Annotated in this window: 64 protein-coding genes and 1 other annotated feature (3 of these 65 cut by a window edge); of the genes, 14 read left to right on the top strand and 50 right to left on the bottom strand. The window is 39.9% G+C overall.

Features of this window, described 5'->3' with window-relative positions:
- Nucleotides 1–18: the beginning of a glycosyltransferase family 2 protein gene (locus A374_RS14905; RefSeq protein ID WP_007203063.1), read on the bottom strand. 1,269 nt of this gene lie to the left of the window's left edge; the window shows 18 of its 1,287 coding nt (coding positions 1–18); its start codon is at nt 16–18; its stop codon lies beyond the left edge, outside the window.
- Nucleotides 1–1,082, bottom strand: partial view of a glycosyltransferase family 4 protein gene (locus tag A374_RS14900; protein ID WP_007203062.1) — the 5' portion only. 13 nt of this gene lie to the left of the window's left edge; 1,082 of the gene's 1,095 nt are visible here — the first part of the coding sequence; the start codon lies at nt 1,080–1,082; the stop codon falls past the left edge of the window. The genes A374_RS14905 and A374_RS14900 overlap by 31 nt, the downstream gene beginning before the upstream one ends.
- A gap of 2 nt (nt 1,083–1,084) precedes the next feature.
- Complete coding sequence (locus A374_RS14895) at nt 1,085–2,122, bottom strand: mannose-1-phosphate guanylyltransferase (RefSeq protein ID WP_007203061.1); 1,038 nt, start codon at nt 2,120–2,122, stop codon at nt 1,085–1,087.
- Nucleotides 2,123–2,290: 168 nt separating this feature from the next.
- Complete coding sequence (gmd, locus tag A374_RS14890) at nt 2,291–3,256, bottom strand: GDP-mannose 4,6-dehydratase (RefSeq protein WP_007203060.1); 966 nt, start codon at nt 3,254–3,256, stop codon at nt 2,291–2,293.
- A 16-nt stretch (nt 3,257–3,272) separates the two neighbouring features.
- Complete coding sequence (locus A374_RS14885) at nt 3,273–4,409, bottom strand: glycosyltransferase (RefSeq protein ID WP_007203059.1); 1,137 nt, start codon at nt 4,407–4,409, stop codon at nt 3,273–3,275.
- 7 nt (nt 4,410–4,416) lie between these two features.
- Nucleotides 4,417–5,187, bottom strand: coding sequence for a cephalosporin hydroxylase family protein (locus tag A374_RS14880; protein WP_007203058.1), 771 nt, complete (start codon nt 5,185–5,187; stop codon nt 4,417–4,419).
- Entirely contained in the window at nt 5,184–6,350 is a 1,167-nt protein-coding gene (locus tag A374_RS14875; RefSeq protein ID WP_007203057.1) for a class I SAM-dependent methyltransferase, read from the bottom strand. Before A374_RS14875 ends, A374_RS14880 begins: the two co-directional genes overlap by 4 nt.
- 18 nt (nt 6,351–6,368) lie before the next feature.
- Entirely contained in the window at nt 6,369–6,902 is a 534-nt protein-coding gene (locus A374_RS14870) for a dTDP-4-dehydrorhamnose 3,5-epimerase family protein (RefSeq protein ID WP_007203056.1), read from the bottom strand.
- Between the two features lie 4 nt (nt 6,903–6,906).
- Entirely contained in the window at nt 6,907–8,139 is a 1,233-nt protein-coding gene (locus A374_RS14865; protein WP_040340614.1) for a class I SAM-dependent methyltransferase, read from the bottom strand.
- Entirely contained in the window at nt 8,111–9,199 is a 1,089-nt protein-coding gene (gene rfbG / locus A374_RS14860; protein ID WP_007203054.1) for a CDP-glucose 4,6-dehydratase, read from the bottom strand. The genes A374_RS14865 and rfbG overlap by 29 nt, the downstream gene beginning before the upstream one ends.
- Nucleotide 9,200: 1 nt before the next feature.
- Nucleotides 9,201–9,968 carry a glucose-1-phosphate cytidylyltransferase gene (gene rfbF, locus A374_RS14855; protein ID WP_007203053.1) on the bottom strand — a complete coding sequence of 256 codons (768 nt, stop codon included), beginning with the start codon at nt 9,966–9,968 and terminating at the stop codon, nt 9,201–9,203.
- A 162-nt stretch (nt 9,969–10,130) separates the two neighbouring features.
- A complete protein-coding gene (locus tag A374_RS14850; RefSeq protein WP_007203052.1) occupies nt 10,131–11,243 on the bottom strand; it encodes a glycosyltransferase family 4 protein in 1,113 nt (370 codons plus the stop codon).
- A complete protein-coding gene (locus A374_RS19620; protein WP_007203051.1) occupies nt 11,228–12,505 on the bottom strand; it encodes a glycosyltransferase family protein in 1,278 nt (425 codons plus the stop codon). Before A374_RS19620 ends, A374_RS14850 begins: the two co-directional genes overlap by 16 nt.
- A gap of 19 nt (nt 12,506–12,524) precedes the next feature.
- Complete coding sequence (locus A374_RS19615; RefSeq protein WP_007203050.1) at nt 12,525–13,790, bottom strand: glycosyltransferase family 2 protein; 1,266 nt, start codon at nt 13,788–13,790, stop codon at nt 12,525–12,527.
- Nucleotides 13,791–13,807: 17 nt separating this feature from the next.
- On the bottom strand, nt 13,808–15,100 hold the full coding sequence (locus A374_RS19610) for a glycosyltransferase family 2 protein (protein ID WP_007203049.1): 1,293 nt from the start codon (nt 15,098–15,100) through the stop codon (nt 13,808–13,810).
- The gene (locus A374_RS14830) at nt 15,093–16,055 is read right to left on the bottom strand and encodes an NAD-dependent epimerase/dehydratase family protein (protein WP_040340613.1); all 963 of its coding nucleotides are present in this window, start codon (nt 16,053–16,055) and stop codon (nt 15,093–15,095) included. Before A374_RS14830 ends, A374_RS19610 begins: the two co-directional genes overlap by 8 nt.
- Before the next feature lie 15 nt (nt 16,056–16,070).
- Nucleotides 16,071–17,279, bottom strand: coding sequence for a hypothetical protein (locus tag A374_RS19605; RefSeq protein WP_007203047.1), 1,209 nt, complete (start codon nt 17,277–17,279; stop codon nt 16,071–16,073).
- Nucleotides 17,280–17,301: 22 nt separating this feature from the next.
- Nucleotides 17,302–17,757 (bottom strand): dTDP-4-dehydrorhamnose 3,5-epimerase family protein, encoded by a 456-nt coding sequence (locus A374_RS14820; protein WP_007203046.1) that lies wholly within the window; start codon nt 17,755–17,757, stop codon nt 17,302–17,304.
- Nucleotides 17,750–18,601, bottom strand: a complete 852-nt coding sequence (gene rfbD, locus A374_RS14815) for a dTDP-4-dehydrorhamnose reductase (RefSeq protein ID WP_007203045.1) — start codon at nt 18,599–18,601, stop codon at nt 17,750–17,752. The genes A374_RS14820 and rfbD overlap by 8 nt, the downstream gene beginning before the upstream one ends.
- Nucleotide 18,602: 1 nt before the next feature.
- Nucleotides 18,603–19,331: a sugar phosphate nucleotidyltransferase gene (locus A374_RS14810; protein ID WP_007203044.1), complete on the bottom strand. Its 729-nt coding sequence runs from the start codon at nt 19,329–19,331 to the stop codon at nt 18,603–18,605.
- Between the two features lie 166 nt (nt 19,332–19,497).
- Complete coding sequence (gene fabI / locus A374_RS14805; RefSeq protein ID WP_007203043.1) at nt 19,498–20,274, bottom strand: enoyl-ACP reductase FabI; 777 nt, start codon at nt 20,272–20,274, stop codon at nt 19,498–19,500.
- A gap of 449 nt (nt 20,275–20,723) precedes the next feature.
- Here fabI and A374_RS14800 point away from each other — a divergent pair, with 449 nt between their 5' ends.
- Nucleotides 20,724–21,881, top strand: coding sequence for an FtsW/RodA/SpoVE family cell cycle protein (locus A374_RS14800; RefSeq protein ID WP_007203042.1), 1,158 nt, complete (start codon nt 20,724–20,726; stop codon nt 21,879–21,881).
- A 90-nt stretch (nt 21,882–21,971) separates the two neighbouring features.
- Nucleotides 21,972–22,706 (top strand): bis(5'-nucleosyl)-tetraphosphatase PrpE, encoded by a 735-nt coding sequence (prpE, locus tag A374_RS14795; protein WP_007203041.1) that lies wholly within the window; start codon nt 21,972–21,974, stop codon nt 22,704–22,706.
- A 41-nt stretch (nt 22,707–22,747) separates the two neighbouring features.
- Here prpE and A374_RS14790 read toward each other — a convergent pair whose 3' ends face one another.
- The 4 genes from A374_RS14790 to A374_RS14775 are packed head-to-tail and all read right to left on the bottom strand — an operon-like array spanning nt 22,748 to nt 25,541.
- Entirely contained in the window at nt 22,748–23,653 is a 906-nt protein-coding gene (locus tag A374_RS14790) for an RluA family pseudouridine synthase (protein ID WP_007203040.1), read from the bottom strand.
- 8 nt (nt 23,654–23,661) lie between these two features.
- Complete coding sequence (locus A374_RS14785; protein WP_007203039.1) at nt 23,662–24,456, bottom strand: NAD kinase; 795 nt, start codon at nt 24,454–24,456, stop codon at nt 23,662–23,664.
- Between the two features lie 33 nt (nt 24,457–24,489).
- The gene (gene yjbM, locus A374_RS14780; protein WP_007203038.1) at nt 24,490–25,131 is read right to left on the bottom strand and encodes a GTP diphosphokinase; all 642 of its coding nucleotides are present in this window, start codon (nt 25,129–25,131) and stop codon (nt 24,490–24,492) included.
- A gap of 23 nt (nt 25,132–25,154) precedes the next feature.
- Nucleotides 25,155–25,541 (bottom strand): UPF0738 family protein, encoded by a 387-nt coding sequence (locus tag A374_RS14775; protein ID WP_007203037.1) that lies wholly within the window; start codon nt 25,539–25,541, stop codon nt 25,155–25,157.
- A gap of 130 nt (nt 25,542–25,671) precedes the next feature.
- On the opposite strand from A374_RS14775, the gene A374_RS14770 reads away from it, so the two are divergent.
- From A374_RS14770 to A374_RS14755, 4 genes are all read left to right on the top strand, one after another.
- Entirely contained in the window at nt 25,672–26,250 is a 579-nt protein-coding gene (locus tag A374_RS14770) for a CYTH domain-containing protein (protein WP_007203036.1), read from the top strand.
- Between the two features lie 60 nt (nt 26,251–26,310).
- A complete protein-coding gene (locus A374_RS21315) occupies nt 26,311–26,922 on the top strand; it encodes a lytic transglycosylase domain-containing protein (RefSeq protein ID WP_007203035.1) in 612 nt (203 codons plus the stop codon).
- 143 nt (nt 26,923–27,065) lie between these two features.
- Complete coding sequence (locus tag A374_RS14760; RefSeq protein ID WP_007203034.1) at nt 27,066–27,467, top strand: globin domain-containing protein; 402 nt, start codon at nt 27,066–27,068, stop codon at nt 27,465–27,467.
- Between the two features lie 3 nt (nt 27,468–27,470).
- The gene (locus A374_RS14755) at nt 27,471–28,370 is read left to right on the top strand and encodes a ClpXP adapter SpxH family protein (RefSeq protein WP_007203033.1); all 900 of its coding nucleotides are present in this window, start codon (nt 27,471–27,473) and stop codon (nt 28,368–28,370) included.
- A 342-nt stretch (nt 28,371–28,712) separates the two neighbouring features.
- Here the strand turns inward: A374_RS14755 and pepF are convergent, their stop codons facing one another.
- The 5 genes from pepF to A374_RS14725 form a co-directional block, all read right to left on the bottom strand.
- Nucleotides 28,713–30,524 carry an oligoendopeptidase F gene (gene pepF / locus A374_RS14745; protein WP_007203031.1) on the bottom strand — a complete coding sequence of 604 codons (1,812 nt, stop codon included), beginning with the start codon at nt 30,522–30,524 and terminating at the stop codon, nt 28,713–28,715.
- Nucleotides 30,525–30,560: 36 nt separating this feature from the next.
- Nucleotides 30,561–31,772: a competence protein CoiA gene (locus A374_RS14740; RefSeq protein WP_007203030.1), complete on the bottom strand. Its 1,212-nt coding sequence runs from the start codon at nt 31,770–31,772 to the stop codon at nt 30,561–30,563.
- 274 nt (nt 31,773–32,046) lie between these two features.
- Nucleotides 32,047–32,721, bottom strand: coding sequence for an adaptor protein MecA (gene mecA / locus A374_RS14735; protein WP_007203029.1), 675 nt, complete (start codon nt 32,719–32,721; stop codon nt 32,047–32,049).
- Between the two features lie 244 nt (nt 32,722–32,965).
- Complete coding sequence (gene spxA, locus A374_RS14730; RefSeq protein ID WP_007203028.1) at nt 32,966–33,361, bottom strand: transcriptional regulator SpxA; 396 nt, start codon at nt 33,359–33,361, stop codon at nt 32,966–32,968.
- 333 nt (nt 33,362–33,694) lie between these two features.
- Nucleotides 33,695–34,339, bottom strand: a complete 645-nt coding sequence (locus tag A374_RS14725) for a GNAT family N-acetyltransferase (RefSeq protein WP_007203027.1) — start codon at nt 34,337–34,339, stop codon at nt 33,695–33,697.
- A gap of 131 nt (nt 34,340–34,470) precedes the next feature.
- On the opposite strand from A374_RS14725, the gene A374_RS14720 reads away from it, so the two are divergent.
- The 3 genes from A374_RS14720 to A374_RS14710 all read left to right on the top strand — a co-directional run bounded on the left by A374_RS14720 (nt 34,471) and on the right by A374_RS14710 (nt 37,171).
- Nucleotides 34,471–34,656: a hypothetical protein gene (locus A374_RS14720; protein ID WP_007203026.1), complete on the top strand. Its 186-nt coding sequence runs from the start codon at nt 34,471–34,473 to the stop codon at nt 34,654–34,656.
- A 68-nt stretch (nt 34,657–34,724) separates the two neighbouring features.
- Nucleotides 34,725–36,482, top strand: a complete 1,758-nt coding sequence (locus A374_RS14715; protein WP_007203025.1) for a UbiD family decarboxylase — start codon at nt 34,725–34,727, stop codon at nt 36,480–36,482.
- Between the two features lie 152 nt (nt 36,483–36,634).
- Nucleotides 36,635–37,171 (top strand): HD domain-containing protein, encoded by a 537-nt coding sequence (locus A374_RS14710; protein ID WP_007203024.1) that lies wholly within the window; start codon nt 36,635–36,637, stop codon nt 37,169–37,171.
- Nucleotides 37,172–37,205: 34 nt separating this feature from the next.
- Here the strand turns inward: A374_RS14710 and A374_RS14705 are convergent, their stop codons facing one another.
- The 6 genes from A374_RS14705 to A374_RS14680 all read right to left on the bottom strand — a co-directional run bounded on the left by A374_RS14705 (nt 37,206) and on the right by A374_RS14680 (nt 43,961).
- Nucleotides 37,206–38,057 carry a DegV family protein gene (locus A374_RS14705; protein WP_007203023.1) on the bottom strand — a complete coding sequence of 284 codons (852 nt, stop codon included), beginning with the start codon at nt 38,055–38,057 and terminating at the stop codon, nt 37,206–37,208.
- Nucleotides 38,058–38,141: 84 nt separating this feature from the next.
- Nucleotides 38,142–39,143 (bottom strand): ABC transporter ATP-binding protein, encoded by a 1,002-nt coding sequence (locus A374_RS14700; protein ID WP_007203022.1) that lies wholly within the window; start codon nt 39,141–39,143, stop codon nt 38,142–38,144.
- On the bottom strand, nt 39,143–40,162 hold the full coding sequence (locus tag A374_RS14695) for an ABC transporter ATP-binding protein (RefSeq protein WP_007203021.1): 1,020 nt from the start codon (nt 40,160–40,162) through the stop codon (nt 39,143–39,145). Before A374_RS14695 ends, A374_RS14700 begins: the two co-directional genes overlap by 1 nt.
- An 11-nt stretch (nt 40,163–40,173) precedes the next feature.
- Nucleotides 40,174–41,193: an oligopeptide ABC transporter permease gene (opp3C, locus tag A374_RS14690; protein WP_007203020.1), complete on the bottom strand. Its 1,020-nt coding sequence runs from the start codon at nt 41,191–41,193 to the stop codon at nt 40,174–40,176.
- On the bottom strand, nt 41,193–42,122 hold the full coding sequence (gene opp3b / locus A374_RS14685) for an oligopeptide ABC transporter permease (protein WP_007203019.1): 930 nt from the start codon (nt 42,120–42,122) through the stop codon (nt 41,193–41,195). Before opp3b ends, opp3C begins: the two co-directional genes overlap by 1 nt.
- A gap of 174 nt (nt 42,123–42,296) precedes the next feature.
- Nucleotides 42,297–43,961, bottom strand: a complete 1,665-nt coding sequence (locus A374_RS14680; RefSeq protein WP_007203018.1) for a peptide ABC transporter substrate-binding protein — start codon at nt 43,959–43,961, stop codon at nt 42,297–42,299.
- A gap of 428 nt (nt 43,962–44,389) precedes the next feature.
- Here A374_RS14680 and A374_RS19600 point away from each other — a divergent pair, with 428 nt between their 5' ends.
- Nucleotides 44,390–44,758 carry a DUF3899 domain-containing protein gene (locus A374_RS19600; protein ID WP_007203017.1) on the top strand — a complete coding sequence of 123 codons (369 nt, stop codon included), beginning with the start codon at nt 44,390–44,392 and terminating at the stop codon, nt 44,756–44,758.
- Between the two features lie 25 nt (nt 44,759–44,783).
- Nucleotides 44,784–45,022: a binding site (T-box leader), on the top strand.
- A 65-nt stretch (nt 45,023–45,087) separates the two neighbouring features.
- The gene (gene trpS, locus A374_RS14670) at nt 45,088–46,077 is read left to right on the top strand and encodes a tryptophan--tRNA ligase (protein WP_007203016.1); all 990 of its coding nucleotides are present in this window, start codon (nt 45,088–45,090) and stop codon (nt 46,075–46,077) included.
- Between the two features lie 44 nt (nt 46,078–46,121).
- Here trpS and A374_RS14665 read toward each other — a convergent pair whose 3' ends face one another.
- The 3 genes from A374_RS14665 to A374_RS14655 form a co-directional block, all read right to left on the bottom strand.
- Complete coding sequence (locus A374_RS14665) at nt 46,122–46,865, bottom strand: YjbA family protein (RefSeq protein WP_007203015.1); 744 nt, start codon at nt 46,863–46,865, stop codon at nt 46,122–46,124.
- Between the two features lie 517 nt (nt 46,866–47,382).
- The gene (gene fabF / locus A374_RS14660; RefSeq protein WP_007203014.1) at nt 47,383–48,621 is read right to left on the bottom strand and encodes a beta-ketoacyl-ACP synthase II; all 1,239 of its coding nucleotides are present in this window, start codon (nt 48,619–48,621) and stop codon (nt 47,383–47,385) included.
- Nucleotides 48,622–48,657: 36 nt separating this feature from the next.
- Nucleotides 48,658–49,590, bottom strand: coding sequence for a beta-ketoacyl-ACP synthase III (locus A374_RS14655; protein ID WP_007203013.1), 933 nt, complete (start codon nt 49,588–49,590; stop codon nt 48,658–48,660).
- A gap of 202 nt (nt 49,591–49,792) precedes the next feature.
- Here A374_RS14655 and A374_RS14650 point away from each other — a divergent pair, with 202 nt between their 5' ends.
- Complete coding sequence (locus A374_RS14650; RefSeq protein ID WP_007203012.1) at nt 49,793–50,098, top strand: YppG family protein; 306 nt, start codon at nt 49,793–49,795, stop codon at nt 50,096–50,098.
- A 36-nt stretch (nt 50,099–50,134) separates the two neighbouring features.
- Here A374_RS14650 and A374_RS14645 read toward each other — a convergent pair whose 3' ends face one another.
- The 3 genes from A374_RS14645 to A374_RS14635 all read right to left on the bottom strand — a co-directional run bounded on the left by A374_RS14645 (nt 50,135) and on the right by A374_RS14635 (nt 52,069).
- Nucleotides 50,135–50,311: a ComZ family protein gene (locus tag A374_RS14645; protein WP_007203011.1), complete on the bottom strand. Its 177-nt coding sequence runs from the start codon at nt 50,309–50,311 to the stop codon at nt 50,135–50,137.
- Nucleotides 50,312–50,380: 69 nt separating this feature from the next.
- The gene (locus A374_RS14640) at nt 50,381–51,244 is read right to left on the bottom strand and encodes an NAD-dependent epimerase/dehydratase family protein (RefSeq protein WP_007203010.1); all 864 of its coding nucleotides are present in this window, start codon (nt 51,242–51,244) and stop codon (nt 50,381–50,383) included.
- A 93-nt stretch (nt 51,245–51,337) separates the two neighbouring features.
- Complete coding sequence (locus A374_RS14635; RefSeq protein WP_007203009.1) at nt 51,338–52,069, bottom strand: hypothetical protein; 732 nt, start codon at nt 52,067–52,069, stop codon at nt 51,338–51,340.
- Nucleotides 52,070–52,235: 166 nt separating this feature from the next.
- Here A374_RS14635 and A374_RS14630 point away from each other — a divergent pair, with 166 nt between their 5' ends.
- Complete coding sequence (locus tag A374_RS14630) at nt 52,236–52,418, top strand: YjzD family protein (protein WP_007203008.1); 183 nt, start codon at nt 52,236–52,238, stop codon at nt 52,416–52,418.
- A gap of 52 nt (nt 52,419–52,470) precedes the next feature.
- On the opposite strand, the gene A374_RS14625 is transcribed toward A374_RS14630, so the two are convergent.
- From A374_RS14625 to A374_RS14590, 8 genes are all read right to left on the bottom strand, one after another.
- Nucleotides 52,471–52,650, bottom strand: a complete 180-nt coding sequence (locus tag A374_RS14625) for a YjzC family protein (RefSeq protein WP_007203007.1) — start codon at nt 52,648–52,650, stop codon at nt 52,471–52,473.
- A gap of 68 nt (nt 52,651–52,718) precedes the next feature.
- On the bottom strand, nt 52,719–53,081 hold the full coding sequence (locus tag A374_RS14620) for a hypothetical protein (RefSeq protein ID WP_007203006.1): 363 nt from the start codon (nt 53,079–53,081) through the stop codon (nt 52,719–52,721).
- Nucleotides 53,082–53,138: 57 nt separating this feature from the next.
- The gene (moaD, locus tag A374_RS14615; protein WP_007203005.1) at nt 53,139–53,375 is read right to left on the bottom strand and encodes a molybdopterin converting factor subunit 1; all 237 of its coding nucleotides are present in this window, start codon (nt 53,373–53,375) and stop codon (nt 53,139–53,141) included.
- The gene (locus A374_RS14610) at nt 53,372–53,821 is read right to left on the bottom strand and encodes a molybdenum cofactor biosynthesis protein MoaE (protein ID WP_007203004.1); all 450 of its coding nucleotides are present in this window, start codon (nt 53,819–53,821) and stop codon (nt 53,372–53,374) included. The genes moaD and A374_RS14610 overlap by 4 nt, the downstream gene beginning before the upstream one ends.
- On the bottom strand, nt 53,818–54,321 hold the full coding sequence (gene mobB / locus A374_RS14605) for a molybdopterin-guanine dinucleotide biosynthesis protein B (protein ID WP_007203003.1): 504 nt from the start codon (nt 54,319–54,321) through the stop codon (nt 53,818–53,820). Before mobB ends, A374_RS14610 begins: the two co-directional genes overlap by 4 nt.
- On the bottom strand, nt 54,297–55,571 hold the full coding sequence (locus tag A374_RS14600) for a molybdopterin molybdotransferase MoeA (protein WP_007203002.1): 1,275 nt from the start codon (nt 55,569–55,571) through the stop codon (nt 54,297–54,299). Before A374_RS14600 ends, mobB begins: the two co-directional genes overlap by 25 nt.
- Before the next feature lie 15 nt (nt 55,572–55,586).
- Nucleotides 55,587–56,351, bottom strand: coding sequence for an alpha/beta fold hydrolase (locus A374_RS14595; RefSeq protein WP_007203001.1), 765 nt, complete (start codon nt 56,349–56,351; stop codon nt 55,587–55,589).
- Between the two features lie 117 nt (nt 56,352–56,468).
- Nucleotides 56,469–56,744, bottom strand: coding sequence for a hypothetical protein (locus A374_RS14590; protein WP_007203000.1), 276 nt, complete (start codon nt 56,742–56,744; stop codon nt 56,469–56,471).
- A gap of 134 nt (nt 56,745–56,878) precedes the next feature.
- Between A374_RS14590 and A374_RS14585 the strand changes: the two genes are divergently transcribed.
- Nucleotides 56,879–57,280, top strand: partial view of a Cof-type HAD-IIB family hydrolase gene (locus A374_RS14585; RefSeq protein WP_007202999.1) — the 5' end (the start) only. Its footprint extends 405 nt past the window's final position; 402 of the gene's 807 nt are visible here — the first part of the coding sequence; the start codon lies at nt 56,879–56,881; its stop codon lies beyond the right edge, outside the window.

Raw genomic sequence — 57,280 nt, 5'->3', positions numbered from 1 at the left:
TCCGTGATCTTTTGACATGTTGACACTACATGATTTCCTGTTTGCTTCCAAGAAAATTTTTTTACTTGTTGCAGCCCTTTTTCAATAAGGCTTGCATGTCGTTCTGGATGTTGAAGGACGTCTATTAAGCCAGTCGCAATACACTCGTCGTCTGTCGGATCTACATAAATTGCAGCGTCTCCAGCTACTTCGGGTAAAGAGGCTACGTCTGATGTAACAACAGGTGTGCCGCACGCCATTGCCTCTAGCACTGGTAAACCAAATCCTTCATACAGCGATGGAAATAAAAATACATCTGCACTAGAATAGAGCTGTATGAGCACGTCATCCGGCACATAACCGGTAAAAACAAGAGAATCAGTGATGTGAGATCGTGCCGCTTCTCTTTCTAACAATAACTTCATATGTGGATATATTTCTCCTGCTAATACGAGTTGATGTGACTTCTTCAACAACGGCGTTGCCTTAGCGAATGAACGAATAATAGCTGGCACATTTTTATGAACTTCTGCGCCTCCTGTATAGAGTACAAAGGGAGAAGTAATGCCATAACGCTCTAATAAGACTTTCGAACGCGCGGCTCGCTGAAAAGAGACATCAATTCCTCCAGAAATAACACGCACTTGTTCATTTTTCAAGTCTGTTCGTTGTAACACTTCTTGTTTTGTACATTCTGAAATGGCAAATACAACGTCACATTGTGAAATAAAAGAAACGATGGATTCATAGCGTCGTTTCCATTCTTCATTAAACAAAAAGTGTGTTGGAAAATGAAAAGGAATAAAATCATATACAGTTGTCGCTAACGTAACGTTTGGAAACCAAGATTTAGCTAAATTAGGTGCTATCCCATAATAATCAAAAGGTGACTGCACAAGATAAAGATCTGGTTGCTCTTTATTAATAAAGTGTACAATTTCTTCTTTGATCTTTTCTGCTGACCAATGTTCCATAAGATCAAAAACCACTATTTCAACGGATGGGTTTTGTTGCAATTCATAAAGCAACGCTTCAGAATACCGGCCAATTCCTCGCTGAGAAGAAGGGGTTATTGCATACGCTCGATCAAAAGCAATCTTCAAAGTTACTCCTCCTCATTGCCTTTTTCCAAATCTTCTAATTGACGCAAACGCTCTTTAATGTGTTGTTCTTCTGATTTGTGACATACTAGCAAGCCTTCATCCGTACAAACAACGATGATGTCACTTAGCCCTAGCACGAGCGTTTTGTACTGTGAAATTATCGTACAATTCGCGCCGTTAGTTACGATCCGCTCTCCGTGCGTAATATTGTCTTCCTCTGCTTGATCATGAAAACGTTCAAGCGACCCCCACGTTCCTACATCATCCCATTCAAACGTAACCGGAACCGTATAAATGTGTGCCGCTTTTTCTAAAATGGCATAATCAATAGAGAGCTTCGGCAGTGCTTCATATGTTTGTTGTAGCGGTAACTGTTCATTTTGAAGCTTTTCCCACAACTCTTTCTGATGCTTCTCCATATAATAAGCAATCGTTGAAGGTTTCCATATAAAAATGCCACTATTCCAGAAAATCGTTTCTTTTTTTAATAGTTCCTGCGCTACGGATAAGGAGGGTTTTTCAACAAATTGCTTCACAGGCACAATCGCCTGCTTCTTTACAAGAGAAGGAAATGTTTCAATATAACCATAGCCTGTTTCAGGACGCGTTGGTTGAATCCCCAATGTTACGATATAGGCATCATTTTTCGCAGCTTCTTCTGCTACTTCAAGTGCTTCTAGAAAAGCAACACCATCTGGAATATACTGATCCGATGGTGCTGTAACAATAACTTCATCGTCGTTATTCCGTAAGAAAGAGAGAGCGGCAAGCGCCACACATGGACCAGTATCTCTTCGGCACGGTTCAATAATGATGCGCTCATCCGTTAACTGAGGTAGCTGCTCTAACACAAGCGGCGCATATTCAGCTGTAGTGACAACATAAATATCTTCATGCGCTAGCTTCAGTAAAAAACGAGCGTATGTTTCTTGTAATAAACTATCCTTAGAGCGTAACGATAAAAATTGTTTCGGTCGTTGCGCTGTACTCCACGGCCAAAACCGCGTCCCTTGTCCCCCTGCCATAATGACAGCCTTCACACTAGTTCACCTCAGATTTCTACAGTGATGTCTCCATTACTATGTATGCACCTCGTAGATAAAGCGGAATAGGGCAATCGTCCAAATTCAGCATGTAACATGGAAAGCGACATATTTAAAAATAACCGAGTGCCGGTGCGTTTTTTCGCACAACCACTCGGTTAACTTTTAGTTTTTTCCTTTATATTTTTTCAAGTCACTCTCAACCATCATCCCAACGAGCTGTTCAAAAGACACTTCAGGTTCCCAATGTAATTGTTGCTTTGCTTTTTCGGGATTTCCTAGCAGTAGATCAACTTCAGCGGGACGAATAAATTTAGGATCGATCACAACATAGTCTTGCCAGGAAAGCCCAACATGACGAAAAGCAGTTTCTACTAAGTGTTTTACCGTATACGTTTTACCAGTAGCAATTACATAATCATCCGGTTGTTCTTGCTGAAGCATTAAATACATTGCTTTCACATAATCGCCTGCAAATCCCCAGTCTCTGCGTGCATCTAAATTTCCCATCCGCAGCTCTTTTTGTAGCCCACATGCTATACGTGCGACCGCATCTGTTACTTTTCGTGTGACGAATTGCAGGCCCCTTCGTGGTGACTCATGATTAAATAAAATACCAGAACAGGCAAATAAATTATAGCTTTCTCGATAATTCACCGTAATCCAGTGACCGAATACTTTTGCCGCTCCATAAGGACTACGTGGATAAAAAGCTGTGTGTTCTGATTGAGGTATTTCTTGTACCTTTCCAAACATTTCTGAACTGGACGCTTGATAAAAACGAGCATGTGACACTTTTTGACGCACCGCTTCCAGTAAATTAAGTACACCAACACCGGTTACTTCTGCGGTATACGTCGGTTGGCTCCATGAATCACCGACAAAAGATTGCGCAGCTAAATTGTACACTTCATCCGGCTTTGCTTCTTGCAGAGCCGCAAGCAATGAAGGTAAATCGCAAAGATCACCCGTAATGAGCTCGATCTCTTTTTTTAGATGAGCAATATTCTCTTCGTTTTGCGTCGCTGTTCTTCTTACTAACCCATACACTTTGTAACCTTTTTCTAGTAATAATTCTGCTAAATACGAACCATCTTGACCTGTAATCCCTGTAATTAGAGCCGTTTTCATTCGCGTCTTCCTCTCTTTAGAACGACTGTTCATCTTTGGGAAGTAAAGTTAATTGCTGCAACCGTTTCTTCATTCGCTCTCCACAAACCTTTGGAGAGAACTGTTCTTCTATCGTTTGAAGCGCCTTTTGTTCTTTCGTAGTTTTCCACGCCGAATCTTTGGTCGCTTTTTTCATGTAGGCTGCTGCTTCCTCAAGATCTGGATCTCCCCATTGTTGATGGGCTTTATAAGGTCCCCAGTCTTCTCCAACAGAAATGAGGGGAGCAGAGACAAGACAAGCATTCTCTTTATTCATAAAATCAAGATTTCCTGACCAGCCTGTTGCGATGGCAAGTTTACCAGCTTTCATGGCTTCTGCTATTGATAAACCAAAACCCTCAGAACGATGAAGGGAAACAAAGCAATCTACACACTTTATGAGCGCATTCATATCTTCACGTGATAAAGTTTGATTGATAACGATAATGTTCTGATAGTCAGCAATTAGCCTTTGTAAGTGTGCAAGCTCTTCTTCTAAATTCAACGTATTGCTGTTAATTTTAATGACGAGCGCGACGTTGGAGTCATTTGGTGCAAAGGCACGTTGAAAAGCTTTTATGGCACCTTGTGGATTCTTACGTATGAGCGAACTATTTGGATCATACATCATTAAAAATAGAAATGATTGTTGAGGCAAGGTAAAGGCTTGCCGACTTTTAGCGGAACAAGAAAGAGGTGGGGTACAATGCGGCATCCAATGGACAGGCTTGGTTGTGTTCTTTGCAATAGCATTCTGAATGAAACGTGACGGTGCCCATATTTCATCCACTAATGAAAAGCTTTCTTGAAATTCCTCGGGAAACTGTGGCAATTCCCAATGCCAAACAGCAATGTTATACGCGTCACGAAACCACTTTCGATCCAATAAGCGAAATCGGTAGGCAATGTCCAGCTGATCCGCATTAATATGGAAAATATTCGTGTTATAGCATGGTTCTGTTACTTCTTTATGCACCCAGGAATGATCTTCTTGTCGAGCAGCAATGGGCCAATAATGAACCATTGCTAGTGGAACATCCGCTGCTTCTAAAGCATGCGCAGCCAAACGGCATGACTGCCCGGTTCCTTGTTCTGCTCGACTATAGCCAATTAAATGAACACCCGGTTTTCTCATGCTAGCCTCACGCCTTCTGTCGTTTGATATACGCACTAGGCCAATGTGTAATAGGCGCGGTTAGGTCACTTTCATTAAAGGGCCAACTCGGTTGTTCTATAACATAGGCGTCATTTTCCTTACAAAAGGTTAGCGCTGCACTAGTTGGATGATCTTCTTTCCACGCAGGCTCACCTCGAGGCGTATCGTAAACATCTTTCATAATCCCATCGGTCGCTACAATATAGGAATCAACGGAAACGAGTGGAGCATAGGCACGCAGTTCGCTTAGCACATGCTCTTTCGTATGACACGAATCTAGCAAAATAAGGACGTTATCGTGTGGTTTAATACATGCTTTCACCGCTTCAATGGTGTCTGTAGCAACGGAATCGCCTTCTATTAATGTGATTGCAGAAGAAAGAGGATGTTCACGAATCGCTTGTTTATTATGCGGACGAATTTCAATATCGACGCCAATAACTCGCCCTTTGTCCATCGCTTTACATAAACTTGCATAATAAATGAGCGATCCTCCATGTGCAACGCCTGTTTCAATAATCACATCAGGCTGTATTTTATAAATAAGTTCTTGAATGCGAATCATATCTTCTGGAAGTTGAATAATAGGTCTCCCTAACCATGAAAAGGTATATATATACTTTTCATTCCAGCCAACTTTCGTCCACAAATTCGATAACAGTTCAAAACTTTCTTTACTATACAGCGATACATTTTTCATCACATTATGTTTCTCGTAATAGAGTGTTCCTGCTTCTGTATCAATACTAATCTTCAAAACGATCCCCCCAAAACAATCAGATCTGGTGTTAGCTTTTGCTCTTGCAGCATGATTTTTGATTCCTCTACATAATTAGGATTCATAATAATAACTGTTGCAATGTTACGTTCTTGCAGTTGCTCTAGCCCAATAATGAGGTGACCTGTTCCTGGCAAATAACCTCCATTTTTCCCGGGATTAATATCAATGACACAATTAATGTGCTCAACATCTGGATCAAACAAGTGGGCAAAGGTGACTCCCTTCGCACCTGCCCCCCAGATGGCGACGTTGCCTTTTTTCACTAGCGCTTGTAGGCGTGTCTGCCATTTTGTCATCATCTGTTTATCAGCACGCACTATCGATGTAACATCTGGAATCGATGCTTGTGGAACAACGGTATCATGTGAGGATCTTGCAGAACCTTCTCCCCATAAATATTGATCGCCAAAGACAGTGGTTGCACGCAACGGACTAATCCCCGCCTCAGAAAAGGCACGAAGCAGTGTTGAACGTGAAAAATAGGAACAATGCTCATAGAAGAAATCCCACGTCGCCCCGTGACGCACAATCCAGTCCACACATGGCGTTTCAAAATAATACCGCGCATTTTTTTCACATAGACCTTTTCTTATCTCTTCTAAAAATGCGACGGGTTGCTCGATATGCTCAATCACATGACGACAAATACACACATCTCCTTGCACACTGTGATACGCATCAGAAAAATAATCCCGCACAAAGACGAGGGCTTCATGCGGGTTTGCTTCTCCCTGATAACTCGGATCAAAGCCGTAGCCCTTATTCGTGCCCTCGGACATAATGAGTTGTGTCAAAAAATCGCCTTTTCCACATCCTACTTCTACAACCGTTTTTCCTTTCACATGCTTCTGTTCTTTAAGATATGTGATTCGCTCTTGCATATGACTTAAAAATGATTGTGAAAACGATTGATTGTTGTTATATTGCATCGAATAATTCATCAATCCCTCATTAAAAGCACGATTGAAAATAAAGCCACAACTTTGGCAAACACTCATTAACAATGTCCCTTTAGAGAGCGCTCTCGCTTGAGCTAGCGAAGGCATCACAAGGTTTTGATGAATGGGCACGTTTTCTCTATGCAAAAAATCCGTTAATACACCTGATTGACAAATGGGACACGAGGCTTTATACATCATCACTCCCTCTCCCTTCTTTTAGTCCTCGTAATAGGGACTATTTAAATCGTTATGAGATAAAATAATGGAATCTTTAATAGGCCACTGAATGGAAAAACGAGGATCGTTATAGCGAATCGTGCGTGCACTCTCTGGAACATAGAGAGCAGAAATCATATAGGCAACAATCGTGTCATCTTCAAGTGTTTGAAAACCGTGTGCAAAACCTTTTGGAATATATAAAGATTCACCACTTTTTTCTTGTAAAGTGACCGAAAAATGGTCAAGGTACGTTGGTGAATGCTTTCGCAAGTCAATAATAACGTCATGAATCGCACCCTTTAAACAACTGACAATCTTCACTTCTTCATAAGGTTTTTCTTGATAGTGCATACCGCGAATTGTTCCTTTGCTAGCATTAATCGATATACTTGACTGCAACCCGTCGCCACATAAGTTATGAGCGCTTAATGCGTTCTTACACCACACTCTATGAAAAGCTCCTCGCAGATCATGATGCACATCCATAGTCAGCAAATACGCACCTTCTAACGATGTTTCTGTTACTTTCATCGCTTTATAACACCTCAATATGCGGAATGGGCACAACAAACCGACCGCCCCACGAGGAAATATGCGCCATTTCCGCACAAATTTCGTCTTTTAAATTCCATGGTAGGATAAATACATAGTCGGGCTTTGTTGCCGTAATCTGATCAGGGTGCATAATTGGAATCCGCGTTCCTGGCAAATATAAACCTTGTTTAAACTCACTTTTATCAACGGTAAATGGCAAAAAATCTTTACCAATCCCACAATAATTTAATAGCGTATTTCCTTTGGCTGGGGCTCCGTAACCTACAACCGTTTTCCCCTCTTGCTTTACTTGTAGAAAGAAAGCTAGTATGGACGCCTTACTTTCTTTTACTTGCTGACAAAATCGCGCATATTGATCGACATCATGAAGCCCTCGTGACCGTTCTTGTGCCAACAGCGCTGAAACTGATTCATGTACTTCGTCTACATCTTCTGTGTGACCTGCATAAATACGCAGAGAGCCACCGTGTGTCGTTAGCTCTTCGACTTCATAAATCGTTAGTCCATGAACAGCGAAAATATGCTGCAATGTGTGTAACGAAAAATAGGAAAAATGCTCGTGATAAATCGTGTCAAACTGATTTTCATTCATTAACTGCAGCAAATGAGGAAATTCAGCCGTAATTACCCCTTCACGCTGCAACAGCATTTTTAAGCCTTTCACAAAATCATGGAGATCTGGAACGTGCGCTAGCACATTATTCGCAATCAGTACATCCGCTTTTCTTTTAGAAGCCAATTGAGCAGCTAGTAGCGTTCCAAAAAACTCTTTTACAATGGGAATGCCTTTTTCCTCAGCTTTTATCGCTACATTTTTAGCAGGCTCAATTCCGAGGACATCCATTTGTTCTTCTATAAAATATTGCAAAAGATACCCATCATTACAGGCAACTTCGACGACAAATGAATCTTCTGATAATGAATAGCGCTTCATAATATGTTCAACATATCGTCTGGCATGCGCTAACCACGAACTAGAATACGAGCTGAAATAGGCATAATCAGAAAAGATGGTGGCCGGTGTTTCAAATTCTTCTAACTGAACGAGTAAACAATTTTGGCAAACGTACGTATGAAGTGGATAATACATTTCTCCTTGGCATAAGCCTTCTTCCGAAATAAAGGCATTCGACAAAGGTGATAAACCAAGATCTACAAATGTTTGAATCAATGGGTCCTTACAATTACGACAGCGGTGACTTCCCTTCGTCACTCTGCTTCACCATCCTTTCATAGGTTTTTATTTGGTCCACTGTTTCCACATACATGTCTTTGCCTATTGCACACTGCTCATACCAACGGACGCTCCACACTATAGCTTCAGGGAGCGTTAACTTCGGAAGCCAGCCTAATTGTTGCACAGCTTTTTTTGTCTGTAATTGTAGAGTAGGTGCTTCATAGCGTGCTAGTTCCTGCGTCTGCTGCACCTCAATAGGCACAGAAAGACAACGATTCACATAACCAATGACTTCTTCAACGGATACAGCTTCAGCCGGATAAGGACCGAAATTCCAAGCTCCACTATAGGACGTTCCTCGTTCATACAGGTGTTGTGCTAACAATAGATAACCATATAAAGGATCTAATACATGTTGCCACGGTCGTGTCGCTTTAGGATAACGAATCACAATCGGTTGCTTCGTTATATGAGCCTTCATTAAGTCTGGTAGCAATCGATCTTGCGACCAATCACCGCCACCAATAACATTTCCAGCACGAGCAGTCGCAACTCCAAGCTTCTCGTTAAAAAACGAAGCAGCATAAGCTTGCGTAACAAGCTCAGCACATGCTTTGCTTGCACTATAAGGATCTTTTCCTCCAAGTGGATCTCCTTCAGAGAAGCCTTCATGATCGAAACGCCCGTCATTGCGATAACATTTATCGCTTGTTACATTCACAATGGCTTTTACGGTATCACACTGACGCAGCGCTTCTAGAAGATGAAGTGTTCCCATCACATTCGTTTCAAATGTTTCAACTGGCTTCTCATATGAAAGCCGAACAAGTGGTTGAGCAGCTAAATGAAAGACAAGATCAGGTTTATGTCGGCTTAGCACTTCTAGCAGTAACCTACGATCACTTATATCGCCTTCATAAGACTGAATATACTGCTGTAGTGCCGCACTTCTGTACAACGACCGATGATTTGCTGGCAACGCATAGCCAACCACGTTCGCACCTAATAAGTGAAGCCAAATCGCTAACCAGCTTCCTTTAAAGCCCGTGTGTCCTGTAAGAAGCACCGTTTTATTACGCCAAAAATGAGCATTCATCCTACCACACCTTCCATGGTGCCCGCTCTTCTTCCCACATTTCATTCAATTTCATCCGATCGCGTAACGTATCCATCGGATGCCAAAAACCACTATGGCGAAATGCCTGAAGCTCACCGCTCTTAGCTAATGACTCTAGCGGTTCCTTTTCCCAAGCTGTCTGAGCAGAGGAAATTAGCGAAAACACAGATGGTTCTAAAACGAAGAAACCCCCATTAATCCAATTGCCATCTCCTTGAGGTTTTTCTTGAAAGCCCGTCACCTGTATGCCATTCAGTTCTAATGCCCCAAATCGACCCGGAGGCATTACGGCTGTAATTGTTGCACTATTTCCATGTGCAAAATGAAACTGAATAAGTTCGGAAATATTTACATCAGCTAATCCGTCACCATACGTTAAACAAAACGTTTCATTGCCAACATGCTCTTGTATTCTTTTTATTCGCCCTCCGGTATTTGTATGCTCACCGGTATCAATTAACGTTACTTTCCATGGTTCAGCGTTGTTTTGTAGAATCGTACGCTCATTGCAGGAAAGATCAAACGTTACGTCTGACATATGCAAAAAGTAATTCGTAAAATACTCTTTAATTACATAGCCCTTGTAGCCAAGACAAATGATAAAATCTTGAATGCCATGGCTAGCATACATCTTCATAATGTGCCAAAGAATGGGTTTCCCACCAATCTCAATCATGGGTTTAGGCTTTAAATGGGTCTCTTCGGCAATCCGGGTTCCGTATCCCCCAGCTAAAATGACAGCTTTCATCGGCTCACCCTCTACTAAAATCACTCATTTTTTTCATATCCGTTTTGCATAGTATGCAACGATAGGCATTTTGGTAGGTCGTTTCCTTCTTTTTTTTAGCATCGCTCCATAAACACAAAAAAAGCCCCATTCAATATCAATTGAAAAGGGATCTTTACATCGTTACTTCTGAAGCAGATCGAGCGTAACTAATCGTTCTTTCATGAGTTCACCTATTTTTTGTGGATGATAGTTAGAAAGAATATGTTGACTTGCAGCCTTACTGATCGTTTCTCGATAGTGTCGATTATCTTTTACTTTCTTCATGCAATACGCACCGTGTTCTAAATCAGGTTCTGCCCATATTTGTCCTTTCTTATAGGGACCGTGATCTTCTTTCACTGTAGAGAGAGTATAACGAAGCGGACAGCTCGTTTCCTCCGTCATAAAATCTGTGTTTCCTGACCAATTGGTTGCAATGACCGGCCGCCCAAAGCGCATCGCCTCGGCAATCGGCAACCCAAATCCTTCCGATCGATGAAAAGATGCATAACAATCGCATAATGCAATGAGATTATAAATCTCGTCTCGCGTTTTAAAGCCTTCAATTAAATAGATATTTTCATAGCCAGCGATCAGTGCATGTAAACGTTTGATATCTTCTGCATCAAATTGACTTCTCGATACCTTTACAACGAGGCCAACGTCTTTGTCATCTGAAGCAAAAGCTGCTTGAAACGCCTCAATGACACCAAGTGGATTTTTTCGCGCTTGATGACTTAAGGAATCGTACATGGTTAAAAATAAAAAACGCTGTTCTGGTAGTTGAAAATAGGTGCGAGAAAGGGGTGTTTCAATTTTCGCCGTAATTGCATGGGGCATTACTTTAATCGGAATATTCGTCTGCGGCTCACATGCTTCTTTTACAAAGTGTGAGGGTACCCATAATTCATCAATAAATGCATAGGCATACCGCCACTCCTCTGGAAACTTCGGTAGCTCCCAATGCCAATATCCAATATTATAACCAGCCGCATGCAGCTCCTGCTTTCGATAATGAAGCAGGGCATACTGCATTTGATCCGCATTAATATGGTACATACTACAATTGTAGCGAGGTGCATCCATTTCTTTATGAGCCCACGTAATAACATTTTTCTCTTGCAAACATTGTTCATAATTTAAGATACCAAAAGGAACGTGAACAGCCTCTAAAGAGGCCGCTGCATTCCGGCAAGACTCACCAAGTCCCATTGCTGCTCGGGCATAACCAACTAGATTTACTCCTTGCTCCACGGATTTATTTCCTCCTTTAATTGTTTGTAAATTCCAAATGGATGCGCATATTCGCTCGTACGCTGCGTCTCTCTCATACACCACGATATAAAATCAAAAGAAAGATGATACTCTGCTTGCAATGTGAATTTCGCCCAGCCTAAAAATTCATCGCCACTTTCCGTTAAAACATTGGAAAAACGTGTCTCTACTTCTGACTCATGCTTTAATAATTCATAAAACAACCATGGGATGTTACTCGGACCAACAGTGGCGTTCAGCTTATCTAAAAAGCCTTCTCCACATCGCCCAAACGGATCTTCATAGTCATTTCCAGCATCTAGCAATAAGCGAAACAATTGTCGGTGAGTTAATGAAATTTTCCGTCCTTTTTGATCATGAAGAAAAGTAAAGGGACGTCTCCTTGTATCATGGTAGCCAAAGGAAGTTAAGTTTTCTTTATAGCGCGTAAAAAGGGAGTGCAGTGATGTCGGAAGTGCTGAATAGCGATTTTGTTTGTTAGAGATTGTACGAAGGTCGTAATCAAAGCCACTAAAATGATAAAATACAAGCGGATCTTCTCCGATGTACAGGGCATTGTTTTTTTCTACGATTTCACGCTCATGCAAGTTCCAATAAGCGACGTTATACGCTTTTGACGGAATGCTATAGACACCCTTAAAAAAGACAGGTGCTAAATCAAGCCACTTTTGATCAACAAATAAGCCTCGATAAGGTTCAACATAACAATAACTTCGAAGCCGCTTTTGCCACCACGCTAAAAATTTTTGCACTTCTGGATGTTTTTTCATGGCTATAAATCCTAAGTTATATGAACCGCTTTGTAAGAAAGTAGTTTCATTTGGATGAAAGCCGTCCATTTCCATCGGTTCAACAATATGAGGAGTTAGCAGTATACAATGATCGTCAAGCCATGTTTCTAATGGCTGTAGTGACTGTAAAACAAGAATATCCGGATCAAAATAAATGAGTTTATCTATCTCTTTTTTCTCTAACAAATAGTCCAGCAAAAAGGGCTTCAGCGCCGTATTTAATTCCGTAATATTATATTTAAAACAAAGCGTATCCATCCCCGTGACCGATAAATCTGCCAAAGAAATGAGCGTAAATTCTTCTTGCTCTAACGCCTCTTCCTCCTGAATTTCATCGGCTAATAGCACGAATACCTCCATGTCAGGATGCTGTCTTTTAATAGACGCCGCTAACGTTCTTGCATAGGCCCAATAGTTTTTTGAAACAATCGTACAAGCAGCCGTCGTCACGTACAATGTCCTCCTTTACTCAATGAATGTAGAGAAACGATTGTTCTTCTCCAATCACGGCATAATCAATTCCTTGAGCTAATGCTTTTTCGGCTAAAATAGGCCGTACTTTTTCATAAACCGTAGAAGATAGCAATAAAAATGCATCCTCCTTCTTCCGCTCCCAATCTTCAATACTGATAATGGATGAATCTCCCAGAATTGATTGTTCAGCAATCCAGCCCGTTATGGTCATGTTTTGATGCGTTAAAATTTTATTCCAGCGATAGCGTTCTAGACCGTCAACCCATATCCAGAGCGCCCGATCACTCACTAATTTTTTCAGTTTCTCTTGGAACGTTTCACATGCAGCTTCACTATTGACCGTTCCTGATGAGATGAGCTGTTGAAAAAACAAATATTGATCTTCTAAAAGAAAAGGGGCCATGTGTAGTGTTACTTGTTGTTCCATAATAATCTGACCGTATAAAAATGTTTTATCGACAGCAATGGTTTGTAATAATCGTTGGGTTAACTGTCTTTTTTCTTGTGGCGATCGTGAAGAAGCCATTAACACAGCATATATTTCTTGTGCTAAAGCAGTGGCAGGTCCTTTTCGCATCGTTTCGCGCGTTTTTTCATCGACTGAAAAGAGTTGAATGTACTCTTCTGTTGTTTTCGGCTGAACTCGATAGGAAAGGTAGACCTCTTCCGCTTTGACAACGTCTCCTAACAAGAGTACTTCCACCCCTAACACAATATCCGCACCATAGATCTCTGTTAAAATTCTCGTTTTTTTTAACTGCTCTGTTCGATATAGCCCATATATAATCCACGATCGAAAACGCAAGCATTCTTCCATTCGTTCCATGACCGTTAAATCCGTCGTATCCATAAAATGCGAGGTGACACTTGTGATGTGCCCATCTTTATCCATATATTGAATATCACTTTGGCACATCACCGCTGTTGGATGTTTCTCTAATTGTGCTAAGCATTTTTCTATATAGTTTGGGGACCATAAATCATCACATGCTGCCCACATAAAATATTCTGTTGTTGTTTGATAAACAAGTTCATTAAAATTAACAACAGTGCCTCGATTTCTTTCATGACGCACGTATGATATGCGGTCATCTTGTTGCGCATAGGCACGGCATATTTCTTCCGTAGCATCGTTTGATCCATTGTCGTAAATAACAATAATGTAGTCTTGATAACTTTGAGCTAACAGTGAATCCAGTGCTTCAGAAAGATATTTTTCACCATTATAAATCGGCAAGCCAATCGTTATCTTTGTTGTCATTGCTTACGCACCACCTTTTAACAGCCAAATAAAAAAGGCTTTGTGGAATCTTGTATATAATAATCTTTAAATTTTTTATAGCCTAACTGATTTAATTGTTGCTCTGCCTCACGTACTTGTTCAGCGACAATCACAAATGGTTTTTCTTGTAGTGCTTGAAAGTCTGTTAGTGAATAGACAGGTAATTGATGTCTTGTCAGTCCCGCTGGCATGAGCGGATCCACATACGCCACAATATTGACACGATAGCGTTGACATAACGAATAGACTGTAATTCCTTGCATACCAGCACCCCATATATAAACCTCCCGCACATCAGCAAGTGATACTCCGCATGATGCCTTCGTTGCAGCTACAGCTTCCTCTATCGTTTTCCCCTGAAGGTAACGAGCCTCACAAAAAGCATACAACAGTGGTGGACTTAAAAGCGTTTGTGGAAAATACGGTTTTACCTCCTCAATAAAGGGGGTGATGATATGACTTGCCTCTTCTAACATTCCTTGAATCATTTTTTCCTTTTCACTTGCCTTTTCTACTTCCGAAAAACGTGGAGATTCCGTTACAAGCTTCACAAAATTTCCTATTAATTGTGAAAAAGGAGCAGCAGCCATCGCCTCATAAGCCTGATCATCCTGGGCAACCTCACGGGCATAGTGATCTACTGTTTTCGGGTTCCATTTGTAATAAAGAAGCTCTTCTTCCACTAATTCAAGTTCGCCTTGTAGCAGTAATTGAAAGCACATTAAATAGTCCGGGCAAAAGACTTCTTGAATCATCATACTTGCCTTTAAATTTTGCAAACGAAACATGCCATAAATCATTTCATAACAGCCATAGCGGGCCAAGTAAGACCGTATAAAATCACTACTGTTCATATCTTGTGGGCGAAAGTAATGATACGGACGGGGATCAAACTTCTGACCTTCTTCATTAATAAATGCTACGTAGCTGCCACAAATGACAGCGCGCTCATTGCTTTCTAACTGTTTGACACATTTAGCAATAAAAGAGGCGTCACGATAATCATCATGAGCTGACCACATAAAGTATTTTCCTTGTGAACGATGAACAACGGCATTAAAATTGTTGGCCATACCCATATTTGTTTTATTTCGTACATACTGAATACGATGATCACGAGCTTGTAACGATTGACAAATTTGTGCCGTCGCATCAGTCGAGGCATTATCAGATATAATCACTTCAATATTTTTATATTCCTGATCTAAAATAGCTCTCAAGCTTTTTTCTAACGTTTTTGCACCATTAAATACCGGCACCCCGATACTAACGAGTGGATTGTCACTCACCCTTAGTCCTCCCTTGTGCACCTTCATTTCGAATATACGCGGCAATCCATTCCTCCATCTGAATCAATCCTTCTTGTAATGACACGACTGGTCGCCAGCCAACGTCTTTATATATGCGAGAACAATCTAAAATAATACGCTTTACATTTTGCTTCGGATGAATGGTAGAGTGAAAGGAAAGAGGGCGACCGGTTTGATGTTCAATGCTTTGAATAAGATGTTGAAGAGAATAGCCTACACTGCTTCCGATATTGTACACATGGTGCGGTAGCTTCTCTTGATGAGAAAGTGCAATCGTTGCTTCAATGGCATCGCTAATATAAAGATAATCGCGAATGATCTCATCTGGATTTCCGTAAATCGTTACCTTTTCCCCTTTTAAATGCTGATACAAAAAAGCTGCAATTGCTCCGACTTTTTTAAAGGGTATTTGCAACGGTCCATAAGGATTTGCATACCGGCATATAACATAATTCATGCCATATTGATGATGATAATAGCGTAAATAGTTTTCCATACTTACTTTACTAACACCATAGGGAGACAACGGGCGCAGATGCTCTTCTTCTGTCGTTGGAACATGGTTCGGCTCTCCGTAAACCGTCCCACCAGAAGAAGCAAATAGTACTTTTTTCAAGGTGCTGACATCTTTACACACTTCCATCACATGAAGAAATAGTGCAATATTTTGAGAATCGTGATGAATATCAGTCAACGAAGACTGCACATCTGTCATAGATACGAAATAATAGAGAATGTCTTGCTGATGCAACGCTTGCCGTAACTTCGTTTGATCCGCTAATTCTCCTTCAACTACTTTTACGTTCGGTAGTAGCTTTTCTAGTAACGTCTCTTTTTTGCGACAATATAACGTGACCTCATCGCCTCGTCGTAACAATGCTTGCGCAAGATGTCTGCCCATGAAACTACTTCCACCAATGATTAAACACTTCATGGCACCCCATCCTGTTCATCCTTTTTCCCCAGCCGTAAAAGCCTCTGGTGTTTCAACATAACATTGATACTCGTGAAGAAATTGCATGCGCAGGCTAGCTAGCAGTGCGGGCTCTTCTTTTTTCCTATAAGATTGAAAGGCCGCTTTAAAACTCACATGATCGCTATACAAAATATAAAAGACCCACGGAATCATCGTTCCATCAATATAGGATATTAGCTTCTGATAAAAGCTATCTTCTCCTGTTGTTTGAAAAGGATTGTGATAGCGGTGCCCTGTTTTTTCCATAGCATGATAGACTTTACGTACGACGGGTAAGATTGCAACACCATTATCAAAGATCGTTGTCTGATTCATTTCATGAAATGTTTGCTCATAGCCAAAACGTTGCAGCTCCCGTTTATACTGTTCAAACAGTGAGCGAACGTCTTCACTGTCAGTCATTTTATAGCGATTTTGATAATGAGATACACGTTGTAATTCATAGTCATACCCACTGAAGTGAAAGAACGCCAATGGCTGCTCATTTACATAATACTGATTGTCTTGCCTGGAAATCTTTCGTTCATGAAGATTCCAGTAGGCTGCATTGTACGCCTTGTTTCTCAATATGTGAACGCCACTAAATAAGCCCGGAACAAGTTCAAGCCATTTTTGATCCATAAACAATCCTTTTTTTTGATCATTCATACACTCATGCTCTAGATGATCACTCCACCACCGTAAAAATTGCTTACTATGTTCATCGTTGCGAAGAGCGATACAGCCGGCATTGTACGTGCCTGCTCGAATTAAATCGAGCTCGCTTGGAATCTTTTGATCTTGTGGTAAAGGAGATGTAATATGAGGTGTTAAAATGATAGAATGTGTCGCTACTAACTCTTCAAGTTCTTGAAGTGGAGAATATAAATAAATATCGGCATCTAAAAAAAGAAAGCGATAATCAGGATGCTGCTTCATTGCGTATGTTAGTAAATACGGTTTTAATGCATTGCAAAGCTCTGCCGGCCCATAGCGAAAACAAAAAGACGCTGCGTTTGGGACGCCAATTTGTTCAACCGTTACATACGTGATGCGACCACTAGCATCCTTTTCCCCTTTTGTACCATCCGTAATTAACACCCATATAACTCCATCTGGATGGTGTGTTAAAAATGAGGAAGCAAGCGCCTTGGCAAATGAAAGATAGTTGCTAGAAATGACAGTGCATAATGCCCACTTCATACGAAGCCTCCTTTCTTTCACTCTAGCGATTTTTTGTTGACCAATCGAAATTGATAAGCGGATCGTCCCACGGAATTCGCTTTTCATCGGGCGCATCCGGATTATAAGACGACGTTGTAAAATAAAGAATGGTAGCTGGTACATTGCCTAGTACACGATAGCCGTGAGCGACTCCTTTTGGAATAAGCACAACAATTGGATGATCTTCTCCCATATAAAAAACACTCGTTTCCCCTTTTGTTACAGAATTTTCTCGTAAGTCATATAACACAACTTGCGCATTACCTGATGGAAAAAACCAAACGTCATCCTGATGCTCATGGTAATGAAACGCTTTAATAACACCAGGATAGGACAGCGATAGTGAAGCTTGACCGAAGCGCGCTAATAAGGACTCATCATCACGGACAAGTTCCGTGAAATAGCCACGATCATCACAATGCCGCACTAATTTTTTCACAATAACCCCTTCAATCATCCGTATGTCTCTCCTTTTTAAAAAAAGCTTGTAGGGCCTCTTGCCATCCCCTTGGTTCACAGCCAGTTGTCGCTTGGAATTTTGTTTTTGCAAGGACAGAATACGAAGGCCGCTGAGCTTCTGAATGATAGTTCGCCATTTTTTTCGGTTGGACAAGGTGCGAATGTGCACCGGATAAGCGGTAGATCTCACGCGCAAAGTCATACCAGCTACACATGCCTTCATTACTAAAATGATATACACCCGATTCACAAGGAATTAAAGCCATAACTGCATGAACTAAATCGGGCGCATAGGTAGGTGAGCCCCACTGTTCACAAATAACAGCTACCTCTTCTTCACGTATCGCACTCGCGCGCATTGTATTGACAAAATTCGCTTTTCCGTGTCCATACAACCAAGACGTGCGCACTACTTTCGCACGAGCACACGCCGCTAATGCGAGCTCTTCTCCAAGCCACTTACTCATACCATACACATTGAGTGGCCTCACACGATCACTCGTTTCATACGGCGTTCGTTTCTGACCATCAAATACATAATCTGTACTAATGTAAATAAATTGTGCCTGTACTTCCTGACATGCCTTTGCCACATAATACGCACCTAGTCCATTGATGCTATATGCTTGATGAGCATCAGATTCTGCTTGTTCCACACGGGTATAGGCCGCACAATGAATAACGACATCAGGCCGATAGGTTCTTAAGCAATTCTGAACTGCTCCTTCATCCGTGACGTCTAATGCCTGACGATCGAGCAAAATCCATTCAACAGTAGGAAAGGTTTCCTGCTGAAAAGCTGCGGCAAGTTGACCACCGCCTCCCGTTAAAACAATTTTCATGTCAACTATCCTCCCCTTCAGCCCAGAAGTGACAATTTGCTTCATGTAGCGCTTCATGCGTTCCAGCATCAAGCCACCAGCCATCCATAATGTCGTATGTTAAAATCGATTGCTGTATATACATGTTATTAACATCCGTAATTTCCAGCTCGCCTCGTGCTGACGGTTCAATTTTTTCAATAAAGGCATCAATGTCATCATCAAACATATAGATTCCCGTGACACAATACGATGATTTTGGTATTTTTGGCTTCTCTTCAATCCCTTCAATTTCACCTAATGTTTCATTCACTTGTGCAATGCCATAGCGATGCGGATCGCTGACCTTTTTTAATAACACTTTCGCTCCAGAAGGCTGATGCAAGTAGCGTTCAATATACGGAAGAAGCGCATCATCGAACAAGTTATCACCAAGAATCACGAGACAACGTCCACACCCAAGAATTCTTCGGCCCGCAGCAATGCCATCTGCAATGCCCCGTGCACCTTCCTGCTTGGCATACTGAATGTTTACTTTTTCGTTATGACCATCGCCGAGCAGCTTCTGAAAACTAGGAATATCGTCTTCATTCGTTACAATCGCAATATGATGAATACCTGCTTCCTTCATCTTTTGCACGGAATGAAGAATCATCGGAACTTGACCAATGGGTAACAGATGCTTATTGATGACCGTCGTTAACGGCTGCAAGCGACTACCCGTTCCTCCTGCTAATATAATCCCTTTCAAACGAGATCAGTCCTCTCCCTATAGTCCGTTCTTTCTTCACTGTATGCGTATAGTTCGTCTAGCGTTAAGCATACATAAGGAAAGTCTGGAAAGGGGTTGTTAAGCTCCGTTAGGAAAAATCCGCACAAAAAAACACCACCAGAAATGGTGATGTTTTTTCATCCTTTTAGTTACCCATAATGCTATAGCCGCTATCAACGTGAAGTGTTTCTCCCGTAATCCCACGAGATAAGTCACTCATTAAGAAAAGTGCTGTGTCACCAACTTCTTCTGTCGTTGTTGTGCGACGAAGAGGAGCCTTTTCTTCAATTTCACGTAAAATACTATTAAAATCGCCAATTCCTTTTGCCGCAAGTGTCCGGATCGGGCCAGCTGAAATAGCATTCACACGAATTTGATCTTTCCCAAGATCGCTCGCTAAATATTTTACGCTTGCATCAAGAGACGCTTTTGCAACGCCCATAACATTGTAGTTTTGGAGAACACGTTCGCCACCTAAATACGTTAACGTCACGATGCTTCCACCTTCTGTCATGAGGCCACGCGCTTCTTTTGCTACGGCAGTAAGCGAGTAAGATGAAATATTGTGAGCAAGCAAAAAGCCATCACGTGTTGTATTCATATATTCGCCCTTTAACTCATCCGTATTAGCAAAGGCAATACAATGAGCAAGACCGTGAATAATGCCAACTTCTTCTTTAATTGCTGTAAATGTTGCTTTAATCTCTTCATCGTTCGTAATATCACACGGCAATACGAGTGAATCATTACGTTCTAACGTAGCTGCAAGATCTTTCACATTTTTTTCAAGACGCTCACCAGCATACGTGAAAATAAGACGCGCTCCTGCTTTTGCAAGTGATTGAGCAATTCCCCAAGCGATACTACGTTTATTAGCTACACCCATGATGACATATGTACGATTTTCTAACGATAAATTCATAATATGGTTCCTCCTCGTCCTCTTCACTAGATCTTTTTTTAATTAGTACCTAGTCCTAACGCTAGTATAACAGATTTTAAACGAAAGGAAACAACGTGTTCATCCTTTGCTCGTTTCGATGTTTCTTTCCTCGAACTGACAGTATGGGCAGCAATAAATTACATTTTGGTTCGACTGAGCGGTTAAGACATCCTCTATAGGAGCTTGGCGCTGACAGATTGGACAAGTTACCGTTGGCACGAATGTTCGCCTCCTTATTTTTAATACTTTTAGTATGAACGAGCCTGAGGAAAGTAATCACTTCATTTATTACTATATTTTTCTATTAAAGGGAATTAGTGTTGAGCTTTTGAATTTTGTCAAATTATTTATACGGTTATGAGTAGGCAAAGTGCGATTTTTTCGGTAAGATAGAACCTGTTATCTGTTAGACATAAGGAGTTTTATGAATGGAAAATAACAGGCAATCCCCTTGGCAAAAATTAGATTGGCATATGATTTTTTTATTGTGCTGTTTAATAACAGCAAGTTGTTTAGCGATTTATAGCGCACAGCTTATTGCGCAATACAATTCAAATTTCGTTGTGAAACAATTGCTTTGGTATTTCGTCGGTGCCATTGCCATCACAGGAATTATGATGCTAGATTTCGATCAATTTCGGAAGCTATCTTGGTATTTTTATGGTTTTTGTATCGTGCTTTTAATTGGAATCATCGTTGCACCAGAGTCCATTGTGCCGAATATTAACGGTGCACGAGCGTGGTTTCGTCTCGGACCATTTGCGCTTCAGCCTTCAGAGCTGACGAAAGTCTCATTGATCATTTCCATGAGCCATGTAATCGCAACACATAATGAAAAATATTTAGTTCGCTCGCTGCGGGAAGACTTCCTTTTGCTTGGAAAAGTTGGATTAGTACTCCTTTTTCCCCTGCTGCTTATTTTAAAGCAACCCGATTTAGGAACTGGCCTTGTTTTCATCGCCATTACAATTAGCCTAGTGCTCGTTTCAGGCATTCGCTGGCGAATTATTTTCATTCTTGGCTTTATTGGTGTATTTTTCATTAGTGCACTCGTGTGGATTTACATAAACTTTCCTCACTTTTTCGTAGCGCATATTCTAGATCAATATCAACTAGAACGTTTTTATGCGTGGTTTGATCCTTATTCCAACAAAGATTTAGGCTATCAAATTCGAAATGCTCTAATGGCGATTGGCTCAGGAGAATTGTTTGGTAAAGGTTTCACACATGGCGTTGTGTATTTCCCAGAAGCACAAACCGACTTTATCTTCTCGGTGATTGGTGAGGAATGGGGCTTTATTGGGACGAGTATTCTCGTTTCGTTATTCTTCCTTCTTGTTTTTCGCATGGTCAATACAGGGTTAGAAAGCAATGAAGTATACGGTAGTTATTTAGCTACTGGTGTAATTGGTATGATCACGTTCCAAGTGTTTCAAAACATTGGAATGAACATTCAAGTCATGCCAATTACCGGAATTCCCTTGCCGTTTATTAGCTATGGCGGAAGTTCCGTGCTAGCACAAATGATTGCTTTTGGTCTTATATTGAATGTTCGTTCTCGAACACGTAAATATATGTTTGAATAAACACCTGCGCTTTGCAGGTGTTTTTTCTTTAACTTTTAGAAAGTCTAAACGTAGGTACGACGATTTCAGTGAAAAGTGAGGAGAACGTTTATGTATGACATTATTGGCGATATTCACGGATGTTGGGATGAATATGTAGCCTTAACGAAAGCACTTGGCTATGTATGGAAAGAGGGTATTCCACAGCATCCTCAACAGCGAACATTAGTTTTTTTAGGCGACATTACCGATCGTGGACCAGACTCAGTCGCTATGCTTACGCACGTTACAACCATTGTTCTTTCTAAAAAAGCACTGTATGTACCCGGAAATCATTGCAATAAACTGTATCGTTACTTTCTCGGAAGGAACGTTCAACTCATTCATGGGCTAGAAACGACTGTAAAGGAACTACAACAGCTACCGGCTCAAGCACTTCGGAAGTTAAAGAAGGCTTTTATACAACTGTATGAATCTTCAGCGTTGTACTTGCAATTAGATCAGGAACAATTAGTGATTGCACATGCGGGGATCAGTGCTTCCTTAATCGGCAAGCAAGGAAAAAAGGTACAAACCTTCGTATTATACGGAGATATAACGGGGCAAACGACGACTGAAGGACTACCCATTCGCCGTGATTGGGCGGTTTCGTATACAGAGGATGCCCTGATTGTGTACGGACATACGCCTGTTATACAACCTAGAAAAGTGAACCGAACCATTAATATCGATACCGGCTGTGTATTCGGCAACTGTTTAACCGCCTTGCGCTATCCAGAAGAAACAACCGTTTCTGTTCCCTCATCTCTTCCCTTTTCACAAGAAAAGTTCCAGACATTTAATTAAAAAAAGCGGCCCTATTCATTGTTTAGGGAACCGCTTTTTCCTTATTCTAGCATCGTTTCATGTAAAAGTTGCTTCATATCTGATGGCAATGGCGCAGCAAGTGTCATTGTTTCTGCTGTAAAAGGGTGAACAAAAGTTACCTCATAGCTATGTAACGCTTGCCGTGGAATATGATCACAACGCCCACCATAAAGATCATCCCCGAGTAAGGGATTATGACGATGCGCCATATGAACTCGAATTTGATGCGTTCTTCCTGTTTCTAACCGAAGTTTTACGACAGAATCATTTCGTACCTCATTTTCTTGAAGCACCTCATAATGCGTAACAGCTCTTTGGCCATCAGCTCTAACCATGCGCTCAATAAGGCTATCTTCTTTTCGTCCAATGGGCGCATCGATCGTTCCTTTTTTAGTGACAAATCGTCCATGAGCAATAGCAATGTACGCCCGCTTAATTTGCTTTTCTTTTTGCTGTTTGGAAAACAGTGAATGCGCAAAGCGATGCTTAGCAATCATCACTAGTCCCGATGTATCTTTGTCTAGACGATTGATGCCATGAAATGTCGCATCTACACCACGTTCAATGTAATAAGCAAGTACACCTTGAGCAAGCGATCCATGTTTTTGATAACGAGATGGAATGGTTGGTAATCCTGCTTCTTTATTTACAACAAGCAAATGTTCATCTTCATACAAGATGTCAAGCGCCATTGAAATCGGGATCATCTGTTCACTAATTGGCTCTTTGGGAAAATGAACCTCAACTGCATCGCCTGCAGACAGTTTTTTTCGAACCGTCACTTCTTGATGATTAACAAGAAGCTTTCCTCCCGAAAATTTAATATCTGTTACTGCTTTTTTTGAAAGTTGCTTGTTGCGTAAAAAGTCACGAAGCAATCCAGTCTGTGACGGTTCAACAATCCATCGTAATACAAATTTAGCCATGTACGCCTCTAATCGGTAACAAACGCTTCTTTTACGCGTTTCCAAAATGGAAACGGTCGGAAACGTGCAAACCTAATTTTTTCTTCAGCCACTCGACATTGAATGGATTTTACTTTTTTTTGCAGTAAGAACAAGTGATCAATTGTTATATGAAAATCAACATCATTCACCGGCTTTAACATGCACGTATGATGTTGTGGCAAAACGAGCGGAGAGCCAATCGTACGAAACACTCGATTATTAATAGAGGCCATCTCAGACACTTGAATACTTGGTAGCGATGGATGAATAATTGCCCCGCCTAACGCTTTATTGTAGGCGGTACTACCTGAAGGTGTTGAGATACACAGCCCATCGCCGCGAAATGTCTCAAATAACTCACCCTTTATTTCAACATCCATGACGAGGGAACCTTCGCCGCTTTTTACCGTACATTCATTGACCGCTAAATACTTTTGCTCATCCATATCATCTAAATAGCGAACCGTTACTTCAAGCAATGGATATTCTACAATCTGATACGGTGTTTTAGCAATGTGAATAACAAGCTTTTCTACTTCTTCTGGTACCCAATCTGCAAAAAAGCCAAGATGGCCCGTATGTATGCCAACAAAAGCTGTCTCATTAATACGATGAACATAATGATGAAAAGCATGCAACAACGTCCCGTCTCCACCAACCGTTATGACAATATCGGGTTCCTCTTCATCGAATTGAAGATCAAACTCTTGCAAATACGTTTTAATACGTTGTTGCAACGTATTTGATTTTTGGTCGCCCTTTGAAACAATTGCAAATTTCATAAATAGCGATCACCTGCCTTTTCTTTTCTCTTCTTACGTACCAGAAATAGAGCCTTTTCCTTCATCTTTACGTTCCGAAAAAATGATTTGTGCCTCTTGTACTTCGCCTCGTATTTCAGCCATTTCCTCATCTAGACGACTAGCTGCTTCTGCGGAGCGCTGTAAGCGTAGTTGAATATCTTTAGGAATTTGTCCTTGGTATTTATAATTTAAAGAATGCTCAATCGTCGCCCAAAAATTCATGGCAAGGGTACGGACTTGAATTTCAACGAGCAACTTGCGCTCGCCTTGCAATGTTTGCACAGGATAACTAACGACAATGTGATAGGAGCGGTAACCACTTGGTTTTTTATTTGCAATATAATCACGCTCTTCCACAATCGTTAAGTCATTGCGACGTCGGAGCATAGTAATGACGGTAGTAATGTCATCTGTGAATTGACACATGATGCGTAAACCGGCAATATCTTGAATTTCTTCTTCAATTTTGTCGAGGGGGATATTCTTTTGCCACGCTTTATTTAAGATTGAATTGATCGGCTTAACCCTTCCTGTAACAAATTCAATCGGTGACTGCTTCGTCGTCTGCTGATACTGATCACGTATCCCTCTGAACTTGACTTTCAATTCATCTACGGCTTGTTTATATGGGGCAAGAAGGGTTTCCCAGTTCATTGCCTCACTCCCCTTTCCTACGACTATTGATTCATAATAGTAAATGATGCCTCACATGCAACCTGCATTTGCTCGCCATAGTTACTATTATCTTTAATATTTTCTAGCAAATAAAGCAACTCATTGTGCAGTGCACTTAATGGTAATTCTTCATCGCTTCCTGCTATCGTTAAAATGGCTTGTTGATTTTGAATTAATGCTTCATTTACTTGTGGCCAAACGGCTTGTGGAAGATCAATATAAATAAGATCATCTGCAGTTTCTAACACATAGATAAACGAAAGTTGATCAGAGTCAACGAGCATTCGCTGTCCATCACTCCACGCTTTCACATGTTCGCTTGTTTGTGCAAGAGACAAAATTAATTGTTCTTTATTTGTTGCCTGTTCTACTGTGTAACGGATTGCCATTTTCTTCCTCCTATAGTGTTCTTCTATGTATTTAGTTTACCACAACTGCATGGAAAATTTGAGATTTGAGAATGTAATGTCTGTATGTCATAATGTTTTTTATGGTTAAAAATGTGAAGGAGCATCCAATATGTCACAAGAACTAGAAATTGAATTTAAAAATATATTAACACCTGATGAATTTTTCCGCTTGTTAAACGAGCTTTCTTTAACAGAAGATTCATTCGTTACGCAAGTGAATGACTATTTTGATACGGAAAGTTTCGCGCTTAAAGAACGACAATCTGCACTGCGCATCCGTCATAAATTAGATCGATACACCCTTACATTGAAAGAGCCCCATCCAGATGGCATATTAGAAACGCATCAGTCGTTATCTAGTTACGAGATGCAGCAATTTAAAGAGCAGCAACAATTACCTGAAGGCGATGTGAAAACGGCCTTGCTTCAATACGGCGTCGTCATCGATCAACTGAACCACTTAGGTTCGTTAACAACAAAAAGAGCGGAGTTACCGTGGCGTTCTGGTTTACTCGTTCTTGATGAAAACCAGTATTTAACCATTACGGATTATGAGCTTGAATTTGAAGCCAAAGAATATCATAAAGGAAAACAGCATTTCGAAGAATTATTGCAACATTTTTCCATCACAACTCGACCAACGCTTACTAAAATTCAACGCTTTTTTGAGGCAGCAACGCTGTTGTAATTGTTAAAATACTCCTTATTTGCTATGATATCCTTATTCAAGCAAGAGGAGAGACAACCTATGAGAACCGATTGGATTCAATTATGGGCAGCATCCCCATCCTTTAACAGCATGCCTTCTTTAACAAGCGCTGATGCATTTTCGTCCCCATTTTTCTTACTTCTTTCGGCAGCACTAGAAAAGGAACAATTGGTACAAACGCGATCATCGTTTCAACCACCACCGCCTTCCTTTGTACCTGTACGTATGACAGGAAAGCAACATGAGGTTACTTCGAACAGGGAAATTCAAGGAATGGTAGATCAAATCTCACACCAACAAGGCGTAGATCCTGCACTCGTTATGGCAGTCATTGAAAACGAATCTGGCTTTGATCCAATGAGCAAAAGTTCTGCCGGGGCAATGGGGCTCATGCAGCTTATGCCAGAAACTGCTCGTTCACTCGGCGTCCGAAATCCCTTCCATCCAAAAGATAACATTGAGGGTGGTGTGAACTATTTAAAAGCGATGCTAACACGCTTTCACGGAAATCATGAGCTAGCGCTAGCCGCTTATAATGCAGGACCTGGAAATGTAGCGAAATATAATGGCATTCCTCCGTTTCAGGAAACGCAGCAGTATGTAGCTAAAGTACTTCATACATATGAAAAATACCGTCAGAAATCCCACTAGAAACCGCCTTCATTGGAGGTTTCTTTTTTGCTTTTCAATAGAAAGACGTCCAACAACTAATCCTAATGTTTGCTAATCTCTCCATCTCCTTGCTACAATATAATTACAAAGCATTAGTAGCATAATTTGAAGGAGTTTTCACCATGAATAGAATGGACTTGACCCCTTACGAACACCTAGGAGGAGAAGCGGTATTAAGCAAACTCGTTACCACCTTTTACGCATTCGTTAAAGAAGACGATACACTCTCTCCCCTATTTCCAGATGATTTAACAGAGACAGCTCGCAAACAAATACAATTTCTAACACAATTTTTAGGTGGACCCTCCTTATATACAGATGAACATGGGCATCCTATGTTACGAGCCCGACACATGCCATTCCCGATTAGTCAGCAGCATGCAACAGCATGGCTACAGTGTATGGAAAAAGCGATGGACGCGATCGCCCTTACAGGCAGTTTAAGAGAATTTATTCTTAGTCGGCTAACCATGACTGCTTATCATATGGTGAATACTGCTGATGAGCCCTGGAAAGGAGAATAACGATTGACACCTTTTGAAGAAGAATTCTACTATGAAGCAAAGAAAAAAGGAACGTTTGATGCGGTTTCTTTTCCTAAACCATTAGAACTTTATTCTGTGATCGACCCGTTATGTCCTGAATGCTGGGCATTAGAGCCGATCCTAAAAAAGCTACAAGTTGAATATGGACAATATTTTACGTTACGCCATATTATCGGCGGTAGAATGGAAGCTTTAAATTTTTTCTGCAAGGAAAAGGGACGTCAAACACCTTACCACCTTGCAGAAAAATGGGAAAAAACAGCAAACGTGAGTGGCATGAGCTGCGATGGCGACTTATGGCTAGAAGACCCTATTTCCTCGCCTTATTACGTCTTTCTTGCCATTAAAGCAGCGGAGCTTCAAGGCAAGCAAGCAGGAATTAAGTTTTTACGAAAACTGAGAGAACAATTATTTTTAGAAAAGCAAAACATTTCAAAAGAAGATGTTTTATACTCAATCGCTGTCGATACCGGACTTGATGCTGAAGAATTTCGTAACGATATGAAAGCTGCTGCGGCCATTAAAGCGCTACAATGTGATTGGAAATTTACGAATGAAATGGAAGTAGATCAAATTCCAACACTCATTATCTTTAATGATAAGTCTGAAGAAGATGGTCTGAAAATTTCTGGAAGTTATCATTATTCCATTTATGTTGAAATCATTTCTGAGATGCTTGGTTTTAAACCAACACCATCACAGCCACCGTCGCTTGAAGAATTTATGAAAAAGTATAAGTTTGTAGCCTCGATCGAGCTATCAACGGTATACAATCTTTCTTGTACTGACATTGATAAGGCGATGAAAAAGCTCGTATTACAAGGAAAAGTAGACAAGGTTCCTGTGAAATACGGAACATTTTGGAGATATCGCGAAGCATGAACGAGCAAGCCACCCTACGTAATAGGGTGGCTTTTGTTGTGCCGTTTAACATAAACGAGATGTAGAAGGCATAAATAGTGTGTTGCAACATACGTTTTTAGAGACAAGGAGGATTGCCATGCTTTTTTTAATTCTTTTCATCCCCTGCCTCACCTTTGTACTGATCAGCATCTATGTCATGATCCTAGCACTCTTAAAAATGACTTCGTTTTTACTCGCTTTACCACTTTTATTTTTTTCCATCGTCCTTCTCATGATGGTGTTAAACTATCGTAGTAAAATACGTATTCTTTTTCAACAGAAGTAAAAGGCACATCGATTCTCTCGATGTGCCTTTGATCTTTAAAATAATAACTCTTCCATTTCATCTAGAATTTCTTCAAAGACTTTAAGAGCTGCTTCAATAGGCTCTGCTGTAGTCATATCGACTCCTGCTTTTTTCAACACTTCAATTGGATAATCAGAACTACCTGCTTTTAAAAATTCAATATAACGGGCGATTGCCTCGTCGCCACCTTCTAAAATGTCTTTTGATAAAGCAGCGGCTGCACTAAATCCTGTTGCATATTGATACACATAATAATTGTAATAAAAATGTGGAATGCGTGACCATTCTAAGCCAATTTCTTGATCGACTACAATGTCGTCACCAAAATATTTCACATTAAGCTTGTAATAAATATCACTAAGTAACTCAGGTGTTAATGGCTCTCCATTTGCTGCTTTTTCATGAATTGCTTGTTCGAATTCCGCAAACATCGTTTGTCGGAAAACCGTTCCTCTGAATCCTTCAAGATAATGATTCAGTAAGAATAACTTTTCTTTTTTATCTTCTGTTTTATTTAAAAGATAGTGACTTAATAAGGATTCATTACACGTAGAAGCCACTTCAGCGACAAAAATAGAATAATCCGCATATGGATACGGTTGGTGTTCTCTCGTAAAATAACTATGAACAGAGTGACCAATTTCATGCGTTAATGTAAATAAATTCGTCGCATTGTTTTGCCAGTTTAAAAGAATATAAGGCATGGTGCCATAAGCACCCGATGAATAGGCTCCGCTTCGTTTACCGACGTTTTCTCTCACATCAATCCAACGTTTTTCAAAGCCTTCTTTCACGATGTTTACATACTCTTTTCCAAGCGGTTCTAAACTATTGAGCACAAGCGTTTTCGCCTCTTCATACGATACGTCCATTTGTGAATCTTTAACAAGTGGCGTATACAAATCGTACATATGCAATTTCTCAACACCTAGTGCGCGCTTACGAATATTTACGTAACGATGCAACAAATGTAAATGATCATTAATTGTTTTCACTAATTGATCATAGACAGTTTCAGGAATGTTGTTTTCATGTAAACTAGCAGCACGTGCAGAGGAAAACTTACGCGTGCGTGCAAAGAAATTATCACGTTTCACCGTTCCACCAATCGTGCTAGCAAATGTGTTTTTAAACGATCCGTATGTTTTATAGACCGCTTTAAAAGCTTCTTCTCGCACACGACGATCGCTGCTTTCTAGAAGTGAAATGAAACGGCCATGTGTAATCTCTACTTCTTCCCCTTTTTCATTCTTAATGGTAGGGAATTTTAAGTCAGCATTATTCATCATACCAAAAGTCGTACTTGAAGCACTCGTTACTTCGCTAACATCTGCTAAAAGCGCTTCTGCCTCTTTTGAGAGAACGTGAGGACGCTGACGGTTAATATCGTCTAACATTTGTTTGTACAGCGTTAAATGAGCATTGTTCGTTAAAAACGACTGTAAACGTTCTTCTGACATGGATAGTATTTCAGGAGTGGCAAACGACAAGGCACTGCTTACTTGTGTTGCTAAAGCAGCAGCACGGTCATTTAATCCTTGATAGAAGGAGCTCGTCGTATCCTGATCATATCTCATATGGGCATATGTATAGAGCTTCCCAAGTTCTTGGGTAAGCTCATCTTGTTTTTGTAAAAATCCATACAACACTTCTGCTGATTCTTCAAGACGACCTTCATATGCTTTTACTTCTGGAAGCAACCCTTTAATGTGTGAAAAAGCTTCTTCCCATTTTTGATCTGTCGCATAAATTGCTTCGAGATCCCATGTATCTTGTTGTGCTAATTCTTCCCGTTTTGGAAGAGTTGATGATTTTGATTGCGCCATGCGGCAGCCCCCCATACTTACGATTTACGTGCTTGCCTACATTTTACCAGAAAACAGAACATTCACACCATGTTTTACGCTGTATTCCATTAATTTATAATCTGCTACAATCGCTTCATTCATCGTTTGAGGAAGGGTTGGATTTTTTTGCTTCATATACTGGTCTCCTTGCCTATTCAATATGCCACAGGCAACGAGTAATTCTAAATAAGCAGCACAAGCATGACGATAGGTAACTTTCTTGAGCAGTGGTAACAGACGAGGGGTTAATAGCCGGCGCTCAATTAATAACTCGATCGTACGACAAACTTCACGAAGCGCAATCGGATGACCTATTGCACAAGGAAGTACGCAATAGAGGAGAATGAAAGACTGCCAAACGTAAGTGGCTTCCGAGAACGTAAAGCTGTATGGAACAGGCATACCTGCTTCTGAAGGAAACAAGGAAAGGTAAGAACCTTGATTAAGGAAGGCTTTTTTTAGAAGATAGTGGGCGGAGGTTTTTTGCTTAAACGCATGAAGACGCCATTGTTTTTTCTTGTGAAGCCACGTTGAACTTGAAAATTGTAAGCCTCGCTGAAGTGGTGGAGGGCTATAGACTATTTTGAGAAAAGAAAAATGAGTGAGTGGAATGGTACTAAGATGACCAAATACGCGCGTACTGCTTAATGAAATCATTCTTGAAAGAAGATAGAACTGCTTTTCTTCGGGACAAAAATACGTGAGAAAAGGGAAGTGCGAAGAAGACATACGAGCGGCTAACCAATCGAAGGCATTTACTTGAAAGATTGAGGTACTTAACGGTTTCAAACGCTTTTTCCCAAGAATCCAATGTGGAATCAGATTTTCTTGTACATAACCATTCGTCCGTTCGATAAATCTCTCTGGTTTTAAGGGAGAGCATTGAAATTCTACAATATCATGAGGAGGAATCCATAAATCAGGACGTTGTCCAATGCGAGGAAAGTACGGTTCTAACACGGCTTGTTCGGAAGATTGAAGAGCTTGTTCGAAAAGAAGTTTCTTTCCGAGTAAATGATAATGAGATTCTGATGAAGCTACACATTCTTTTTTTCCAGGAGTATGCGCAAAATGCCATAATAACTTCGTACCAGCACGCACTCTTACTTCTGACTTACACTGTGGACAATAAAATCCGGCTTGTTCTTGAAGATTTTTTAGATAAGAACGTGAGTAACCGTCTAAGAGGTTAATTTTGCGACCACTTTTTAACTGTGCAATAAACATGAAATCTGCTGCCTAGCAACTTGTTGGCGTCCGGCTTATTTAACAGGTGTAGTTTATTTGACTGCTGAATGAGGTGGGCTAAAATAACACTTGCTAGGGTAGCATGAATCGTTCGCTAACACGTTAGGCAACGTTCCCCCCTTCATGATTTAAAATAAAACGTGTCCATCCTACCTCCTTTTGTTCATTGTATAGAATGACCCTTATGAGTTCAATTCTTTTTTGCTCACAAACATAAAAAACACCGATTCCAAAAAATGAAATCGGTGTTGTCTTACATAGGAAAATGAGAAGAAATATCTTCTAGTGCTCGATCGGCAATAATTTGTTTCCCATACTCTTGAATGCGATGCACAGAGCTATCCGAGTCTATGCCGTATTCTAAAAGTTGAGATAGAAGATCATCTTGCTCACGATCTGTTGTTTCTTGATGGAAGGTGACATATAAATAATATTTATGTTCAAAATGATAAAGGGAATTAGCAAACAGTGAACTGTCTACATTATGACTTAGCATAATTAAGTCTTCAAAATCATTGAAAACGAGTAAAAACGATAAATAGTCTTCATCTGCCAATTCTATTTCTTCATGATCGCTATCTTCTTCTGAAGAGAACGGCTGATCAAGTAAACTCTCAATACTTTTATCAACGGGAAGATCGATTTTTTCTTCACCGAGTGGCAATTCTAGCTTCGTACCGTCTTTTGACATTTGTGCCCTCGTTACGATGATTTCGAGCCCCTTATCTAATGCTTGCACTTGAATCCATAACGGACCTTCCAAGGGAAACTGCTCTTGCTGATGCGCCTCATCCATCATTTCCCAAAACAATTCCTCGCCCCGCTCACGATTTGACCAGATTTCTTCACGATCAAACCCGCGATCCTCAATGTCTCCGTACGTAATAAAAAACTTAATTGTAAATTCATTGACTCTTTCGATTTCCATTCTGCTCTCTCCCTTCTAACCGTATCGTCACTTACGAAGGGATAAATTCCCCTAGTATCCGTGTTGTCACATTTTAAAGATCAATAAGAAATTCCAATCCATAAAGGACCGCTTCTTGTACTTCCTATTCTATGATAAAACCTTAAAGTTGGAAATAAAAAAGGGTTGATTCTGCTGCCCTTTTTTAACCGTACCCTTTTATAGGAAAAAAGCTTCTACAGAATGTGCTCTGTAGAAGCTTTTTTTAGTTAACCATACGTTGCGCTTCAAGAAGCTGATACGTACGAACTTTTCTCGGTAAGAACCGTCTAATTTCGTCTTCGTTGTAACCAACTTGTAGACGTTTTTCATCCATAATAATCGGGCGTCGAAGCAACCCAGGATTATCGGCAATTAGCTGGTAGAGGTCTTGCAGTGGCATCGTTTCAACATTTAAATTTAACTCTTGAAACGTTTTAGAGCGGGTAGAAATAATTTCATCCGTTCCATCTTCCGTCATGCGGAGAATTTGTTTAACCTCTTCTATGCTTAATGGCTCTGAAAAAATATTCCGTTCTTGATAAGGAATATCATTCTCCTTAAGCCATGCTTTAGCCTTGCGGCAGGATGTACAACTCGGCGAAGTAAATAAAGTAACCATATGGATCTTCTCCTTCCCCATACTTCTGATTTATACCTACTTTAAAATAGTTATTAAATCATATTTTTTATTATACTACATTTTCGTTCATCATTAAAGACCTTCACAAAAATGTAATAAAGCTTATACAAATACAGTTCAGAATAGTACGGTATGTGATTTTTTTTAGTATAGTAGGTATGTACCCAGTATTCCACATCTTAAAACCTAAAAAAAGAAAATGGATGAAAAAAATTTTCATCCATTCTCGTACTGTTTTATGCTGTTGATTTCTTTTGTATGTTAGACGCTGGGCCTTTCTTTTGAAATGGTGAAAGTCCCCTTAAATTCTTTTTAAGCATCTCTTTCAACATTTCCCTTTTCTTTTGCTTCTTTTTCCCTTTCGCTTTCATGCAAACTCCTCCTAGCTGGTTCCTGCATGTGATTAGCGTGGCGTTCTTTTTCAAAGGTTAAAACGTTGGAAACGTGTTCATATGTCTCACCGTACAGTTCTTTATCTTTGTACGTGTGTATCTCATTATACGTCTTTTTCATCTTTTCATAAATACTTTCTTCACTTTCTTTTTGTGGTGACCAATATAAGATTTCCATTTCATTAATTTTGGACGTTGCTAATGAACGGCGCTTGTAACCAATTTTAGCAGCATGCTGAAACCCTTCACGATGATAAAAGCGCTGTCGCTTTTTCGTATCAGAATCTTCGTAATCAACAGGTTCCACTTCAAGAATAATGGGCTTATTCTTTTGTTTCAATTGATCCAGTAGTGCTTTGCCCAATCCTTGCCCACGCGCGTCTTTTGAGACAAATAAATAATCAATAAAGATGAAGTCTTCAAGCTCCACGTACATCATAACATGATGAGGACCTTCGTCTTTAAAGTACATATGCGCTTTATCTTCTAGCAGCAACTCCATATGTTCTTGCGATTTCATTTCTTCTATTGGAAAATACTCATTTAATTTTTCGTACCAATTCATTTCATTCGTCGCTCCTCTTCTACTTCCGGTCACGGTCGGAAAATAGTTTAAGTTAGTATTCCCTCTTTCCAAAGCATCAAACATTCTATACAATAGAAGAGAAGTGACTTTCACCTATAGGGGGAGAGAAAATGACCGGTTTTATCGTAGACCTGATTTTACTTGCTCTTTTTGTGATTGGCCTCACTGCTTTTATGGGAATTATTACACACACATTTTCCTTAAAAGTGTTTGGCAGAAAAGCTTCATCGACCTATATCGACCAAACAAAAGCATTTCGTGCTAATTGGTCCGATGTTAAGCGGAAAGATCGATAAACAGCTTCTGCACACGAGAGGCTGTTTTTTTGCGAAAAAAAGAATGGTAATTAAAGTTGAGGTGTACAATGCATACAAACTTACGATCCTTCATGAAACAGTTACAAGCAGAAAAAGAAATCATTGAAATATCAGCCGAAACCGATCCTTATTTAGAGATTCCGGAAATTCATCGTCGTATCATTGACGAAGAAGGCCCGGCTCTTTTATTTACGAATGTTAAAGGCAGTGATACTCCAGTCGTTACCAATTTATTTGGAACGTTACGAAGAGTTGAACTTGCTTTTGGTCCGAAACCTGAAGCGCTCGTAAAAGAACTTGTCGCTTCTATAGACGATCTTCTTCCACCATCACCAAAAAAACTATGGGACAAAAAAGGCATGATTAAAGATGTCTTAAAGCTTGGGACAAAAACGGTAAAACCGTCTAAAGCACCGATTACTGAATACGCTACAAGTCACGTTAACATGAAACAGTTACCCGCGTTAACTGGCTGGCATTTAGATAGTAATCCTTTTGTTACGTTGCCACTCGTTTATACCGAGCACCCTGATCACAACGAACATAACCTAGGCATGTATCGGATTGAAATTAAAGAAGAACAAAAAACGGGCATTCATTGGCAGATTCATAAAGGTGGCGGCTTCCATCATTACGCTGCTGAGCAACAAAACAAAAACCTGCCCGTTACATTGTTTTTAGGGGGACCGCCTGCGTTAATTATTTCAGCCATCGCTCCCTTACCTGAAGCGGTGCCTGAATTGATGTTCTCCTCCATGTTAATGGGTGAGAAGTTAGCCGTAACGCATCAACCTGGTCACCCACATCCATTGATTGCTGAAGCAGAATTTGCCTTTGGTGGCTATGTACCGCCCCATGTCCGCGAACCTGAAGGTCCATTTGGCGATCATTATGGCTATTATTCATGGGCACATGATTTTCCTGTCTTTAACGTCAATAAGATGTGGAAAAGAAATGATGCCATCTATCCAGCGACTGTCGTTGGAAAGCCTAAACAAGAGGACTACTTTATCGGCGAATATTTACAACGCTTAATGAGCCCACTATTCCCTGTAGTCATGAATGGTGTTCAAAAGCTTTGGACTTACGCAGAGACAGGTTTCCACGCGCTTGCCGGCGCTGTTGTACGAGAATCTTATTATAAGGAAGGTCTTGCTCACGCCCTTCGAATTATGGGCGAAGGACAGCTCACATTGACGAAGTTTCTCATGGTTACAAATAAAAATGTGGAACTCCAAGATTTTTCCCAACTGCTAGAAGCTGTTCTTGAGCGCTTTATGCCAGAACGAGATCTATTAATTTTAAATGATACATCGATGGATACATTGGACTATACCGGTCGTAAATTCAATACCGGCAGTAAAGCAATTATGACCGGCCTTGGCGAACCAATCCGTGAATTGAAGCGTGTCTATGATGGTGGTACCATTGATGGTATTCGACAAGTACAAGCCTATTGTGGCGGTTGTTTATGCGTAAGTGGCCCCTCTTTCGAAGAGGCACCTGACTTTGCCATGCATGTTGTAAATAGTGCAGGGAATCAGCTGGCTGATTGGCCACTTGTGTTCCTAGTCGACGATGCCTCTATCGCAGCTACACAAGCACAATTTTTATGGACGACCTTTACGCGTTTTGATCCAGCATTTGATTTATATGCAACGAGCGAAATTGTTCGAAATAAAATAAAATATAGTGGCCCTATCGTTATTGATGCACGGATGAAACCATTTTATCCCGAAACCGTAGAAACACGCGAAGATATTAATACACTCGTTTCTACTCGTTGGAAAGAGTACTTTGCTTAATAACCTAGAAAAGAGAGAGACGTCCAAAGTGAACGTCTCTCTCTTTTTTTGTTATATTGGCAAAAAAATCTTATACTGAAAACTTGAAGACCCAATGAAATGATGCTATAGTATATAACAATATACATTTTTTCAGAAAGGAGACTCAAATGATGAGAAAAGTAACGTTATCACAACTGTTTCAACATGAATTAGTACAAAAATATTTAAATCGATCCGGGGTTGTGCATGCGATTTCGACAGCTTATCATGCATTTTCTCTCGCCAAACAACATGGCGTAAATCCAGACTTAGCAACAAAAGCAGCTCTACTGCACGATATCGGTCATTATACGTGGTACACCGATGGAAAATGGGATTATGCTTTATATAAAGAAAACGATATTCATGCGATTAAAGGTGCTGAGCGTGCCCATAAACTATTAATTGAACTAGGTGAAGATCCAAGAGATGCAAAAGAAATTGCTTTGGCTATTTTATTGCATACCGATTCGTACTTACCAGAAGGTCAATTACAACTTTTACCTCTACAACAAGTTGTTGCTCTTGCCGATGAAGCAGATGAAGAGCCAGGTGGTTTACATCATTATCGACAGCTTGATTATTCAACAGCGTGTAGTCGAATTAAAAATTTGGACCGATGGGTGGACGCGTACTATGCAGCGGCAAACTTAAAACACTCCGTATGATAAAAACAACGGAGTGTTTTTTATTAGGCTATTTTTAGTGAAAAATAAAACCAATTGCATTTTCACTAGCATAGGTTCCAATTGTACTACCAAATCGTGTAAAGGATACATTTTTAAAAGCATCCAAAGAGAACAATTCCCCAAATTCCTTCATAACCTCACTTTTTGAAGGTAGGCTATGAATAATAAATAATTCTTTTCCTGGATGGTCATCTTTCCACTCTTGAAAAAGCTCTTTCAAACGCGTTAAACCTTTTTTCTTGCCACGGAACTTTCCTACTGTTTCAACGATGCCATCTTGCACAGCTAATAATGGCTTTATATTTAAGATTTCAGCAATAGCACCTTGAACAGCAGAAATGCGTCCACCTTTTTTTACATTTTCAATCGTTTCTAATAGTACATAAGCAATAATAGATTTTTTTGTTTCAGCTAACTTTTCAACAATTTGCTCCGCACGCATTCCTTCAAAAGCAAGTCGCTCAGCTTGTCTTACTAACACTTGAATGCCTGCTGACGCCGTTCCAGAGTCAACAATAAACACTTGCTGTTGATCTTGATCAGACAACATACTACGGCCAATCGTTGCACTTTGTACCGTTCCACTTAAATTTGTGGCTAAACCAAAATAAATGACTTCATTCCCTTTTTCCACTTGGGATGTAAACAATTCATAAAACGCTTGTGGAGAGGGTTGGCTCGTTTTTGGTAATTCTTTTTCTTCGGCCATTCGCTCATAAAACTCATTTGTAGTAATGGTGACATTATCTAAATAATGATCGTTACCAAATGCAATGTTTAATGGAATGACGGTTAACGGAACGGAGCAAGTTGATTGTTCAACACAATAGTCGCTTGCGCTATCCAGTACAAAAGTGATATTCATTCATGTACCTCGCTTTATCATAGATGCTTACTATCTTAACATAACATAAGGCGATCATCCGTCATACGGAAGACCGCCTAAAAATTACTGTTTATTCCCCATGTTCACTTCTTTGTCATAAATATGACAAGCTACCCAATGTCCTTCACGTGCTTCTTGCCATTTAGGAGCAGTGCTTGCACACACATCCGTTGCAAATTGACAACGTGTGCGGAAACGACAGCCACTTGGTGGATCAATCGGACTAGGAAGTTCCCCTTTAATCGCAATGCGCTCACGATTACGTTCAATTTCTGGATCTGGAACTGGAATAGCAGATAACAGAGCTTGCGTGTATGGATGAAGTGGTTCTTCATAAAGCTCATCACTACCTGCTAGCTCAACCATGTTACCAAGATACATCACGCCTACGCGATCAGAAATATGTTTAACCATTGACAAGTCATGAGCGATAAAAAGATACGTTAGTCCACGTTCTTTTTGAAGCTTCATCATTAAGTTAACAACCTGAGCTTGAATAGAAACATCCAATGCCGAAATAGGCTCATCGGCAATAATGAAATCCGGATCCACTGCTAACGCTCGGGCAATCCCAATACGTTGACGTTGTCCACCAGAAAATTCATGTGGATAACGACTTGCATGTGATTTATTAAGACCCACTGTTTCTAAAAGCTCATACACACGTTCTTCACGTTCTTTCGAAGACTTTGCAAGACCGTGAATGTCTATTCCCTCGGCAATAATATCTTTAATCGTCATACGCGGATTAAGCGAAGCATATGGATCTTGGAAAATCATTTGCATTTTACGGTTAAACGTTTTTAACTCACTAGTTGATTTTTTACCATGAACATCTGTACCATCGTACTTTACCGTACCATCTGTTGCATCATATAATCGAATGATCGTGCGACCAGTTGTCGATTTCCCACAACCAGACTCTCCTACTAATCCCAGTGTCTCTCCTTTATAAATATCAAAGGAAACATTATCAACAGCTTTTAAAACTGCATTACGACCCACTTTAAAATGTTTTTTTAGGTTTTTTACTTCTAACAGTTTCTCACGTTCCACAACTGACATTAACGAGCACCTCCTACGACTGCAGCTTCCGGTGGTTCCACTTTTGGTGCGCGCTCATCAAGTAACCAACATGCTGCTTGATGTGTGGAAGAAAGCTCTGTTGCATCCGGCATATGGTCTGTACATACTTGCATCGCATGCGGACAACGTGCCGCAAATGGACAACCAACTGGTGGCTTTAAAAGATTTGGTGGCGTTCCTGGAATCGCCAATAATTCTTTATCTTTCGCATCAAGTTTTGGCATGGATGCTAACAAGCCCCACGTATACGGATGTTTTGGATTATAGAAAACTTCATCGGTAGTTCCTGTTTCAACGATTGTTCCACCGTACATAACGGCTACGCGTTGAGAAAGGTTTGCTACTACTCCTAAATCATGCGTAATAAGAATGATGGCCGTTCCTGTTTTTTCCTGAAGATCACGCATAAGATCAAGAATTTGTGCTTGAATCGTTACGTCAAGTGCTGTTGTCGGTTCATCAGCAATTAGCACTTTCGGATTACATGCAAGCGCAATCGCAATCACAACACGCTGTCTCATCCCTCCAGAAAATTGGTGAGGGTACTCATTCACACGAAGTTCTGGATTTGGAATATTAACGAGCTTTAATAAGTTAATTGCACGTTCTTTTGCTTCTTGTTTGGAAAGATTTTGATGTTTACGTAACCCTTCCATAATTTGTTTACCAATCGTCATCGTTGGATTTAAAGATGTCATTGGATCTTGGAAAATCATTGAAATTTCTGATCCGCGAATCTTTTCCATTTCACGATTAGACAGACGTGCCAAATCTTTACCTTCAAATAAAATTTGACCTTCTTTAATTTCACTCGTTTTCTCTGGTAAAAGACGCATAATCGCCTTTGACGTTACTGATTTACCAGATCCTGATTCTCCAACGACCGCAAGGGATTCACCTTTATCAAGGTGAATATTAACCCCACGAACTGCTTTAACTTCTCCTGCAAACGTATGAAAGGAGACGTTTAAGTTTTTTACATCTAATATTCTTTTCATCTCTTTTCCCCCTATTTGCGCATTTTTGGATCAAGTGCGTCGCGAAGACCGTCACCTAACATATTAAAGCTGATCATAATTAATGAAATAATAAGAGATGGGAATAACACTAAGTGCGGTGTTAATTCAAGACCCTTAAACCCATCATTTACAAGCGTACCTAGAGATGCTGTTGGCGGTTGAAGGCCTAAACCGATAAAGCTTAGGAATGCTTCTCCAAAGATAGCTGCTGGAATCGTAAACATGGATGTAATAACAATCGACGCTAATACATTGGGAAACATATGTTTAAATAGAATGCGTTTGCTGTTTGCACCTAACGTTTTTGAAGCCATCACAAACTCTTGACCTTTTAATTTCATTACTTGACCACGAACAATTCTTGCCATCGTCGTCCATCCTGTAATTACCATCGCAATTGAAATAGAGATAACACCAGGATCTAAAACGAGAATAAGTAGGATGACGACAATTAATTGTGGAATACCAACAAGTACTTCTATAATACGTTGCATAACATTATCAACTGCGCCGCCTTTATAACCAGAAACCATTCCGTATATAACCCCAACTAACAGGTCAATTACTGCCGCTAAAAATGAGATATAAAGGGAAATACGCGTTCCTTCCCAAACACGAACGAATTGATCACGACCAAAAACATCTGTTCCAAACCAGAAATATTCATTTTCTGCACCAGCTGCTTTATATTTATCGTTCCCGAACGTATCATGACCATCTAAACCAAGAAACGGTATTTTTTCAAGCAACGGAATTCTTGCTGGTAAATTTGCTTTAGCTGTATCTTGATGAGTCGCTGTATGTGAGCTTAAAAGAGGTCCTAAAAGCGCAAAACCAAATATTAAAACAATGATGGCTAATCCAACCACAGCTGCTTTATTTTTAAACAAGCGACTCATGGCGTCTTGCCAAAATGTTCGGCTTTTTTGCGCCATTTGCTCCGCTTCAGCAGAAGTTAAGTTTGCGGGTTGGAACAAATCTTCTGTAATTTTCTTTTCTTGCATGCTCATTATTCCTTACCTCCCGCTACTCGAATTCTCGGATCAATCACTCCGTAGAGAATATCAACAATTAAAATAACGATAATGAATGCCGTACTATAAAAAATGGTTGTTCCCATAATGACAGGAAAGTCATTTTGTTGAATAGACGATACGAACTGAGAACCTAACCCTGGAACTGCAAAAATTTGTTCAATAATAAGTGTTCCCGTAATTAAGTTAACAGCTAACGGTCCTAAAATTGTAACAACTGGAATTAAGGCGTTACGAACGGTATGCTTCATAACGACAACACTATTCGCAATTCCTTTAGATTTCGCTGTTGTAATATAATCTTGTCCCAACACTTCTAGCATTTCCGTTCTCATAAAACGGGCAACGGTTGCAACAACGAATACTGCTAACGAAAGTGTTGGCAGAACATGATATTCTGGGCCTTCCCATTGAGCAACTGGTAACCATCGTAATTTAACACCGACGAAATACTGCAGTGCCCCTGCAAAAACAAACGATGGTATGGATATTCCCAAAACAGCGACAATTGATGTCCAATAATCGATCCACGTATTACTTCGCAAGGCTGCAATAATTCCCATGAAGAGTCCTATAATTGTTCCAACAATCGTTGCTTCAATCCCTAGAACGGCAGAAGGTCCGATGCGCTCAGTAATAATGGTTGTTACCGAACGATTATCTTGTTGGAATGATACACCAAAATCACCTTTTGCTAACTTGCCTAAATAGTTTAAATATTGTACCGGAACAGGCTTATCTAAACCATATTTTTGATATAACATTGTTTTTTGCTCTGCCGTTAATTTTTCTTCGTTGTTAAACGGCGTACCTGGTAATAGCTTCATAAGGAAAAAAGTAAATGAAGCAATAACTAACAATGTAATGAGCATGTAAAATATACGCTTACCGATAAAACGAACCATATGGCACCTCCTAAATGTAACCTACCCTACTTTTCATTTTAAACATTGCATCTTTTCCTCACAATAGTTTTTTTGAAAAGTTCGACATTTTTCTTGAATCTTTGCAGTTAAAAGGAGAGTATATGGCTTACTGACATATACTCTCCCGGTAAAGCGCTTCAAAAGTCGTGCTTATTATTTTTCAAGATCCCAATATTTGTAGCTGTAATCGCCACCGAAGTTATGTTTTGTAACACCTGTAAGCTTCGGATTTGTGACCCAACCTGTAGAACGTTGATAAATACCACCAACTGCTACGTCATCTGTAATGAGAAGTTTTTCAGCATCTTGCATGATTTTCCAACGTTTCTTAACGTCAGTTTCAGCAACTGCTTTTTTAATCATTTCATCATACTTTTTGTTAGAGTAGCCCATTTCATTATGTGGGTTGCCTGTTACGAACATATCAAGGAATGTCATTGGATCTGGATAGTCAGGACCCCAACCAGAGTAGGACATATCGTAATCCATTTTTGTTTCAATTTCAAGTTTTTGCTTAAATGTTGTTTGTTTAATATTCACTGTTAAACCAGGAAGATTTTGTTCTAATTGATCTTTTAAGAACTGAGAGTCACGCTTTGCACCGTCACTGTCTGTATTTAGAAGTTCAATAGTTACTTTATCTTTACCGATTTCTTTTAGACCTTTTTTCCAGAAGTCTTGTGCCTTTTTGTTGTCTCCAACGTTAAGATTTCCAACATCATCGCGGAAGTCTTTTCCGTCTGGACCTTTAGCAAGCTTAGTTGGTACTAGGAAGTAAGCAGGTACTGAACCGTCTTTTAAGACTTTTTCAGATAATTGCTTTTTATCCCAGCCCATGTCGATTGCACGGCGAATGTTTTTATTTGCTAACGCTTTGTTTTTCGTTTGGTTAAAACGTAAGAAGAATACAGTTGATTCTGGAATAGTTTTAAATTTATCTGTTTGTGTTTTATATTTATCGATATATTCTGCTGGTACAGCTGTACGATCTAACTTACCAGTTTCAAACAAGTTAATTTTTGTTGCACTTGCACCGTTAACAATTGTGTTAATTTGATCAATTTTAACGTTTTTCTTATCCCAATACTTATCATTTTTCTCAAGTGTCCAGCCTGCACCGTGCTTCCATTTAGTCATTTTGTAAGGACCATTGTAAAGTTGGTTTTCTGGCTCTAAACCAAATTTTTCGCCTTTTTCTTTAACAAACTTTTCGTTTTGTGGGAACAACGTTGGGAATGCAAGAAGCGATTTTAAATATGGTAAAGATTTAGCCGGTTTTGAGAATTTAATTTCAAGCGTTTTGTCATTTATTGCTTTAATTCCTAGTTGGTCAAGCTTGTTGTACATTTTGTCTTTTGGATCAAGAATTTTATCAGCATTTAGAATGTTCGCAACAGTGAACATAAAGTTATACTGTGATTTCGTATCTTTATCCATTGCGCGTCTCCAGCCAAATACATAGTCATTAGCTGTAACAGGCTCACCGTTGCTCCATTTTGCATCATCACGAAGCTTAATTACCCATGTTTTGCCGCCATCTTTTACTTCTGGCTCACTTGCTGCGCCAGCAAGGATTGGAGTATCTTTGCTGTCTAGTGTATAAAGTCCTTCATGTGTGTTGTTTGATACTTCAAATGATACTTGATCATCGGCTTTCGCTGTATCGTATTTCGGAATATCCTGGTTTTCTATTAAGTTAATGACTTTTTTGTTACCGTCGCTAGTTGTACTTCCGTTACTGCCACTGCTACACGCTGAAAGTACTACACTTCCTGCAAGCCCTACTGTCAAAAGTGTACCCATTTTTGACTTGTTCATAGAATGACCTCCCCTTTATCTTTAGAACCTTTAACTGGACAAAGCTTCGTGAATTATCAGACATTTTGCCCACAACCGTATTATACAAGTATTCTTACAATTATGCATAGACTTTTTTTTACGACTTTTACAAAAAGCCTATATTATTTACGTTTTCTTGACATAAAATAGGTACAAATACCTATTAACACTTCTAAGCCCTCCTCTTAACATTTGTTATTATTTTACAAAAACAAGGAGGTTTTCTATGTCTTTCTTACCTCTTTTCAACCGGGAAATTTTACGCCTTTCCACTGTCATATCACACTGCTTTTTATTAATTTTGAAGGAGATGGGAAGAAAGTAATGTTCGAGGGAACCGTAAACATGGTACACTATTGTGTAACAGAGACTTTTTTATTTCACCATTGATTGGAGACGATATGAGCATGTCCCGGTTTACATTAACAGCTGCTATAACTAGTGGAACAATTGTACTATCACTTATTCTGCAACTGATCATCGATCGATCCTTTAACCTTTTACATTTTTATAATACGGTATTCATGGTTTCACTCGCCATTTTATTAATAGGGCTCATGTTATACGTTGTTAAAGGGGGCTTTTTCGATGTATTTACACGATCTTTTAAGAAATTTTGGCGCATGTTATCCAAGCGTTCTCTCTACCAATCTGAAGTAATGGACGACTCTCATTTTTCATTATCACAACGGATTCCAGCATACGTTGTAACGTCATTTATTGCCTCTGGTCTTTTTTTAGTTATTGTTACAATGATAATTGCTTTCTTCTTATAAAAACGGTATAATTTTTTGAAACATATAGTTAGCGATGATAAAGAATAGTACATGTTAGAATGTTTTTAGAGAGCTTGCGGGTGGTGAAAGCAAGTAACAAACTTTCATGGAATGGGCTTTGGAGCTCCTGTCTGAACATTAACTACAGTAGGAACAGGCGTGCTTGTCCGCACGATACTTTGGACACCGTATGAAGTACGGGTAAAGCGATTCTATGTACAAGTAGAATAATAAGGGTGGCACCGCGGTCCATTCGTCCCTTCTAGATTTAGAAGGAATGAATGGGCCTTTTTTGTATAGAAAAAATTTCATTTTAGGAGATGACGAATATGTCTGTTACGTTTTCAGGTATTCAACCGAGCGGAACAATTACGCTTGGAAATTATTTAGGCGCGCTAGCGCATTTTGTTCATTATCAAGAAGAAAGTCACTGCTACTTTTGTGTTGTCAATCAGCACGCCGTGACTGTACCACAAGATCCTGTGGCTTTGAAGAGCAATAGCCGTAGTTTAGCGGCTTTGTATATTGCAGCTGGCATTGATCCTACGAAGTCTACAATCTTTATCCAATCAGAAGTACCGGCACACGCGCAATTAGGATGGATCTTACAATGCAATGCGTACATCGGTGAACTGGAGCGTATGACACAATTTAAAGATAAATCAAGCGGAAAAGAAGCCGTCTCTGCCGGTTTATTAACGTATCCACCACTCATGGCTGCTGATATTTTGTTATATGGAACGAACTATGTTCCTGTCGGAGAGGATCAAAAGCAGCATATTGAGCTAACACGAGACTTAGCGTTACGTTTTAATAAGAAGTATCGTGAAATCTTTACGATTCCAGAACCACGCATTCCAAAAATCGGTGCTCGCATTATGTCACTTGCTGATCCTACGAAAAAAATGAGCAAATCAGATGAAAACAAGAATGCACTCATTTCTATTCTCGATGAGCCAGCAACCATTATGAAAAAAGTAAAGCGCGCAACAACTGATTCAGAAGGCGTCGTCAAATACAATAAAGAAAACAAACCTGGAATTTCAAATTTGCTAACAATTCATTCATTGTGTAGCAATGAGACAATTGAAGCGCTTGAAAAGAAATATGAAGGCGCTGGCTATGGTGACTTTAAAGAAGGTGTCGCTCAAGCAATTATCGACTTATTATCTCCCATACAAGCAAAGTATAAAGAATTAATGAGTTCTGATGAGCTTGATAGCATTCTTGATGAAGGAGCAAGCAGAGCCAATAGAGTTGCCAATAAAATGTTGAATAAAGTAGAACGTGCAATGGGTCTTGCACGCAAACGTCTCTAATGAGCAAAAAAACGATGAGAAACCGTAAGTTTCTCATCGTTTTTTTAATTTACATGCGTTCCGTTTTCTAGCTCCCATATTTTCTCGAAATATGGCTGACCTTTTACGAGTCGTTCACAAATCGTATAATGTTGTGTACTCCAGCCTTCTCTTAATTCTTGAAAAAGACCTGACCACGCTTCTTCAAAGGCCATATGCTGGATATCTTCGTAACGATCCGGTAACCATTCCGTTAACCAATAACGAACTTCGGCAACATTTTGTGTTGTATGAAGTTGATCTAATACCATAAACAGTAATTGCTTCAGTTGGCGTTCTTTGCGGGTAAGACCTCTCATGACATCAGGAGATGGAGAGAGAATATGATGTTCTTTTTCTTTTTCTCTTTTAAAATAATACGTTCCTGTTTCCATTTGCTCCGCCATTTCAAACACAAGCTGCTCTTGTCTCGGAATGAGACGACTTTTGCGAATAGGCATGCGATATCCCATCGTATCAATGACGATGGCATTTTTATAATCCGTAGCTATGAAACAATAATCTAATTGCACACGTTGATTGTTTTTACGAACATACGCTTTTTGATGAACTTCTTCTAATAATGAGTCGGGCAAATCACTTAATTCGTTTTCCATGTAATGAAGAAGTGCGGAATTCACTCTGACGATTGGTACCTGATCGAGCAGCTCAATAAAATCATCTTTTCGCCACTCATGAAATTCACAGACATTATATCCGTTTTCTTCCCCTTCAAACCAGTTCACCCATACATCTCTTAAATATAACATTTCGCAACCCCTGCCTTACCGTTTTAGTTAAAAACAGTATAGTCATAGGTTGTCTTCTTTATTCTTTTCGAAGCAAGAAAATCATGAAAACTCTTTTAAAAAAATAGTTATCGCATAACTTGTTCGTTTTGAATCATACTTTGGAAATAAAACACGATGGTAGTAAAATGAAAAGACGCTATCCTACATTTACTGATTTGCCAAACACATTTGCATGAAAAATGGAATTGGGCCCATACCCTGACCGAATGATGCCAAACAAAAAACCAATACAATGCTAGTACATAAAAGATGAGTGTAAGTTTAAAACAATCAAATTCAAGAAGGAAGTGACTATACAGGTTATTCTACGATAGAGTATTTAACTCCCTTAAAGTTTACCTCACGGCTGAATCTATAATTAATTCCGGCGTCAATGTCTATTCACTCCAAGAAGCTCTTTCAACAAAAAAAATCCCGAATCATGGACTCCATTATAGAGACAATGCTTCGGGATTTTAAGTTTATCAAACTTCTTTTATTCACTAAATTTCTTGAAAATTAAAGTTGCGTTATGGCCACCAAAACCGAGCGAGTTACTCAAAACAGCGTTCACTTCTTTTTCTCTCGCTTTGTTTGGAATGTAATCTAAATCACATTCTGGATCTGGTGTTTCATAGTTAATTGTCGCTGGCATAATGCCTTCCTCAATGGCTTTCACAGAAAAGATGGCTTCAATTCCACCAGCAGCACCAAGCAGATGACCTGTCATTGATTTCGTTGAGCTAATTGCAACTGTGTGAGCGTGTTCTTTAAACACTTCTTTAATTGCCATTGTTTCAAACTTATCGTTATAGTCTGTGCTTGTGCCATGAGCATTAATATAATCAATGTCTTCAGGGCGTAAGCCGCTGTCTGCAATCGCTTGACTCATCGCACGCACACCACCTTCTCCCCCTGGAGCTGGTGCTGTAATGTGATAAGCATCGCCTGTACCTGCATAGCCAACGATTTCAGCATAAATTTTTGCGCCGCGTTTTTTCGCAAATTCCAAATCTTCAAGGATAAGAATTCCTGAACCTTCTCCAATAACAAAGCCGGTACGATTTGCATCAAATGGACGACTAGCCGTTGCAGGGTTTTCATCATAAGACAAAGCACCCGCTTGACAGAAGCCTGCGATCGCCATATCTGTGATTGGCGCTTCCGCTCCACCACAAATCATCGCATCCGCATCACCACGCTGGATTACTTTAAAAGCGTCACCAATTGAGTTGGCACCAGAAGCACAAGCCGTCACCGTACAAGAGTTCATGCCTTTTGCTCCAAGAATAATCGATACTTGTCCGGCTGCCATATCCGGAATCATCATTGGAACGAAAAATGGGCTTACTCGGCGATACCCTTTTTTCTCAAACGTACGGAACTGTTCTTCATACGTACCCATCCCACCAATTCCAGAGCCAATCCAAACCCCAACACGCGGCGCGATTTCTTCTGTAATATCGAGCTTTGCATCTTCTACAGCCATTTTAGAAGCGGCTACCGCAAATTGTGTGAAACGATCCATTTTTCTTGCTTCTTTTTTCTCTACAAAATCCTCTGGATTAAACGTTGTTGCTTCTGCAGCAACTTTGACAGGAAATTTATCAGCATCCCGAAGTGTCAAGGGACCTACTCCAGATTTTCCTTCTTTAATATTGCTCCATGTTTCACCAACGCTATTTCCTAATGGAGAAATCATACCTAATCCCGTAATTACGACTCTTCTTTTCATCGAAATTCAACGCTCCTTTAAAGAATAATTCTACGATTATCGTCCCCAGCGAAGAGCAACAGCTCCCCATGTTAATCCGCCACCAAAGCCTACTAGAACGAGTAAATCATCATCTTTAATCTTACCATTTTTCAAGGCATCAGCAATTGCCATTGGAATACTTGCTGAACTTGTATTACCATACTTTTTAACAGTGACTGCCATTTTTTCTTGCGGAAGGTCCAATCGTTGACGTGCAGCTTCCATAATGCGAATATTCGCTTGATGAGGCACAAGAAAGTCAACATCGTCTTTCGTTAAACCTGCTTTCTCCACAACATTCATAGAAGATTCACCCATTTGACGAACGGCAAATTTAAAAACTTCGCGCCCGTTCATATAAATGTATTGATCTTGATATAAATGTTTAGCACCTGTTCCGTCTGATCCTAATTCAAAGGATAAGATTCCTCGACCTTCAGATACTTTAGAAAGAATTGCCGCTCCTGCTCCGTCACCAAATAAAACAGCTGTATTGCGATCTTCCCAATCTGTAATTCTTGAAAGCTTTTCAGCACCAATGACAAGTACGTTGCGATACGTACCCGCTTCTATAAAATGCTTCGCCATTACCATGCCATACATAAAACCTGCGCAAGCTGCACTAATATCCATTGCAACTGCATTTTTTGCTCCTAAACGCTCTTGAATTAAACAAGCAACGGAAGGAAATGGACGATCTGGTGTAACAGTCGCAACGAGAATAAGATCAAGCTCTTCTGCCGTAATTCCAGCATTCTCTAACGCTTCACGCGCTGCACCTTCAGACATGTGTGATGTATTTACATCGTCACCTGCAATACGACGCTCTTCAATCCCTGTGCGTGTACGAATCCACTCATCACTCGTATCTACCATTTTCTCTAAATCGTGATTACTTAATACTTTTTCAGGGACATAAGCACCTAAACCTATTATGCCAGCATTCATGTCATTACCCCTTTAATTTATTATTAGTTAACTTACGATAAAAACGTTAGTATCAATATTTAAGACCTGGTACTAATTTTAAATGAAAAGCACTTTTTTGTCCAGCACCACCGTTTATTAGACAAGGTACGTTCGCCGATAGTGGTGCATAATTTGTTACGAAGCAGCATCTTCTTTAGTTCAAATATAAGGAGGGCTTTTTTTGAATCGACGCTATACACCACGCATTCCTGTTCGATCACGAATACCCGCTCCCCCTCAACCACCTTATCCACACTTCCCTCCATCACCGCAGAACTTTATGCGAAATGGAAACGTTATAGAGGAGGAGCAACCGTTTATTCCTATGTCTGTGCGCCAACCGTTCCAACGACCCAATCCCCTGCTTAGCTCGTTTCGAGGAAATGATGGTTCAATCGACTATAATAAGGTAATGGGCCTCGTTGATCAAACAATGAAAATCGCCCAACAGTTTTCTCCACTACTTGATTTATTTAAAAAGAAATAAGAAAGGGCCGCCAACTGGGGCCCTTTCTTTCGTTCATTATTGCTCTTTCTTTCCAAGTTCATAGGCATCATTCATGACATTCATTAAAAGAGCGAGCATTGGCTGTAAATCATCCAACGATAACTCAATCCCTTTGTTCTCAAGTAATGCTTTTCCTTCTGGTAAATGCTTCATAGCAATTTGCATAAGCTTCATATTACGTTCTTGGTCCATGTTCTCACCTCATGTATTTTCTCGTTTCATTATACGAATTAATGAGAGGGAGAGCAATGAATTCTCCTTTTATTTCTTTTTACGTCTCTTTTGCCGTGCATCTTTTTGTTTCTTTAAGCCTTCTTCTATTGCAACCTCTTGTTGAAAGCCTAATTCTTCTCTCGCCTTATCAGCTAGTACGCGCGTTTTCATGACAGAACTAGGTTCATTTTTTACAGCTAAAAACTTTAACCCTTTTTGCCACTCGCCTTCTCTTCCACTTCCAATATTATAAATGCCTTCCCTTTCTCTTGATGCTCCAGAAATCAGTAATGCCTTTACAGCATCATCAATGTATAACGCATCTTGACAACTTGATTGTCTTTCAATAGAAGAAACACAATCCTCAGTTCCCAAACTTTCTATGCTCTGACCTGGTCCGTAGACAATCGGCATTCGTAAAATCATATAAGATAAAGGATCATCCGCCGCTGTTGCTTTAATGAAATTTTCCTCCGTTAGTTTTACGAGACCATATAACGATTGTGGATTTGCTGAGGATGCCTCACTAACCGTTCCTGTTTTTCGACCATAGACTTCATAACTCGATACATGAATCAATTTACTTTTGTTACGTTCCATCGAATGTGTTAATTGTTTTAATCGATGTATATGTCGTTTTACGTGTTGCTCAATGTTTCCCCAAGCTTCATTATGTGAGGTTGAACATGCTAAATGAAAAATTGTATCTCTATCTTTTACTATTTTTGTTAAGTCCACTTCCTCAATGGGCTCATTAATTAATTGAAAATTAGCATTACGTCCAATAAAGTCTAGCGCATCTAGACACGATGCAGAATCTATGCCAATCACATCAACATCTTCTTCAACAAGCCTCGTGCATAGCTTCGCTCCAATAAACCCAGCAGCTCCTGTTACAAGTACGCGATTCATTCTCATCCCCCGTTCTTCTCTCTCTTTATATCGTATTTTCAGAACGAAAGAGTATTCATTTTCTTGATATGAAAAAACCTGTAATCCCTTTCATTACAGGTTTTTTTCGTATAATTTATAAAATGAGATAAGCAAAGGTGCGCCTACCCAATGTTCTTTCGGCATTTGTAAAGAAAGAGAGACCGGTAGTCCCTTTTGCAATGCTTGCTGTTCAAAAGGCCGACTATGCAAAGAGAAAGGGAAGGTTGTTCCTGCCACTTCATGAAAAATATGCAGTGGAACAGGATGATTCAACGTAAGTGGCTTTGTAAAATTGGCTTCCACGTCCACATCCTTTAATTGATAGGCCTGACCAATTTCTTTTCTGATTCGCTTATGAAATAATTGATTTTGTTTTTCCTGTAATAAATATTCTCCTATGTTTACACACGGATTGAGAAACACAGCAGAGCGAGTAAATGTTGGCATTTCTTCTATGAAGCCAAGCGCAGCTAGCGCTCCCATCCCTTCAGCCAACATGTGAATGTTTGGATTTAGAATTTCAAACTTCATAACATAACGGTATACTCGTTTAGCTAACATAACAGCCTGCTTACTTCCCCAATGTTTCCCGTACAAATGAGAATAAAAAACGGTATAACCTTCATTTATAAGCGCTGTAATTAACGCATGACGCTCTTTATGCTGTTTCCACAAACTACACGTTTCATCAACATAATGATTACGATCACCAAACAACATGATGCCAAAACCATTGGGACGCTCTGGCAAATGAATAACATTCCATTGCCCATCTAAACAAAAAAATCGCTCGTTAATCCCCACATTTCTCCCTCATCTGTACCGTTCTTCCTTATTCTATGTTATTTCACTCCTTTTCGTTAACACGCTTGCCTATAAAACGTACATTTCTAAAACAGATAAAGACAAACGGTCGTTTTTTTGGTAAAATTACTACAGAGAATCTCTTTTATAAAATGAGGTGAAACGAGTGCGCTATATTTGGACATTAATTTGGTCATTATTGCTTAGCAATATGGCATTTTACGTATTATCTTCGATGCAAGGCGGTACATTTGACTTTAAACAAGCAAGTATTTTCGGCGTAGTATTTGCTGTTTTCATTTTCATTCTTAGCTTTGCGATTCCGAACAAGTCTGACGCTGTAGAATAAGGATGCTATAAAGAAAAGCCCTCATCTTTGTGAGGGCTTTTCTTTATAGCATTTATGGTTTTCTCTTTGGCATCCATACGCGATTATGGTTCGTATTTTGAGGAAATACATCACCAGCTTTAAGTGTTACTTGCTGGGGATCATTAACCATGCTGCCTGTTTCACCGATCTCTACGTAAATTCCGTTATTCGGCGCTTTTTGTCCTTGTTTAAATTGATGATTTTGACCCATGTTTACCCCTCCTTGTTATCCTACTATCTCCAAAAAAACAAGAAAAAAACCAGCCATAATTGACCGGTTCAATAGGTAGACTGTCCTCCACCAATAGGTGATACATTAGCAACCATCGTAAGTGGTAAAATAAAGCGCTCAATCTCATATGTGTTAACTGGTTGCACAAATCCATAATAAGGGAACTCATAATCCTCATTCCGGTATTCCTGCTCGCTGTTCTGCCCCTCTTGAACGATGGGAGCAGCAAAATATAAATTTTGACCATCCGTAAATTCAATAAATCCATTATAACTACTGCCATCAGAAAGCATTACCGTCACATATTGTTGAAGAAATTTGCGGCAATGTTTATGCATTTTCTTCAACGTTTGAGGATTTTGTTGATACCCTTGTTGATAGTAAGGCTGTTGTTCATGTTGTTGATACATGGGGCACCTCCTTTACTACTTCATGGTATTCACCCATTTGTAAAGTGTTCACAAAGATTATCCGCCACTCACTGGAGGGAGGAAGGCAACCGTATCACCGTTTTTTACAACGACCGTATCTTCAACATACTCTTCATTTACTGCTACAAAACAAGACTCTAATAAAGAGCCTATACCATATTTTGTTTGCAACAACGTTTTTATGTCAGCAATCGATACTGCATCTGCTTCAATCTCGACTTCAGAACAACCCGCCTCTTCTTGAAGCTGGGCAAATAATAAGATTGATATCATTTCGGCTCTCCTTTCTCATAGGAAATAGTTTCTTGTTGATTCCCAACCCAAAAAGTTCCATCTTCCCAATGTTCTTTTTTCCAGATTGGGACGATTTCTTTAATTCGTTCAATAGCATATCGACATGCCTCAAAAGAGGCCGCTCGATGCGGTGTTGAAACGGCAATGACAACGGCAATATCAGATATGGCTAAAGATCCAATTCGATGGTGAATGGCGATTCGTGTTCCCGGCCATTTTTCTTGAACTTCTGTACCAATTTTTTTTAACTGTTTTTCAGCCATCGGCACATATGCTTCATATTTCAAATAAATGGTTTTCTTTTCGCCGGTCAGTTCTCTTACTGTACCGATAAATGTATTAATTGCTCCCGCTTGTGGTGAACTAACGTATGAAATTAACGCTTCAACATTAAGCGGTAACGTTGTAATAGCAAATGGATTCATGTGGAAATACTCCTTAAATACGTAATCACGTGCTTACTATAAGAGGCTTGATCATCAATGTGAAAACATGGGATATGCGTCTCTTTACATACATCAAGTGACCAATAGAGTACGGCGATGGTCTGTGATGACAGCAACGACCAATCCTCTTCTGTTTTAATTATTACAATACGAGGGTACACATTCTTTTTATATCCTTCAATAAAAATAACGTCAAGCGACAGCGCTGTATACATATGTAACATCTCAGCAAGCGTTAATGACTTGTTCACACAAACTTCGGTCTTACCCCCACCTTCAATAGTAGAAATGATTGCTCCTGCTTCGCGATGATGAAACGTATCTCGTCCTTCATCATGAAAGGATACTGTTCCATGACCATGATGTTTAATTGTGCCACATGTATACCCTTTTTGCGTTACCGCTTGTAATAAAGAGCTAATAACCGTTGTTTTACCGCTATCTTTATAACCAACTACTTGGATAAGAGCACTGTCCATGGCCATTCACTTCCTTCTCCATCGAGTAGCAACACATAAACAGCATCTCCTTTCTTCCAGCCCCTTGTTCCTCCTCGTAAAACGATGAAGGCATTAGCAAGAGCAAGCGATGAAACAGAGCCTGACTTGTCGAGACCTGCCGGTACCGCCTGTATGTCAGAATCATTCATCGTAACTGTTCCTCTAACAAATCGTGTAAAAGGGTTTGCTTTTAGGAAATCAGCACCTAACGTAGCCTTCATCATGGTAAGATGTGGCTTTCGGGCATGAAATGACGATACTATATACGGACGTACAAACAATTCACAACCAACGAAACATGCTGACGGATTCCCTGATAAGCCAAATAACATTTTGTCTTGAAAACGTGCAGCAGATGTAACACTACCAGGACGCATGGCAATTTTATTAAATAACAGAGTCGCACCTAATTCTTCATACACGCGAGGTAAATGATCAAAATCACCGACAGAAACGCCACCAGTCGTAATTAAAAGATCGACCGTTTTTAAAGCATTTTGGATTCCGAGAAAGGTGTGATCGTAATCATCTGAAAGCGTACCTAACATAACAGGATGCGCTCCAAGTTTACGCAGTTGGGCCGCAATCATATAGGCATTGCTGTTACGAATTTTTCCTGGTTGCAGTGGTTCACGAATATCTAATAACTCTGTTCCAGTAGCTAAGATACCAACAAGCGGGCGTTTAAAGACCGGAATTTCACTATACCCAAAAGTAGCCAATAACGCGATGACCCCTGGATGAATCCTTGTACCTTTTGTTAAGATGATCTCCCCTTTTTTCGTATCTTCTCCTTTATAGGATACATTTTCCCCTTTATTTATTTGTCGCGACAGTTCAAAAGCATCCACACCATGTTCCTTCACCACTTCTAACATGACAACTGCATCCGCACCGCGTGGTAACTGTGCACCGGTCATAATACGTATGGCTTCTTTTTCTGAAATCACCCGCTGTGAGACAGCCCCAGCGCCAATATGATCAATCACTTGAAACATTACTGGCTCTTTATGACTGGCCGTCTTTGTATCTTGTGAAGCTAAAGCAAACCCATCGTAGGGAGAACGATCAAAAGGAGGAACAGCATGGGGCGCTATTAGATCTTCCGCAAGATATCGACCGTCGCTATCTTCGAGAGAAATGATCTCAACCGTTCCATGTAAAGGCACTTCTAAAAGCTTTGTGATCGCTTCATCCACTTGCATAATTTGACGTTTTTGAACAGACATAGCCTAAAACTCCTCCTATAAATATTGATTAAACCAAGCGACAGCTTCTAAATAGGCTTCACGCGAAACTTTATGACCAGACGTTTCATCACTCATATAGCGCAATTGATTTTTATTACGATACTGCTTTTCAATCTCCTTATAAAAGGAACGACTTTGGCTATAAGGCACGACCGGATCTACTTTACTATGCCAAATAAGCAAAGGAATTTCTTTAAATTGCTCTAGTTGTTGCGTAACATCATAGGGAGCAATGCTTTTCAATACATGTTGAATAACAGATGGTGAAAGTGGGAAAGATCCTTCTTGTTGTTTCATTTTCTCTAACTGCCCTTTTGTAAACGCTTCATAAGCGGGTGTTCCCATCAATGTTACGGCCGCTTTTATGTAATCATAGTGAGCTAATGCGCCAAAGGTTATAATCGCCCCCATTGAAGTCCCTGCCAGTCCAATTCGCTGCTCTTTTATAAGGTGTTGGCTTTGTAAATGATCAACAAGCGTTTGAACGTCTGCAATCCCTTGTAGTACAATCTCCCAAAAAGAATAGACGCGCTCATTTTCTTTTAGAGATTCCATGCGCTCCCCGTGATGAAGCATATCTGGGAGAAGAACACGATATCCTTTTTGAGCAAGAGAAAACGCAAAGTGAAGGTTATGTTCCTTAGCACTTGTAAATCCATGTATAAAAATAATGAGAGGCAATGGCGCCTCTTGCTGACTCTGTTGGACCACTTGTAAGACAGGTATGGAAGAGATTTCTTTCGGTTCAATGACAATCATGAAAACACACCTTTTCTAATGCTTTTTGTTCTATCATAACAAGTTCTTCGTTATTTTCCGATGAATAACGTCTTTTTTTTCAAAAAAAAGAACCCGTACTTAACGGGCTCCTCTCCTTTATTTTTGTTGTTGCGCATTATAATAATCGACCGGATACACGCTTCCTTCTGAAAGCATCTCATTGCTGCGAATGTCTTCTGGTTCTGGTTGACCGGCTTGATGAATAGGAAAATCATTTTTTCCTTCTTTCGATAACAAGGCCATTACTTTTTCTTTGCCATCCAGAACTAGTTGCTTTGCTTTCGTACGTTGATGTTCATTTCGCAACACATAAGATGTGACACCTGCTGTCGATAGGGCAATACCTGAGAGTAGCAAATATTTCTTTTTCATGGAAAGTCCTCCTTGTTTTGTGTATGTATGTAGGATTACCCTTGTATTCAGAGTCTAAAACTTCCTTATATTGGACAGTCACCTGAGAAAGCAGTACACTTTAGGAAATACTAAAAAAGGGCAGGAAACAAGCAATGAAACCACATTTAATTGCACTTGACTTAGACGGAACCTTACTGCGTGATGATAAAACCATTTCAACGTTCACGAAACAAATCATAAAAAAAGCTCAAGAAAACGGTCATATCGTTTGTATTTCTACCGGACGTCCGTATAGAGCTAGCGCTATGTACTATAAAGAACTTGATTTACAAACACCCATTGTAAACTTTAACGGTGCCTTCGTTCATCACCCAAAGGATGCGTCATTTGGCGTGTATCATTCACCGATGGAACTTCATCATGCCAAAAAAGTTATCCAAACTGCTGAAGAATTTTCCGTAAAAAACATTATGGCTGAAGTATTAGATGATGTTTATTTACGCCATCACGATGAAGTCATTGTAAATACATTTATAATGGGAGAAAATCCGGCT

This window comes from Fictibacillus macauensis ZFHKF-1 (assembly GCF_000269865.1).
Lineage (GTDB): Bacteria > Bacillota > Bacilli > Bacillales > Fictibacillaceae > Fictibacillus_C > Fictibacillus_C macauensis.
The sequence above is the reverse complement of the archived record's forward strand: the minus strand, read 5'-3'. Positions and strand labels throughout refer to the sequence as shown.

What these genes read in the sequence shown, in the direction of transcription:
- gmd (WP_007203060.1), bottom strand. Translation starts at nt 3,256, where the DNA reads ATGAAAACGGCTCTAATTACAGGGATTACAGGTCAAGATGGTTCGTAT.
- A374_RS14885 (WP_007203059.1), bottom strand. Translation starts at nt 4,409, where the DNA reads ATGAGAAAACCGGGTGTTCATTTAATTGGCTATAGTCGAGCAGAACAA.
- A374_RS14875 (WP_007203057.1), bottom strand. Translation starts at nt 6,350, where the DNA reads ATGATGTATAAAGCCTCGTGTCCCATTTGTCAATCAGGTGTATTAACG.
- A374_RS14870 (WP_007203056.1), bottom strand. Translation starts at nt 6,902, where the DNA reads ATGAAAGTAACAGAAACATCGTTAGAAGGTGCGTATTTGCTGACTATG.
- rfbG (WP_007203054.1), bottom strand. Translation starts at nt 9,199, where the DNA reads ATGAATGCTCATTTTTGGCGTAATAAAACGGTGCTTCTTACAGGACAC.
- rfbF (WP_007203053.1), bottom strand. Translation starts at nt 9,968, where the DNA reads ATGAAAGCTGTCATTTTAGCTGGGGGATACGGAACCCGGATTGCCGAA.
- A374_RS19615 (WP_007203050.1), bottom strand. Translation starts at nt 13,790, where the DNA reads ATGACAACAAAGATAACGATTGGCTTGCCGATTTATAATGGTGAAAAA.
- A374_RS14830 (WP_040340613.1), bottom strand. Translation starts at nt 16,055, where the DNA reads ATGAAGTGTTTAATCATTGGTGGAAGTAGTTTCATGGGCAGACATCTT.
- A374_RS19605 (WP_007203047.1), bottom strand. Translation starts at nt 17,279, where the DNA reads ATGAAGTGGGCATTATGCACTGTCATTTCTAGCAACTATCTTTCATTT.
- A374_RS14820 (WP_007203046.1), bottom strand. Translation starts at nt 17,757, where the DNA reads ATGATTGAAGGGGTTATTGTGAAAAAATTAGTGCGGCATTGTGATGAT.
- rfbD (WP_007203045.1), bottom strand. Translation starts at nt 18,601, where the DNA reads ATGAAAATTGTTTTAACGGGAGGCGGTGGTCAACTTGCCGCAGCTTTT.
- fabI (WP_007203043.1), bottom strand. Translation starts at nt 20,274, where the DNA reads ATGAATTTATCGTTAGAAAATCGTACATATGTCATCATGGGTGTAGCT.
- A374_RS14800 (WP_007203042.1), top strand. Translation starts at nt 20,724, where the DNA reads ATGGAAAATAACAGGCAATCCCCTTGGCAAAAATTAGATTGGCATATG.
- prpE (WP_007203041.1), top strand. Translation starts at nt 21,972, where the DNA reads ATGTATGACATTATTGGCGATATTCACGGATGTTGGGATGAATATGTA.
- A374_RS14790 (WP_007203040.1), bottom strand. Translation starts at nt 23,653, where the DNA reads ATGGCTAAATTTGTATTACGATGGATTGTTGAACCGTCACAGACTGGA.
- A374_RS14785 (WP_007203039.1), bottom strand. Translation starts at nt 24,456, where the DNA reads ATGAAATTTGCAATTGTTTCAAAGGGCGACCAAAAATCAAATACGTTG.
- yjbM (WP_007203038.1), bottom strand. Translation starts at nt 25,131, where the DNA reads ATGAACTGGGAAACCCTTCTTGCCCCATATAAACAAGCCGTAGATGAA.
- A374_RS14775 (WP_007203037.1), bottom strand. Translation starts at nt 25,541, where the DNA reads ATGGCAATCCGTTACACAGTAGAACAGGCAACAAATAAAGAACAATTA.
- A374_RS14770 (WP_007203036.1), top strand. Translation starts at nt 25,672, where the DNA reads ATGTCACAAGAACTAGAAATTGAATTTAAAAATATATTAACACCTGAT.
- A374_RS21315 (WP_007203035.1), top strand. Translation starts at nt 26,311, where the DNA reads ATGAGAACCGATTGGATTCAATTATGGGCAGCATCCCCATCCTTTAAC.
- A374_RS14760 (WP_007203034.1), top strand. Translation starts at nt 27,066, where the DNA reads ATGAATAGAATGGACTTGACCCCTTACGAACACCTAGGAGGAGAAGCG.
- pepF (WP_007203031.1), bottom strand. Translation starts at nt 30,524, where the DNA reads ATGGCGCAATCAAAATCATCAACTCTTCCAAAACGGGAAGAATTAGCA.
- A374_RS14740 (WP_007203030.1), bottom strand. Translation starts at nt 31,772, where the DNA reads ATGTTTATTGCACAGTTAAAAAGTGGTCGCAAAATTAACCTCTTAGAC.
- mecA (WP_007203029.1), bottom strand. Translation starts at nt 32,721, where the DNA reads ATGGAAATCGAAAGAGTCAATGAATTTACAATTAAGTTTTTTATTACG.
- spxA (WP_007203028.1), bottom strand. Translation starts at nt 33,361, where the DNA reads ATGGTTACTTTATTTACTTCGCCGAGTTGTACATCCTGCCGCAAGGCT.
- A374_RS14725 (WP_007203027.1), bottom strand. Translation starts at nt 34,339, where the DNA reads ATGAATTGGTACGAAAAATTAAATGAGTATTTTCCAATAGAAGAAATG.
- A374_RS14720 (WP_007203026.1), top strand. Translation starts at nt 34,471, where the DNA reads ATGACCGGTTTTATCGTAGACCTGATTTTACTTGCTCTTTTTGTGATT.
- A374_RS14715 (WP_007203025.1), top strand. Translation starts at nt 34,725, where the DNA reads ATGCATACAAACTTACGATCCTTCATGAAACAGTTACAAGCAGAAAAA.
- A374_RS14710 (WP_007203024.1), top strand. Translation starts at nt 36,635, where the DNA reads ATGAGAAAAGTAACGTTATCACAACTGTTTCAACATGAATTAGTACAA.
- A374_RS14705 (WP_007203023.1), bottom strand. Translation starts at nt 38,057, where the DNA reads ATGAATATCACTTTTGTACTGGATAGCGCAAGCGACTATTGTGTTGAA.
- A374_RS14700 (WP_007203022.1), bottom strand. Translation starts at nt 39,143, where the DNA reads ATGTCAGTTGTGGAACGTGAGAAACTGTTAGAAGTAAAAAACCTAAAA.
- A374_RS14695 (WP_007203021.1), bottom strand. Translation starts at nt 40,162, where the DNA reads ATGAAAAGAATATTAGATGTAAAAAACTTAAACGTCTCCTTTCATACG.
- opp3C (WP_007203020.1), bottom strand. Translation starts at nt 41,193, where the DNA reads ATGAGCATGCAAGAAAAGAAAATTACAGAAGATTTGTTCCAACCCGCA.
- opp3b (WP_007203019.1), bottom strand. Translation starts at nt 42,122, where the DNA reads ATGGTTCGTTTTATCGGTAAGCGTATATTTTACATGCTCATTACATTG.
- A374_RS14680 (WP_007203018.1), bottom strand. Translation starts at nt 43,961, where the DNA reads ATGAACAAGTCAAAAATGGGTACACTTTTGACAGTAGGGCTTGCAGGA.
- A374_RS19600 (WP_007203017.1), top strand. Translation starts at nt 44,390, where the DNA reads ATGTCCCGGTTTACATTAACAGCTGCTATAACTAGTGGAACAATTGTA.
- trpS (WP_007203016.1), top strand. Translation starts at nt 45,088, where the DNA reads ATGTCTGTTACGTTTTCAGGTATTCAACCGAGCGGAACAATTACGCTT.
- A374_RS14665 (WP_007203015.1), bottom strand. Translation starts at nt 46,865, where the DNA reads ATGTTATATTTAAGAGATGTATGGGTGAACTGGTTTGAAGGGGAAGAA.
- fabF (WP_007203014.1), bottom strand. Translation starts at nt 48,621, where the DNA reads ATGAAAAGAAGAGTCGTAATTACGGGATTAGGTATGATTTCTCCATTA.
- A374_RS14655 (WP_007203013.1), bottom strand. Translation starts at nt 49,590, where the DNA reads ATGAATGCTGGCATAATAGGTTTAGGTGCTTATGTCCCTGAAAAAGTA.
- A374_RS14645 (WP_007203011.1), bottom strand. Translation starts at nt 50,311, where the DNA reads ATGGACCAAGAACGTAATATGAAGCTTATGCAAATTGCTATGAAGCAT.
- A374_RS14640 (WP_007203010.1), bottom strand. Translation starts at nt 51,244, where the DNA reads ATGAATCGCGTACTTGTAACAGGAGCTGCTGGGTTTATTGGAGCGAAG.
- A374_RS14625 (WP_007203007.1), bottom strand. Translation starts at nt 52,650, where the DNA reads ATGGGTCAAAATCATCAATTTAAACAAGGACAAAAAGCGCCGAATAAC.
- A374_RS14620 (WP_007203006.1), bottom strand. Translation starts at nt 53,081, where the DNA reads ATGTATCAACAACATGAACAACAGCCTTACTATCAACAAGGGTATCAA.
- moaD (WP_007203005.1), bottom strand. Translation starts at nt 53,375, where the DNA reads ATGATATCAATCTTATTATTTGCCCAGCTTCAAGAAGAGGCGGGTTGT.
- A374_RS14610 (WP_007203004.1), bottom strand. Translation starts at nt 53,821, where the DNA reads ATGAATCCATTTGCTATTACAACGTTACCGCTTAATGTTGAAGCGTTA.
- mobB (WP_007203003.1), bottom strand. Translation starts at nt 54,321, where the DNA reads ATGGACAGTGCTCTTATCCAAGTAGTTGGTTATAAAGATAGCGGTAAA.
- A374_RS14600 (WP_007203002.1), bottom strand. Translation starts at nt 55,571, where the DNA reads ATGTCTGTTCAAAAACGTCAAATTATGCAAGTGGATGAAGCGATCACA.
- A374_RS14595 (WP_007203001.1), bottom strand. Translation starts at nt 56,351, where the DNA reads ATGATTGTCATTGAACCGAAAGAAATCTCTTCCATACCTGTCTTACAA.
- A374_RS14590 (WP_007203000.1), bottom strand. Translation starts at nt 56,744, where the DNA reads ATGAAAAAGAAATATTTGCTACTCTCAGGTATTGCCCTATCGACAGCA.